We start from the raw sequence: 57168 nt of genomic DNA, 5'->3' as shown, positions 1-57168 counted from the left end.
CTTGCCTGGCTCGGCGGGGCTATTGGGCTTATCGCGACGGGTTCGGCCGTTTTGCTGGCTTGGACCGTCTATTCGCGGGCCAAAGCCGAGGCTGCTCCTTTAGCCGTCCCGGAGGAGGCGGCTGCCGAAGATAAGGCTAACCCCGAGGACAGCGGGAACGCTGCGGCCCAGACGAAAGAAAGACCGGAAGACCGGCTGTCCTTATCTGCTGCCTTGGTTCGGCAGGCCGGCCCGCATTTGGCCCGTTGGACGTTTTTCGATTATGCGCTGCTTGCCTTGTTTCTGATCGGCAGTTTGTTTCTGTTTACGGATCTGCTTGCCGTCCTGCGGGATGCGGAGCAATATCCGCTTTATCATTTCCCCTATTTGCTGTGCGGCTTTGTCTTTACGGTGGCTGGCATGCTCATGATGCTCGTCCGGCTCGCGCTGACGCTTGCGTCAGTTCGTTCCGACCGGCCGCTGCCTGCGCCAGATCATCAGGACCATCCAGGCCATGCTGAGCAGGCCCAGTAACGGATAAAGCGACGAGAGCAGCGTTTTGAAGCCGATGTGACTTACCACATAGCAGAGCGCAAGAAGGAGCGGCACGATGATCTGATAAGACAAGGAGCTCCGCTGCTCGATCTGCAGCGCCAAGCCGTAAACGTCGGCCAGCAAGGTTGTGAAAATTTCCCCATAGATCACCAGAATGAACGGAAGCTGCAGCAGCGGGCCGAGTCCGTGAATCAGGTGTCCCATCGGGATGTCGAACTGCGCGATCCCCGGCATTTGGGCGGACAGCGCATAATGACCGGCCAGCAGCATGGCACCGATGCCGATTCCTCCCCACACGCCTCCCCAGTACAACACCGACCTGTCCTTGATCTGAGCCCCAAGCGGTACGAGCACCGCTTGAGCCATGGTCAGGTTGAACGCCGCGTAGAGGAGCGGGGAGAACCATATGCGCTGGATGGAATAATCCGATTCGATGTGAAGCCAGTTGCCGGCCCCGGGCGTATCCCATGTAATCCATACGGTAATGCAGCTGAAGCCGATCATGAGCGGGACGATGACGGAGTTTACGGCCATGATCGCCTTCATCCCCCGGATAAGAAGGACATACGCCAGCAGCAGGGTAACAAGCAACCCGGACTGAAGAGGCAGATTCAAATGCTCGGCGAAAACTGATCCCGCCCCGGCCAGCATAACCGTCGATACGCCGAACAGAGCCACCAGGGTAAACAAGCTGACGGCGTTTCCGACGGTTTTTCCGAATAACAGCCTGTTGAGGTCTTCGTAAGACTTGGCGCGGGTATCGTGGGCCAGCAGCATCAGTTTGATGCCCAGCCATATAAACAAGGCGCTGGCGACGCCGATGCCGAAAGTCGCCATCCAGCCATAGCGGGTGAAGAACTGGATAATCTCCTGCCCAGTCGCGAACCCGGCGCCTACCACGGTGCCTACATAAGTGAAGCTGACCTGCAGAATGCTCCCCCATTTTCTCATTTCGCTCGCAAGTCCCCCTTCCTGACCGCTTCCTTTATGATACAACGTATGAGAAGGGGCCAAGCCTCATGACTTTTTGTTTGTGCCGGATAGGCCAACCTGTCTGGAGGGAAGCTTATTCTTGGGTTAACGGACGAATTCTGATACAATGATAAAGGATTCGAGCGACGTTCGACATGATCTGAAATTACTTGGCTGGAGCGTGTGAAGGTGGAGCATATTATACAGATGATTGATCAATACGGGTATATAGCTCTTTACGGTTTGCTTGCGCTCGGCATTGTCGGCGTACCCGTGCCGGATGAAATATTAATGACGACCGTGGGCTCGCTCACGGTAGGAGAAAATCCGCTGCTGGATTTCGGCACTTCACTCGTCGTCTGCTTTGCCGGGTCCATGACAGGCATGTTGATCAGTTATTTTTTAGGCCGGACCGTGGGCAAGCCGTTTCTTTACAAGTATGGAAAATGGATCAAGCTGACACCCGAAAGGCTTAACGTAGCGGAGGGCTGGTTTCACAAGTATGGCATGTGGGCGGTTACTTTCGGCTACTACGTGCCGGGAGTGCGGCATTTTACGTGCTATTTGTCCGGCGTCAGCAATGTCGGAATTTGGCGGTATCTCCTTTACGCGGGAGTAGGGGGCTTACTCTGGTGCTTGTCGTTTCTTACCCTGGGGCACTTCATCGGAATCAATGCTCCACATATTATTGAGGTCGCTCAACGATATATGGGGATCACGATCGCGATACTGGTCGTCCTGGTCATCGTTATCGGATATTTATATTGGCGGCACCGCAAGCGGGCCTTAAACCGGACATAAAAAAACCTTGACAGGAAGCTCCTGTCAAGGTTTTTTGGGTATACGACGCTATTCCGCGAACAATTTTATGGAATTGACCTTCTGCGATTTCGGGTCGATATCCAGCTTCAGCACCGCTCCGGTCGCTTTATACGTCAGAACGAAGCTGGTGTTCGAGCTCGGCTTGCCGAGCGCTTTGGTCACCTCTTCGACCGGATCGCCGAGCTTGAGGCCGTTCAGGCCCGGATTGACGTCAGCGCTTCGGACATCGACAAAATGCAGCTGCTTCTGCTTGTCGAACCCGACGAGGAAATCGGTGTAATCGTACACCGTAATCGGATCGGTGTCATCCTCCATGACGAATTGCTCTTTCGGCTTGCCGAATTTCTCTGTAATTTCCGCGGCGCTCGTTTTGAGCGTCAAGCCCAGCAAGGTCGGCTTGGCCTGCGTATACGGCGACTTGATTTCGATCTTCAGCTTCGTTTGCGCATTGGGCTTCGGGGTCTGCTCGTCCTCTCCTTTGTCCTTGTCGGCGCTTGCGAGCGATACCTTATCGGTCTGAGTTCCCGTCGGCGTAGCGGGAGAAGGGACAGACGGATTCGTGATCGTCTCGCTCTGAGGCAAGGACGTCTCTGTCGGCGTAACGACCGTTGTTTCTTTCGGCTGGACGGGCGTCGGCTCCGCCGCATGTTTCGGTTTGCACCCCGTTGCTACCATCATCATGATCATTATAACGGACAAGATTCCGATGAAGGCTTTTTTTCTGTTCATCATGAGCTCCCTTTCCGTGTTACAATTTGGCTGTAACCTCTTTAAATCATACCGTGTACCCGGCTTCTTTCACAAAGAGCGAAAATGCCCAAATCCCCGCCAATTGCTACGAAAATGCGGGAATTTCATTTTCAAAGCTTCATTTTCGTCCGGGCAGACATTTTTTCTTGTTCTATATCATTAGACGATGTTTGGAAGCAAAAAGTTGCATCTTTATTTCCAATTCCGTAAAAGATCTTACTTGAAACCTAGTTTACCGTTATGTTAAGTTTTACGGGAACAGGGAAATGAAAGAGCGGAGGCGTGGAGAATGGAATTATTGAAACAAAAGATCAGGGAAGTGGGCGTGGTCCTGTCGGATGAGGTAGTCAAACTGGATGCGATTCTAAACCATGTGGTCGATCCGGTACTGACAACAGCCATGGGACGGGAATTCGCGCGTTTGTATCGTGACGAGAACGTTACGAAAATTTTAACGATCGAATCGTCCGGCATACCGATCGCATTCGCAGCCGCACAGGAATTGAACGTGCCGCTCGTCTTCGCCCGGCGCAAAAGGTCGCTCAATACCGAGACGGAAACGTACTGCGAGCGCGTGCCCTCGTTTACGAAAGGCATTGTCACCGACATTATGGTTTCAAAGGAGTTTCTGGACAACAAAGACCGTGTCGTGCTGATCGACGATTTTATCGCCAACGGCGATGCGGCACGGGGGCTGATCCGGATCATTCACCGTTCGGGTGCGACGCTGCTCGGTCTTGGAATCGCCGTGGAAAAATCGTTTCAAGCCGGTGGACGAACGATCCGCGAGTCCGGTGTACGGGTGGAGTCGCTTGTGAGGATCGCATCGCTTGCAGGCGGGGAAATTCGGTTCGAATAGCAATATTTGTCTCGGCTTTCTGCTCGCTAAGCCTTCCATCCGTCCGCTTTTTCCTTTATAATGGATCGTAGGCTGAAAATTTGAAGTTCGATCTTCGGCCAATTGGCGAAAGACAAAGATGGGGAGGTGCTACTTGCATGGGGAAAGAAATTCCGGCAAATTTTTTCTTGACCAAATTAAATGAGGCAAAAGTACACTTCGAACGTGCCCTTGATTGTAAACATACGGATTTTGACGATCTGTATCCTTATATGATTGAGCATCCTCAATTTTTTTGGTACAAACGCTATGTGGCTTGGTCCGAGCTGCTGACCATCGTCAAGCTTTGCAAAGAGCTGGACGTCGAGTGGGAACAGCAATTCTCGCAGCAGCAAGTGGATTACATCAACAAACGGGTCATGTCCAGCAAAGTGCTCGATTATTGGTTCGAAACCAACGACACCAAGGAGCATGTAGGATAACGTTGTTCCTGATCATAAATCGAACCTGTACCGGGCTCGCGTCCGCAGTACAGGTTCTTTTGTTACAGCTGTTCATGCCGGGGCAGCACATTCATCGCTTCAATATGCCTTCTCGTATCCGGCGTGCCGAGCTCGTGCAGCATCCGGTAAATCCCCGTCAAGTGCTCGTCGTTTTCTTTATCCGAACGGTATTCCCGGTAAGGCATCGTTGCCCGCACCGCTGTATTCTCTTCGTTCAGGGCAAGCTCCTCGAACATATCTTGCAGCTTATCGACTTCTTCTTCTGTTGCCTGTATTTCGAACTCGAAGTTGCCGGTCGCCTCTTCCGGCTCCTGCTTTTCGCCGCTTCCGACGGCGATATAGTACGTTTTCTTTTCCATCTCGTATCCGCTCCTCCAATCCGGGTACCCCGCTGACGTTGTTTATTGTATCCCCCAAATGATGTATTCTTATTACATAACCAACTCCAACGAAGATTAGGGGGGAATACCATGATTTCAGACGAACAGTTGGACAAATACCGGGTGGAGGGGACGCTGCTTCGCGTCGTGCGCGATGCGGACAAGTCGAACGACGTTAAGGGTATCGTCGTTGCGTGGGATGACAATACGGTCATGATCCGCAAGCAGAACCGCCGTATCGTAAAGCTGGATCGCAGCTATCATTTTCAGCCGTTCCAGGAGCCGCGCATCGAGCTGTTCGAGGGGGAGCTGTCATGACCCCGGAGCGGCCTGCTTCTCGCCGTTACGCGGACGAGCTGGTCTATTCCGACGTTCCGTTGGCCGGTTTCCGGTTCGGCTTCGCGAACCGCGGCTATGAGAGCTACTTCCTGATCGAGAGCGGGCGGCCACTAAGGACGCTGAATTCCTCGATGTGGGGGGAAGGGTTCGGGGAGTTCCGCCGCTTCATGAACCGGCAGGTGCCCAAGCACTATGCCTCGGACGACCCGTTGGCCGAGATGAACGCTTTTATGACGGAAAAAGGGCTGGACCCTCAACATACGGCCGCGCTCCTGACCGCGGCAAGCTTGGCGGACTTCGGATACGAGCATGTTCGTCTTCCCGGGGGGACAGACGTGTGCGCATGGGTGACAGCTGGGTTAAGCAACAAGGCGAGAGCGGGCAAGGCATGCGACGTCTCGTCCTTGTTCCCGGGCACGATCAATACGGTGCTGGTAATCGAAGGCCGTTTGACGGACGCCGCGTTCGTTAATGCCGTCATTACCGCGACGGAAGCGAAAACGGCTGCCTTGCAGGATTTAAACATCCTCATGGAAGAAGGGGGACAGACCGCTACGGGTACGACGACCGATGCCATCCTTATTGCAGCGACGCAGCAAGGCGAATCGTACCGGTATGCGGGGACAGCGACCAGGCTAGGCTATGCGGTTGGCCGAACGGTCTATGAGGCAACGAAACGATCCGCAGCGCATGGCTTGAAGCGAATGAGAGGTCTGGTATGAACCCGTCCGGATTGGGTTAAGGTAAACTATTATGGCTGGCATAAAAAAAGGGGGAGAAGATGGATCAGGATCAGCATTCGAAGGAAGCCGAGCTGTTTTTGCAGCCTTATTATTTGCTGCGGATACGCTCGGACAGCGGCGGGACGTCAGGCGAGGTATGGCTGCGCGATAACGCGGGACATGGAGGCGACGGCACGCATTTGTTCAACGTTCCGAGACAGGAAAGCGCGGAGGAGCTTAAACGCTGGGCCGAGCGGGCGATCCGGGCCTACGAGGAAGGCTGACGAATCCGACCGCCGCATCATGACCGGAAAGCGGACAGCAGCAGCAGTACCCCAAGCGTCGCAAGGAGACTGATCATAACGAAAATAAGACCGCCCAGCAAAAGCAGCAGGCCGGGAAATACGATTCCTAGAAGAAACGCGGCGCCGAGGACCCACAGCAGCGCCTTGAGCGTTAGTTTCAGCAAGCCCCAGAGCGCCAAAGCGAGCAGAATGCCTCCCATGATCTGCAGCAGCACCATAATATCGATCCCTCCTCTTCTGTAGGAAAGTATATGGCGCAACGGAAAAAACATGTCATGCGGCCGGACAAGTCATGATCTGCTTTTATGCGGCATACAATGGGTTCTACTATCACTCGTGGGAGGCGTTGCCATTTGAAGCAGGGCTCGGCGTTGAAAGGAACCGTAATTGGCATCGTCCTGACGCTTCCGATCTGGGTGGTTATCCTCTGGCTTGTGCGCAAATGGCTAGCCGATTAAGGAAGCGTTTGCTGGTTTCTCGGCTTGGCTTCATTATTGCAGATTTTCACGAACCAGCTCCTTCAGCCGTTCCTTATCGGGCTCCCAGTACCAAAGGGGAGAGCGGACAAGCGGATCGGTTGCGACGACGGATTTGCCGGGAATTTGCATATATTGGATGTCCTGGCCCTTCATGCCCTTGAACAGCCAGGCGAGGCTGATAATATCGCTGTCGGTCAAGTTCGTGTCAACCAGCTCTTTTTTGGCCTGCTTCAGCAGCCCCGGAAGCTCGGTTAATTTCTCCGGCGCCAGCAGCTTCTGAACGACGGCCCGCATCACCTTCATATGATCCGCCTGTCTGCCGAAATCACCGTCCTCCAACGAATACCGTTCCCGGACGAAAGCGAGCGCGGTTAAACCGTCCAAATGCCGGCTTCCCGCTTCCAGCGGCTTGCGGGTCATGGACAGCCACATGTCTTTGGGAATGTCTACATCGATGCCCCCGATCGTATCGATAAAGGTGATGAAGCCGGAGAAATTCGTCTTCACGTAATAATGAACCGGAATCTGCAACAGGTCGCTGACGGCTTGAATCGCTGCCTCGGTTCCCGCTTCCTTGCCGCCATCCATTTCGGCTACGAAATGCGCATGGTTTATTTTGGTTAAGCCGATCCCCGGCAGCGGGACGCGGGTATCCCGCGGAACGGACACAAGATTTACCTTTTTCTCGGCTGGCACGACATGAGCGAGCAAAATGACGTCCGAGCGGGCGGTTTGACCGCTCGTCGAGTCCAATCCGAGCACGAGTGCGTTAAATGCGGTCGATTTGTTTGGGCTGGCGGCTTGAAGCGGATTGGCGGCAGGGAGAGCCGGTGAAGCGGTTGAATTCTCGACAACTGTCGGATCGTTCGGCGGAAGCTTGGAATGGCTCGGAAGTTCTGTGGAGACGGCGACGGAGGGTGCGGCGACAACCGGAAGGGCTTTCATTTCAAAATGGCGGACAGGCTCCAAGTAACGATACAGCAGTCCGAGACCGGCTCCTGCGAATACGACAACAGTAAGGCCGTAGATCTTCCATCGTTTCAAGTGTGATCACCTGATTTCATATGAATATGATACATATTGTAACTAAATATGGGTTTATAATACAAATTGTATCATAATATGAATCGTAAAAAAATACTATACCTAAAATGTTTGACTTAAGACTTGAACGATGATATGATACTCCTTGTCTCCTTGAAAGAGCAGCTTTCAGGCAATCCATTCAAGGGACGAAAATATGCGGTCGTGGCGGAATTGGCAGACGCGCACGGTTCAGGTCCGTGTGGGCTAACCCCCCGTGGAGGTTCGAGTCCTCTCGACCGCATCACTTCATCAATGACAGGTTTCTGATCTGCCTTTTCTGGCAGAGCAGGAACCCTTTTTATAATTTAATATATTTAGGCTGCTGCTCATTACCTTGGCAGAAGATAGCTGTAGTGGAGAAATGAATATGACTGAGCCAGATGCGTCCCTGCCGCCTGGCGGTCCACAGATTTTCGATGTCCCGCAGCGATTCATGGAATTCAACTCCAACTGCCGGAGATTATCCATCTTCGAGAAATCGCACAAGTGTTCTATGTATACCGACTAATATCCATTAATCGCAAATCAGCTTGGAAAGTTGGAAAGAACGTTCAACCTTTTGGCCGGGTTGCGACAATGCATCATGGACAGAGGCCATATTTTCGCTTGCCGTTTGTTGGAACAGCCAGCTTCAGGAATTGAAACCTTTCGCCTTCAAAGGCTGCCGTCCATACGAGGCCATCCAAATAGTAGTTATCCAACTCCTCGGCTCTCCTCGTGGGTGTGCCCAACTTGGCTTCGATCTGGGCTCTTGTATCACTTTGTAACAATCCATGGGGAAGCGTACCGATATATTTTCCATGCTTCTTATTTTCTTCCATGATCGTCATTGTTAATTCGTCAAATATATAATCACCCTCGCTTTTCTTGGTGATACCGTTGTTTTCAGCGCCAATATCGAAATGGAGAACGACACCCTCTCCAGTCACAAAATAGGTCGTATCAAGATTCCTCCGCACAGTCGGCCGCCAAGTTATCTTGTCCCTCGAAAACTGATCGACCAAAGGAGGGTAAACACTATGTATATTAAGAGTTTTTTTGCTCTTATTATAGATATAACGAGTCTTTAATATCTTGATTGAGAGAGGTGGAGCATGCCGTTACGCATGCGTCTCACGGCTTTATTACGAGAGATGGCTTATCGCCTGCCGAGTTCCCCCGCATTGTTGATAAGGAGGTGTTGCGTTATCGGTCTGTCGATCATCTGCAAGTCGAGGTTGTCTAAGCTTGCAAGATTGAACCCGGATTTGAGGTGATCGATATGCTGCCGGGGATACTTCGTACTTTATGCTTTCCCAATTGATTTTTGCCGCGGCCAGCGGCGGTCGAACCGCTATGGACGTCAATATGGATTTAACGAAGGAGGATTTCAAATGACAAACAGCAAAAATCGACTCGCATTCACGATCTTGGCGATTATCCAAGCAACGCTGATCTTCACGATTTCGCTGATTATGATTCCACTGCCGAAGATCGCCAGTGAGTTCACCTTGGGTTCATCGCAGGTGCTCTTGCTTCAGGTAGCCTACGGACTGCCTTTCAGCGGCCTGCTGCTGTTCGGCGGGAGGCTGGCGGATCGCTATCGCGGGCGCCGGATGTTCGTGATCGGACTGATCGTCTTCGGAGCTGCATCCCTCGTCGCCGCTTTTGCCCCCAGCTTCGAGGTACTGGTTAGCATGCGCTTTGCGCAAGGCATCGGCGGGGCACTGACAGCCCCGGCCGCCATGGCCGTCTTGCGCGCCCTGTTCCCCGATGCTGTAGCATTCGGACGGGCCATGGCCATCTGGGGCGGGCACCAAGCGGGTCTCGCCGGCGGTGTGATGAACACGTCCATGGAACTTGGTCCGACAGTGGGGCTGGCGATCCTGATGACCGTGGCGTCGCTACAGGCGGATGTCGTACAAGGCTATGCATGGGCTTTCGGGACGGCCGGCGTGGTCTATACATTCGCCGCAGTTGGCGCAATCGTGCTAACCCGACGCATCCCCTCGGGAGCCGGGGAGCCGTCAAACCATTGAAGTTCTCGTTCGAAATGAATAGTTCTTGCTCCTTGAAAAAATAACTTGAAAAATGTAAGATGATAATTTATAATTCAATTATTCAATTGAATATTGCAAGGACAAAAAATCGAAGGGAAGAGGTGAATACAATGACAATTTACAATGTTACAGATGCCACATTTAAAAACGAATTGCAAAGCAATGGATTAACCGTCGTCAATTTCTGGGCAACGTGGTGCGGTCCGTGCCGGATGTTTGCGCCTATTCTTGAAGCCTATGACGCCGAAGGAAACAACGAAGTCAAGATTCTCAAAGTCAATGTGGACGAACAGGCCGAGACCGCAGCTTTATTCGGCATCATGAGCATTCCGTCTACGATTATTTTTAAAAATGGCGAAGCGGTCGATAAAGAAATCGGCTTCATGTCGATCGATCAATTGAAGCAATTCATCGCCAGAAATCAATAACACTTGATGAAGGATCAGCAGGCCAATTTGTGAAAAGAAGGAGAAGATGCGAAATGGCAGTTCACAACGTAACCGATGCTACATTTAAAAACGAAATGCAAAGCGAAGGTTTAACCCTCGTCAATTTTTGGGCGCCATGGTGCGGACCGTGCCGGATGTTTGCGCCCATTATTGAAGCATACGATGCAGAAGGAAACAATGATGTCAAGATTCTCAAGGTGAACGTGGATGAAAATGTGGAGACCGCATCCCTTTTTCAAATTATGAGTATCCCGGCGACGATTCTATTTAAAGACGGCAAACTCGTGGATAACAAAACGGGTGTCATGCCCAAAGAGGATCTAAAGCAATTTGTTGCCTCGCATAAATAGTTTCAACAGGTTAAGTTTTGGATATTATAGATAATTGAGTAGTTTCAAGTTTCCAAGGACCAGAAATGTGGCTCAAGTAAAGAGCTGCTTGCTGGTTTCTTTTTTCTTCATTTCACTTCTGATCGCCTGTTCAATTAATGAATAGAATAATTGTATTTTGCTGCGACTTCCCTGTATAATTTGTATGAATTGAATTTGAAAGGGCGGAGGAACGTGGAAAGTTTGCCGTCGGCAAGAAAATTTAAGGATGAATTATATCAACAATATGCGCGGATTGGTAAATGTTTATCCAGCGATAAGCGGCTTGAAATATTAAGTTTGCTTGCTCAAGGGCCTAAATCTGTGGAGAAGCTGGCACAGCAGTCGGAGATGAGTGTGGCCAATGTGTCTCGTCATCTTCAAATATTGCTGGATGCGCGGTTAGTCAAGTTTAATAAACAGGGAACTTACGTCATCTATACACTTGGTGCTCCAGAGGTTTCCAATTTTTTGCTTTCCCTATGGCGTCTTTGTGAAAGCCAATTAGCGGATATATCACGAATGAAAGAAGACTTTTTACAGCATTTTGATGATGTGCTGACATTGTCACTCGATGAAGTGATGGACAAGTTGGAGGCCGGAACGATTATTTTGCTGGATGTCCGTCCTACCGGGGATTTTGTGGCAGGACATATGCCAGGAGCGATCTCTATCCCAATCGACGAAATAGACGAATATATACAAAATCTTCCTCGGGATATCGAAGTAGCTGCTTATTGCAGAGGACCTTTTTGCATATATTCAACAGAGGTTGTTAAAAAATTGCAGAATGAGGGCTTTACAGTCTATCGGCTTGAAGAGGGATACCGGAATGGCATGTGGAGCATAGAAGGACCCCGGTAGACCGAACCCGGCAAATTTGAGCGGAACGACCGTGTCTTTGTTCTCGGCAGGCATTGTCTCTCTGGAACCGTCATGGCCAAATTTCAAATTCGAGAAAATGTATTCCATATTTCGATGACGAACGAAATATTCTTCGTTTACAATGACCAAAGATTACGCTTCCGCGGATCAAAGTAAACGAAGGGGGATATCGCTGTATGAATACAATCAAATTTGTGCCATTGATCGTTTTAACAACCTTTTTAATGGGTTCTTCTTTCACTGTAGGGAAATTGGGACTGGCTTACGCTTCCCCTTTGTTATTGGCCGGATATCGCTTCATTTTGGCTGGAATCCTCATGGCGGTCTTTGTTATCGGGCTCCGAAGACCGCATCCCGATTCCAAGCGCGTCTGGATCAGAATGCTGGTTATCGGCGCGTTTCAAACGGCAGGGGTGATGGGATGCATTTTTTTGAGTCTGCGAACCATTACGGCCAGCCAGTCGTCCATCTTGACGTTTACGAATCCGCTGCTTGTGGTCATCCTGGGGATGGTTCTTCTTAAGGCACGGTATAAACCCTATCAATGGATAGGTGTTCTGCTGGGGCTGACGGGTGTAGCTATAACATTGGGAATGCAGCTGGAAGTCAAAATCGGCCTGCTCTTCGGCTTGCTCTCCTCGGTATGCTGGGCGGTGTCGACTTTACTGGTCAAACGGTGGGGAGGGAGTATCGACTCGTGGGTTTTATCCGCTTATCAGATGCTCTTCGGAGGCTTGCTGCTCTTATTGGCCAGTTTGGCTCTTGAACGGCCGTTCTTTATTGTCAACGGGCATTCCTTGGCGATTTTGCTATGGTTAAGCGTACTATCTTCCATTGTACAGTTTGCTGTCTGGTATTACGTGCTGCAGAGAAGCGATCCGGGAAAAACAAGCGCGTTTTTATTTTTGGCTCCTTTTTTCGGGGTATTAACGGGCTGGAGCGTATTAGGGGAGCCGCTGCATCCTTCGATCATAGCAGGCGGTCTGTGCATCGGAACAGGGATTTTTCTTGTAAATTCGGACTTTAAGCCACGCCACGCCGTTTTCTCCAAGGACAAATGATAGAGGGATGCCACAACGAGGAGTGGCAGATTAACGCTTGACATGGCCAAGTGCCCGTTATATAATTCAATTTGTCGGTTCGAAATTGATCGAATCGTAGCGAAATATGCGGTCGTGGCGGAATTGGCAGACGCGCACGGTTCAGGTCCGTGTGGGCTAACCCCCCGTGGAGGTTCGAGTCCTCTCGACCGCACCATTCCTAAAATTGAACAAGCTCTTGAGTTTCCTTATGAGGAGATTCAGGAGCTTTTTGCATGATTTGGATTTGCAATGTGGCACTCATGAAAACGTCGGAGTGTGAAGTGGGTAAGCTTGCTATTAAAAGCAAAATGCGGCATGGATTGGGGTCACTCTTATTTTTAGAGTGGCCCCGAACATATACTACGAAGATACGCGCTGTGTTTGAGAATTACGAAGGAGGCGTTTCACTTTCAATTGTTTCCGTATAGTGCTCCTGTCCCCACGCACACAACATTTCGAGTACAGGCATCAGCGTCAAAGCTTTAGGCGACAAGCGGTACTCAACCTTCGGTGGAACTTGCGGATATTCTGTGCGGATTAGCATATCATCCGTCTCTAACTCTCTTAATTGAGAACTTAGCATTTTATGTGTCACGTTACCCAGCGCTCGTTTCAGTTCGCTATACCGAAGAACTTCTTTCTTCCACAGCCAGAATAAAATATGCATTTTCCACTTGCCATCTATTAAAGAGATTGCATATGAAAATGGCGCTACATAGACTTCTTCCGAAACATATTTCTGCTTGTTCAATTTTCATACTCTCCTTTTTGATAGTATCTAACTTTAAAGTGCATACTATACGAATAGTTTACTTTTTTCTACAATAAATAGCGACCCCCAAAATTGAAAAGGAGAGATCATCATGAATCATGGTCATTGGAACTTCCTCCAGCCGTATACCTTCACAAAAGGAGTAACATTAAAGAATCGAGTCGTCATGGCCCCCATGACGACCATGTCAAGCTTCTTCGACGGTTCAATCACTAGCGATGAGGTGAATTATTATGCAGAAAGAGCAGGCGGCCCCGGAATGATCATTACGGGCGTTGCATATGTTGCCGAGAACGGAAAGGGTTTTGAAGGCGAATTGTCGATTGCGAAGGATGCCGATATCCGAGGACTTTCCAGAATCGCCGAAGCTATTCATCAAGGCGGCACGAAAGCTGTTGTCCAAATCTTTCATGCAGGTCGCAAGACAAATAGTAGAATTTTAAGAGGTGTTCAGCCAGTAAGTTCCGGCCCCATCGCTGCTACACACCCGGCAGATTCAGAAACACCACGCGAATTAACGCCTGAGGAAATCGAAGATATGATTCAGGACTTTGGCAAGGCCACTTTACGGGCAATCCGCGCAGGATTCGACGGGGTGGAGCTGCACGGAGCGAACACTTATCTCCTACAGCAGTTTTTTTCTCCGCACTCTAATCGACGGTCAGATAAATGGGGGGGCGGATTTGAACAACGGATGCGATTTCCACTAGCGGTTATTGATGAGGTTGCTTCTATTATCGCCACCCATGCGCACAAACCGTTTTTGCTGGGCTACCGTCTCTCCCCGGAAGAAATCGAAACACCGGGTATTCGTCTTGCGGATTCTCTGGACTTTGCCCGGAGACTAAGCGATGCTCCGATTGATTATCTGCATCTGTCATTGGCTAGTTATAAACGTACCTCCCTTCATGACGCTTCCGATCAGGAACCGGTGCTTGACAAGTTTATTAAGGCGCTTGAGGATAAAAAACCACTTATAGGGATAGGGTCTGTGGAGCGCCCGGAGGATGCGGAAACGGTTATTCGATCCGGCGCGGCTTTGGTTGCCATCGGTCGGGAATTGATCCGTGAGCCGAAGTGGGTGCAAAAGGTGGAAACAGGCGATTTGAGCAGTATCCGCTACGGCCTCTCGCCTTCCGAATTGGATGAACTGCGTATCCCTCCAGCTATGCAAGCCTATCTTGAAGGGTCTTTCAGAAAGCTCATGCGCTTTACCACCGATGAGCCGGAGGAAGACAACTATCAGCGTTCACTTGCGCCAATGGAAGGTTTTGAGAAGAAAATGTAGGAAGGATGGGGTACCTGGTGCGGACCTAACCCGGTGACAGCCCAAAAAACGGCAGCTTCGGAAGAACCCCAAAGCTGCCGTTTCCCCTACAGCTGCTATTCAGATCATGGATGGCTATTTGTGACTTACAGATCGGGTTCCTGCTTCGCAAGCTCTTCAAGCACCCCTCTTACTCGAATTGCAATCTCCGCCTAAGTTTTGTAAACTGAGATCAAACTGAATAGTACCTTCAGGGCAGGGTGAAAGTCCCTACCGGCGGTAATAACCAATCTAGTGGTTTTAGCCCGCGACTCGCGATTCATTTCTGTATCGGATTGCGACCGACTTAGTGTAATTCTAAGGCCGACGGTGAAAGTCCGGATGGGAGAAGGTGATGCTAACGTTGAATTTTTTGAATTACTAAATTCAAGGTTTATTTTTTGTTGCCCTGAACTGAGTTCGGGGTATTTTTTGTTTCTAAAAATATTCAAATAAGGAGCGAAACGAGATGAAACAAAACGTGTATAATCAATCGCAATTTTTTGAAGGATATAAGAAATTACGGGAAAGTAATAGCGGGCTTAACGACGTATTGGAGCAGCCGGCATTGAGGGCCTTGCTCCCCCGTTTGGAAGGGAAACAGATTTTGGACATCGGCTGCGGGATGGGGCAGTTTGTATCGTATTGTGCGCGGCAGGGTGCCAAAAAAGTGGTAGGCACAGATATTTCAAATAATATGATCGAGTATGCCAACCAACATAACAAGGGCGAAGATACGGAGTTCGTTTGTTCCGCTATTGAGGATTTACAGTTCGAAAACCAATCGTTTGATCTGATTGTCAGTTCTCTCGTTCTGCATTATGTCAAAGATTACCGCGAGGTTGTTTCTAAAATTCACAGATGGCTTCGGACAGGAGGAATTTTCATTTTCTCGATCGAACATCCGATAGTAACGTCGCAAAATCCGATGCAGGGATGGGTATACAACGAGCAAGGGCAAAAGATATGCTGGCCAGTGGACCATTATGGTGAAGAAGGGGAGCGTAGACAATCATGGTTCATTGATGGGGTGATAAAATATCACCGGAAACTAGCTACCGTTGTAAATGAACTTATTAAAGAAGGCTTTCAAATCGAGCGTATGGAAGAACCGGAGGCTACAGTCGCTGTGTTGACCGAGCGGCCGGAATTGGGGGAGCATGGAAGAAGACCGCCTATTTTGCTCGTGAAATGTAAAAAAGGATTATCTTAGTGAATACGTGCATGCGGCTAAATATATCCCCCGTGTACGCTTGACTTTTGGGTTGCACCAAAGTTTAGACTTTTCTTCAGAAGTCTTCATACAGTGTATTGTTATTATGAGGCCTCACGCGGGTAATCCCATAAAGAGATTGAATCAGCCAGGTTTATTCTGGCTGTTTTTTTTGTGTCAAATATGGATTGCTATATTTCTGTAATTTTGGACGTTTCTATTCATTCCAATGGCTGATAAACTTGCATAATACTTCAATACAATAGGAGTGATAACAATGGATGGAGTGCGTTATAAAATAAGAGAAGTGTTGGACAAGAGCAGGATTGAGACATTTCTGCAGCAAGCTAGAATTGGACATCTTGGAATGGTTGATGGTCATCTGCCGTATGTTGTTCCGCTCAATTTTGTTTGGACAAATGGGAGGCTTTATTTCCATGGAGCCACCGGTGGGAGACGAAATCGGGTTATGGAGGCTAATCCGGAGGTCTGTTTTACGGTTTGTGAGGAATATGGAACGATTACTGATCCGGTGCCAGCCAAGACGGATACAGCGTATATGAGCGTAATGCTTTTTGGCAAGGCACAGCCCATCGTCGATCTGGAAGAAGCTACACACATGTTGCAAGAAATGATTTATAAGTATGTGCCTGGTTACTACAATCGGCCGTTACCCCAGCAGCACGTAGACAAATACCGGTCAGCCGTATTCGGTGGTCCGGTACAGGTGTACCGAATTGATCCACATCATATCACTGCGAAAGAAAATCCGATTGAGGAAGAAAAAATGTTCAAACCTGGAAAAACCAATTGAATGTAAAATATGAATGCTGCCGTTACTTATGCGGCGGCATTTGCATTATTAACTATGGTTTCCCGTTAGCTTATAGAGAAGGAGGCAGGTCAATGTATAAAGTTCTGGTATCAGATCCCATAAGTGATTTTGGATTGCAGCAACTGACGCGTGCTGAAGATGTGGAGATCGCCCAAATAACGGGGTTGACCGAAGAGGAGCTCATTTCAATCATCCGTCCCTATGATGCGCTGCTTGTTCGTTCTCAAACGAAAGTCACTCGGCGTATCATGGAGGCCGGTGTTCATTTGAAAGTCATCGGCCGGGCAGGAGTCGGTGTGGACAACATTGATTTGGATGCCGCAACGAGCCGGGGGATTATCGTGGTCAACGCACCCGACGGCAATACGGTCTCTACGTGCGAGCATACCTTTGCGATGAGGATGGCATTAGCCCGGCATATTCCGCAAGCGCATGCCAAAACCGTTGCCGGGCTGTGGGAGCGTAAGTCATTCCTTGGCGTTGAATTGCGAAATAAGATACTCGGTGTGCTGGGACTTGGCCGTATCGGGATTGGCCAAACGCGCAGCGGCATTTGGGATGACCGTTATCGGCTGCGATCCCTTTTTATCGGAAGAAAGGCCAAGGCCAACAAACTGGGTATCAAGCTGGCGACAGTAGATGAAATCATACGGACTGCTGATTTTATGACGATTCATACGCCCCTAACGAATGAAACGCATCATATGATCGCGGGGCCGCAATTCGATGTCATGAAACGGGGAATGCGAATTATCAACTGCGCCCGTGGGGGAATTATTGACGAGGCGTCTCTTATTGAGGCGCTCGACGAAGGAATTGTGGCAGGCGCAGCTTTCGATGTATTTGAATGTGAGCCTCCGGCGTCAGATCATCCATTCTTAAGGCATCCCAAAATGATTGTTACCCCGCACTTGGGCGCATCCACTTTGGAAGCCCAAGAGAATGTAGCCCTTGATGTTTCCGAACAAGTTATTCGTATCCTGCGAAATGAACCGTTTAAAAATGCAGTCACCATCTCGGTTTGAAACAAGTCAATGTCGTAAGTGCCATTCAATCGAGGAGAGGGGTGACAGGGTCTGCTCTGCCCGGCGTGGGTTTATGCGAATTGGTCAACGTGATCATTAACAATCGTGAGTAGAAAGGGGGTAGGGAAACATGGGCCATCTAGTTGAAGAGAATCTCAAAACCGTAAGGCAGCAGATGGAATTGGCTTGCCAAGCCTCGGGGCGCAAGATCGAGGACGTGGAATTGTTGTTGGCGACTAAAACTGTACCGCTCGAAAAATTGCAAAGGGCTATCCAAGTGGGCGAGACTCTATTTGGGGAAAACAAAGCGCAAGAACTTCGGGACAAATTTCCGCTTATGCAGCAATATAATCAGGTGGAATGGCATTTTATCGGACATTTGCAAACGAATAAAGTGAAGGACGTTGTCAAATATGTTACACTCATTCATTCTGTGGACCGTTTGAAACTGGGGCAGGCCCTGCACCATCAGCTCGTCAAAGAGAACAAGACCATGAATATTCTGGTACAAATCAACACGTCCTACGAAGAAAGTAAATTTGGCGCTTCTCCGGAAACGGCGCTGGAGTTGGTGGAACAATTGTCCCAGTTCGAAACGTTAAACGTGAAAGGCTTAATGACGATTGGAAAACTGAATGCTACAAACGATGAGACCCGGCACTGCTTCCGATTACTAAAATGTATTCAAACACAAATTAGGGAGAAAAAGTTTCCGCGTGTAGAAATGGAAATCCTCTCGATGGGCATGTCCGGCGATTTCAAGGTGGCCATCGAAGAAGGAGCTACCATCATCCGTGTAGGGACAAGCGTATTCGGCCAACGTTACTTGCCGGACAGCCATTACTGGAACGAAAACGCGCGCCAGGACGATTAGGAGAGAGGCAGGGGGACGCTTGGATTATAAAAGCATCCCTGCCAGACGATGAATGCCTGCTTCAATGGCGGCTTCATCTACTTTAGCAAAACCAAGTACCCATCCTTTTCGCTCGCTTTCCAAACAATACTTGCTAAGCGGATAAACGCGGATTCCTTCTTCGAGCGCGAGGTTCGTCACGGCTTCTTCGTCAAACGACGGGTCAGCCTCAAGAAGCATATGCAACCCCGTTTCTACGCCGCTTAGTGTGAAGCGTTCGCTCAGACCTGTCGTAATGATGGCCTTCGTCATAGCTTCGTGTCTACGCCGATATACATTTCGAACTCGTCTCATATGGCGCATGAAATGACCATGCTCGATAAAATGAGTAAGCGTTAATTGCTCCATAATCGGAAGATGACGATAGGTTAATTCATGGACTTGGGCAAGCCGACGAATGGCCTCTTTGGGACTAATGATTGCCGATATTCGAATACCGGGAGCGATCATTTTGGAAAAACTCATCATATACAACGTATTCTGGGGTCGCTGACTGAACAAGGTTGGAAGCGGGTCACCGCGATATCGAAATTCGCTGTCGTAATCGTCCTCAACAATCCAGAACCGCTGCCCGGCAGCCATGTGCAACAATTGTTGCCTGCGAGGTTCCGACATAATAACGCCAACCGCACACTGGTGCGATGGCGTAACAAACACAAGTTTGGACTGAGGGTGAATGCGGTCTACGCATAGCCCGTACTCGTCGACCGGAACGGAGACAACTTGCATACGCCGATACTTCATCGCCATCCAAGCGGCAGGGAAGCCGGGATCTTCAACCGAAACCGTGTCTCCTTCATGTAAAAGGGCTTGTGCGATCAAATCGATGCTATGTTGTGCGCCTGAGGTTAATATGATTTGATCGGTACTCACATGAACACCCCGTTCAAGTGACAAATAACGTTGAATTTGTTCTCGTAGCGGTAGGAATCCATAGGCGTCGCCGTAAGCCCAACTGCTCAGGTCTGTTTCTGTGGAGGCCTGTAAAAATGATTGTCTCCAATTTTTTTGAAAATGGTCGTCCAAATAAGGCTCATGAGGACTGAAATCGATCTCTGCTTTTCGATGTTCTTTGTTTCCGAACCAACTGTGCAAATGACCGATTGCCGCGTTTAATAAAGGTAATTCGGGGGGGACGGGTCCTTGTGTCGCGGCATCCTCCGAAGGACGAGTCGCATAGGTCCATTGGCTAACTCTAGTCCCGCCGCGACGAGAGGTTACGGTGTACCCGCGACTGAATAACTCCTCGTAAACAATCTGTATGGTTGAACGGGAAACGCCAATCAACGGAGCGAGTTCGCGGGATGGGAGCAGCAATTCGCCTGGCGGCCATTTTCCGGTTGTAATATTATGAATCGCTTGATCCAGAAGTTGCTGCCAGATGGGACGTTCGTCATCCCGGTTTACTTTTAGCATTCATTCACCTCCAGTGTTTTCTACTGGGATTATGGATTGCTCTAAACTATGAATTATGGATATTCAGTAAAAATCCATTGATTGATATACTATCATGACAATCGTTGCTTTTGCAACACGTGATAGCATCTCCTTTCTTTGCTAAAAAATTGTCGAAAAAATATCCCGCCGAAGTCTTGGAGGCCAGAGCAAGCCGGTCTCAAAGAATCGGAGGGATACACATGTCACAATCCGGATAACAAACTCAATCGGCTCAATGAAGATCAAGGTCCCATCGTTCTTCAATTAATTTCGTTTCGGACCATTCGTCGTTTGGTTTTTCTTCAGTTAATTTAAAGTTATATTTCCGGTAAATATAGCGGGCCGATTCTAACGTGCTTACGGTCCATAAGAACACATGCGCATAGTTTTTTTCTCTACAGAAGCTGAGGGCGGTCTCAACGAGTTTTTTTCCGATGCCTCTCCCTTGAAAAGATTCATCCAATATAAACCATCTGAGTTGGGCAACGGTATCGCTGGACTTTGTAATTGCTATCGAACCGACGATCCCACCGTTCACTTCGGCAACCCATAGCTCTCCTCCATCGGGATTCGTCATAAAATCTGCTAAACCTCTCATAACATAATATTCAAACATTTGGCCAAACTTATACGTCTTATCATAGATCCTTCCATGAAGGTGCGCGACGTATCCGACATCTCCCGGTTGAAATGGCCGAATGAGGACTTCTGAAGCGGAAGAATATGGTTTCGAGTACACGGATTCGATGATTTCCATGGCTGCGACCATTCTGGACAAATCATGTTTGGATAAGGGGTGAATCATGCTATCTACTCCACGACGCGCATGCTCAACCAAGTCTTCGTAAATGTTCTCGCCATCTTTGGTTAAAAAGAGGGCATACTGGCGTTTATCCTCACTTGACTGTTTTTTGAGGATGATATTTTCCTCCTCGAATCGTTGGAGCATTCGGCTCATATAGCCTCGGTCAATCCCTAGTTTTTCTCTAACCTCCGTTGCCGTACAGCCATTTCCATGATGGATTTCTGTTATCACTCTTGCCTCTGTCAATGAAAAAGCTTGATTATAAATTTGTTGATCGATTTTACCTAGCACATTTGCATAAGTCCGATTAAATTTACGAATTTTTTCAACGTATTGATCCGATTCCATCTGTTATCCTCCTGATCCGAAACTATAAATCATCAAAATTAAAAATGAATACTAGAATAATAATGTTTATAATTGACTTAGTCAACTAATTTTCTTCGCGCGATTTCTTCTGTTAAAGATTACACTCTATATTCATAACAGATAAAAAGATATAATAGAAAGTAACCGGCACGATTCGTCCATGAATCAGGCATTGGAATAGGGGGTTAGGGATGTTTCCGAATCGGTTGATTTCGAACAACGTAAGGCTCTGGAAAAAGTTTATTTTGATTTACGTGGTCGTAACGATTATTCCAATCATTGTTCTGGAATATTTCCTCTCGGACAGTATTCAATCCATCGCTTTCAGAAGCTCCCTGGAGCTGTCCAAGGTTTCAGTCGAACAACTTGACGAGAATTTAACGAATAAGTTGAAAGTCTACTACGATATGGCCGACGGGCTGTCGAACGACCTTCAGTTTACGAAATACTTGAATACCGAATATACATCGCCTTATGAGGCGCTGAATGATTTCAACCTGTTCGTTAAGCCGCTAATGTCCATGTTAAACTATAAAAATTCCGAAGCGCTTATTCGCGTCTATACTAAAAACTCTACCATTGGGTTTTCCGGGATTACGAATCATTCCATGGATGATCTTGCAAAGGAAGGGTGGGCGGATCTTTCAAACCCGGGAGGGGGGACAATCAAGTGGGTTGGAGCCGGAAACTCGATCAACCTATCCAATAAGGAGTATTTGGGCAATTACAGGTTTCTGTTTAGCGATACAAGCGAATATAAGCCGAATTCCGTGCTTGCCGTCTTTTTTAGGAAAGATGAATTATACTCGATTATTTCAAAGGAGGTTGAAGGGGGAAAAAAAATATTTATTAGCGATGCCACAGGCGCCCTTGTTCTTTCTACCGAATATGAAAAAAAATATGTAAACTTGAATGAAGTCCCCTTCGAAGAAGAGTACAGGAAGGACAGCAAAGAATATTCTTTTGTACGCTATGATGGAAGCGATTACATTATGCTCAGAAAACAGATCAATCGTCCGTCGATCAACATAAACCATTGGAGCATTGTATATATGATTCCAGCAGGAGCCGTACATTCAAGCATTCAACAAATCCGAATGACAAGCGTTGTTCTTTCCGTGCTCTGCATCGTATTTTCTTTTATATTGACGATCCTCCTATCCAGGAATATTACGGGAAGAATAAGCAAGCTTCTAAAAAAAATCAGCAACGTCAAAAGAGGAAATTTTACGATTTCGGATGAAGCAGAAGGCACGGATGAAATTAGCATCCTGGATAACAGCTTTAATGAAATGATCGAAAGAATAGACACATTGATTCATGAGGTCTATGAAGCCGAAATCCGGGTGACGAAGGAAAAGCTCAAAAACAGCATTATTGAAACCAGGGCACGGGAGGCGGAAATCCATACTTTGCAGAGCCAGATCAATCCGCATTATTTATTCAATACCCTTGAATCCATTCGTATGAAATTGCTCACGAAGGGCGACAGGGAGTCTTCGGATATCATCGGAATGTTTGGCGAAACATTCAGGCTGGCGCTAAGCAACCATAACGATATTTACAAGCTTTCGGACGAATTGCGGTTTGTCGAATCTTTTTTCCTGATCCAAAAATACCGTTATGGCGACAGGATCAACTACGAGAAAGATGTGCCTTCCGATCTGCTGAACGTATATATTCCGAAGCTGATTTTGCAGCCGCTGGTCGAAAATGCGATCTACCATGGAATCGAAAGAAAGGCGGATGGAGGGACTGTAACGGTACGTGGCCGTATCGTCGATGGAAAGCTTGTTATTACGATAACGGATGATGGAGCCGGGATGGATGAGGAAGAGTTGAATCTATTGAGGGAGAGGATCAATAAGAGCAATCAAGCAGACAGTCCTATGGGCTACTCCGGGATCGCGCTCCGCAATATTCATACCCGGCTCAGATTGTTGTTCGGAGATCAATATGGCCTGATCATACACAGCGGCAAGGGGATAGGGACTGAGGTCGTGGTCAGTTTACCGGTAACGGACGCCAGTTGAACAGGAGGGGTAGACATGTATAAAGTTTTGTTTGTAGATGATGAGCCCAACATATGCGAAGGACTTAAGCTGATCATCGATTGGGAGAGCGAGGGGTTCGGAATTGCGGGCGTTGCGCGTAACGGTTCGGATGCGCTCAAACAGTTGGAGTCAACGGCTGCCGATATCATTATTACGGATGTTCGAATGCCCGAAATGTCCGGGATCGAGCTGGTGAAAAAGCTGAATGAAACGCGCAATGGCGCCAAAGTTATTATCATTAGCGGTTTCTCGGAGTTTGAATATGCAAGAGAGGCTTTACGATACGGGGTCCGCAATTATATATTGAAGCCGATCAACAGGGATATGCTGGAAAGCACGGTTCGATCCATAAAAAAAGAGCTGGATCATGAACGCATCAACGAACGATCGCTAAAAAAGCAAGAGAATTTTATACGGGAAAAACTTCTTGTTCACCTGGTCAAAACCGGAGCATGGGACCAAACGGATTACGATGTAGGGGATTGGGGAAAAAACCTGACGGACAGCACCTGCTGCGTCTCCACCGTGCTGTTGGGCGATAATCGGTATGCAGACTGTACTCCGAGAGAAATGAAATATGACATTTCAAAGCAGATCGTGAAGGAGATCATGGGCAGCACGCTGGAGAAGCATAAATGCGGGTATGTGTTTGAACCGGAGCAGAAGGATCTGCTCGGGGCACTTCTTTACAGCGGGGAGTATGACATGAGTTACATTAAAGAAGTGGTGCTGCCCGAGTTGTATACGAATATTCAGCATGTGACAAGCGGCGAGATGATCATCGGACTCGGAAATGAGGCCATGAGCGCCGCAGCCATTCCCGAATCGTATCGAAATAGCTGCAGAGCCGCAAAATGGCAAGGGCTGGTTAATGGGGCCGGTATAGCGATCTACGACAATATGGAAATGGACTGCGATTCGGATTCCGCCTGGGATCATTCCGTTCTTATAAGCAAGGTTCGACAATGCGACGACGCCGGTATCCTGCATGAGATGGAACGTCTCTCCCGTTATGCTGATTCTTTACAACAGCCGAATAAAGCACTGTATTCCATCATGATCGGCATTTTTATGGAGCTTGCGACCATGATGAACGAAATCGGCGGCGACTTAAAAACCATTCTCGACAACGAAATCGATACCGGGACTGTCAGTGCCAATAACGACGTACTGGAGCTGGTTGGGTTTATTGAGGCCGCATGCGTCAAAACGGCTTTCCATATCAAGGAGAAGTGCGGCGGTTTCGACCATGATGTGCTCAACCATATCGTTCAGTTTGTGAATTGCCATTATAATACAGACCTCAATTTGGCGACTCTCTCGAACAAGTTTTTTCTTAACCAGGGGTATATCGGCAAGCTGTTCAAAAAGCATACGGGCATGGGGTTCGTCGATTATTTAAACGGGGTCCGAATGGAAAAAGCGGCAAAACTGTTGGAAGAAGGTTACTTGAAAACGTATGAAGTCTGCGAGGAGGTCGGCTACAAGGATTTAAATTATTTTTATCGGATCTTCAAGAAATTCAAAGGGGTTTCTCCGGCAGAGTACAAGAAAACGATCCGGATGCGAAAATTTAGTTAAGCGCTTTCGTAATCTGTACTTTTTTGTCCTGCTATAATTACGGTTTTGTCATGTTACATTCACGATACGCCTCCTCTACAATAAAAGTGTGAGGAAGAGCACATGAACCGTTAGAAATGAAAGGGCTTACAAATCTTGTCTATGACTTAGGGGTGGATGAATATGACAATTAAAGTGGGGATTGCAGGAGTGCGAGGACTCAGCTCCCTTCAGGGCTTCCAGAGTTGCCCCGATACGGAAGTTGTGGCGCTTTGCGATCTGGATGGAGAGTACCTTCAGGAAGCGGCGCGTGAGCATGGAATACAGCATACTTACCGAATCTTCGAAGACATGCTGGAATCGGACATCGATGCCGTAGTCATCTCTACCCCCATGCAGCTTCACGTACCGCAGACGATCGCAGCTTTGCAAGCAGGAAAGCACGTGTTTTGCGAAGTTACGGCGGGAGTTACGATGGATGAATTGTGGTGGTTGAAGGAAGTTGTGGAGTCGTCTAAGAGCGTGTATATGATGGCCGAAAACTATTGCTATATTCCGGAAAATCAGATAATCACCAATATGGTGAAGAAGGGCTTGTTTGGCGAAGTCTACTTTGGCGAAGGGGAATACCTTCACGACGTTCGCAGCTTGGCTTACCAATTCAACCGCACGAATGCAGCAGAGCAATCAGCACCGACTTGGCGCAAGTATTGGCAGTTGGGCAGGCGGGGGAATTTCTATCCGACACACAGCCTCGGGCCGGTCATGAAGTGGTTCGAAGGCGACCGGATTCGAGCCGTTTCTTGCTACGGTTCAGGGTGGCATACGGATTCCCGCTTTCGCCAAGAGGATACGACGATTACGCTCTGCCAGATGGAAAGCGGGAAGCTGATCAAGCTTCGCACCGATTGCATTTCGAAGCGGCCGCTCAATGTGAACTACACTCTGCAAGGAACGAAGGGATGCTTCGAAGCGCCGCGCGGTATGGGCGATCAGCATAAAGTGTGGCTGGAATCGATGGGAGGTGATCCTGCTTACAATAGGGAATGGCGCCCGCTGAGCGACTTCTATGACTATTTGCCCGACCGCTACAAGAACGCAACCGAGGAGCAGAAGAACGCAAAACATTGGGGGAGTGATTATTTCATCATCGAGGATTTCGTAAATGCGGTTAAAGGGTTGGCGAAGCCTGCCATTGATGTTTACGACGCCTGTGAATGGACAGCCGTAGCGCTGTTATCCGAGCTATCCGTTATGAACGGCGGAAGAGCGATGGAGATGCCCAACTTCCGGAAGAGCGGTTCGTATGCGGACCAAATTATTAAATTGTGATTTGAGGGCAAGGGATACTTCAAGGGGGGGTTGACTTTGAAACTGTGGAAACGATTGACGGGGATTGGTGTAGCGGCGCTGTTGCTGTTTGCGACGGCTTGTGGGGGCACGGGTTCGAATCCGGGAGCAAGCGGTGGCGACGCTCCGACAGGGGAGCGATCGTTATATACCATCAAGGTATTAGTCACTTCGACGGGGAATACGGTCGTGAAGCGAAGCGATGAGACACCGGTCGGAAAAGTCATTAAAGATAAATTCAACATCGTATTTGAATTCATTCCATTCAGCGGCGATTATCGGGATAAGTTGAACATGATGCTTGCTTCCGGAGACTATCCGGAGCTGCTGCGCGTAGAACGCCAGGATTTAGTAACCAAATATATCAATGCAGGCGCCGCGCTGCCGCTGGACGATTATTTGAAGGATGCCAAATATTTTAACGAGACCAATAAGCCTTCCATTCCTTTCTGGCGGCTGCCGGCGAGCGACGGCAAATTGTACAAGTGGGAAACGAACGTTCCGCAAGATGTCAACAACTTTTGCGAATGCAACGATATCGCCATTCGTAGCGATATTCTCAAGGAACAGGGCTATCCGAAGCTGTTGAGCACGGATGACTATGTGGAGTTCCTGAAGAAAGCGATCGCTGCGCATCCGACGACGAACGGCAAGAAAACGCTCGGGGTTGTCGCTCCTTTCGCAGAATCGTGGGGGATGGCCGGTATCATGCCCATTATGTACGAGAAAGGGGACAAGTATATCTCGGTCGGCAATGAAGGCGTTATCTTCAATATAAAAGACCAGAAATTTGAAGACATGCTTTTGAATGCGTATACAAAAGAATCGTACCAGTTCTTCAACAAATTATATCGCGAAGGGCTGCTCGACAACGAAAGCTTCACGGATACGCTCACCCAAGTGACGGAGAAAGTCAATTCCGGCCAAGCCTTAGGTTTCTATTATACGATGTGGGTTAAAGATTCGGTCAACACAACGCTCGAAAAAGCGGGACATCCGGAGCTTGGATACGTCCAGCTTCCGATTCAGACGAACACGATGGTCAAGGAAGGCCAGAAGAAAAATCTTCGTTTGGAAACGGTACGCCCGTACGACTCCATCATCATTACGAAGAACGCCAAGGACCCGAAGCGGATTTTCGAGCTGATCGATTGGATCTCTTCCGAGGAAGGGCAGACCCTGCTTCAATCCGGTGTAGAAGGGGTTCATTACAAGCGGGTCGACGGCAAACGGGTTCTGACGGACGAATTTAAAAAAGGATACCGGGAAGACCCGAATTACTTATCCAAGCAAGGCATCGGCGTCGGTATGTCGTTCCTTGGGCTAAGGCTTCTTACGGCGAAGGATAACCAGCCTTACAATCTCTTGAACGATACCGCGGCTTCCGACGAATTTTCCTTGACCAAGACGGTGGCGGACACTTACAAAACGCTCGGATGGGCCAACTCGAAAGATTGGTTCAGGAAGAACGGTGTCCCTGCTCCGGGCGGATTGGCGAGCGGGATCGTTATCGATCCTATCAGCTCCGAAGGAATGATTTCCCAAAAAATCGTCGAGCTTCGCGTCAAAAATTCGGCTAAACTGGTCATGGCCAAGTCCGAAGCAGAATTCGAACAAATTTGGCAAGCCTTGATGAAGCAATATCAGGCGCTGAATCCGCAGAAAGTCGTTGATAAGTACAATGAGCTCTTCCAGCAGCAGCAAGCCAAAGTGAAAGAGTATACGAAATAATCTAACCATGGGGAATTTATATTCACCTTGTAAATTCCCCATGGTTTCAAATTTAGCGTTTGTCAGGGGAGGAGGGCTCGCGCAGATGGCGAAACAGGAAGCGGCGGTGATCGTCTCGGGAGCAGAACGACAATACCAAGCGACATGGGTAAAGAAAGTATTCAGGCAAAAATATTTGTTTCTAATGATCTCTCCGGCGGTTCTGTTAACGGTTCTCTTCCATTATGTACCGCTGTTCGGATGGCTGATCGCCTTCAAGAATTATCAGGTGGGCATCAATCTGTGGAAGGCTCCATGGATCGGTCTTCAGCAGTTTAAAATGTTTTTCATGGAAAGCACGGATTATATTTATTTAATCCGCAATACGCTCGTTATGAACCTCTCGGTCATTTTTTTGAACCTGACGGTTGCCTTGGTGTTCGCCATATTGTTAAATGAGGTACGTCAGAAGTGGTTCAAAAAGATCATTCAAACCGTCTCGTTCTTCCCGTTCTTCGTTTCGTGGGTAATCGTGTATGCGATAATTCATGCACTGTTAGGGAGTTCGACCGGGGCGATCAATGTGTCGCTGATCAAGCTTGGGATTCTTGAGCAAGGCATCAATGTGCTTGGGGATAAAGCGTATTCATGGCTCCTGGTTATTTTTGTGCAAGGGTGGAAGTATTTGGGGTACAATGCTGTTATCTATATTGCGGCAATCACTTCTATTTCTTCCGAGCAGTACGAGGCGGCCGACATGGACGGAGCAGGGCGGTTCAAAAAAATATGGCATATTACGGTGCCGAATTTGATGCCGACGTTCATTATATTGTTGATTCTCAACATTGGCTGGGTACTCAATTCCGATTTCGACCTTTTCTACCTGTTCACGAATCCGACCAACTGGGAAACAATGGAGGTTCTGGACATGTATATTTATAAATTCGGCCTCAAACTCGGAAATTTCTCTTATGCGACGGCAGTTGGCATCATCAAGACGATTGTCAGTCTGATTGTGGTCATCGCGGCCAACCAGCTATCCAAGAAAATGACAGGTAAATCATTGCTGTAAAGGTGGGGTTGCCATGGAAAATAGAACAATGTTCGACCGGCTCTTTGACGCTGGCAACTATGTATTGATGACCTTTGTCGGGATAATCATGTTTTTTCCTTTCCTGTATATCATCAGCTATTCGCTCAGCGAACCGAGCCAATTGCCCCAGGGATTGCTGGTATTGCCGGCGGGCTTCACGCTTGACGCCTACGCGCGGGCGTTTGAAGATCCGGCGATCTTCCATAGTATATTGATTTCTGTCGGAAGGACGATTCTCGGCCCGGTCGTCATGATTTTCGTAACGTCGATGGCGGCCTATTGTTTAACGAGAGACGATTTTATAGCGGTTCGCTTTTGGCGCAAGTTCTTTGTCTTTACGATGTATTTCTCCAGCGGGCTAATTCCGCTGTATGTTCTTATTGTTCAGTTGAATCTTTCCAAGTCGTTTTGGGTATACATCGTCACGACTGCCGTCAGCGTATTCAACATGATTCTGATCAAAACCTTTATCGAAAGCTTGCCGGATTCGCTGGAAGAAGCGGCCGTCGTGGACGGAGCGAACGATTTGACGGTATTTTGGCGGATTATTTTCCCGCTGTGTCTTCCCGTTCTTGCCGCGGTCGTTTTATTTTCGGCGGTCGGGCAATGGAATAGCTTTATCGATACGCAGCTGTATAATGCGATGAATCCCGAATTGTTCACGCTGCAGTACGTGCTCTACCAAACGCTTTCCACCGCCAATAACGCGAGCCTGATGCAATCGGGGGCTTTGAACGCCAGCGCCAACACGGTTACGCCGGAAAGCTTGAAGATGGCGATCACGATGATTACGGTACTGCCGATCATGTTGGTTTATCCGTTCTTGCAGCGATATTTTATTTCCGGGATGCTGGTCGGTTCCGTCAAAGGGTAAAGGCGTGATTCAACGAAAAACGAGCCTCGGAGTCGCTTCCCAGGCTCGTTTAAGGTTTGGGGTCAACAAACTTTTCTCATGATTAGCTCAATGGGACCTCTTGTCTTCCATTTGATCCACAGATTCGAAAAGACGATGGCGAGTACGAAATAAACGGTCCCATAGGCCATGGCAAAAGAAAGTCCGCCATGTTCTTCATAGCCTACGGCCTGAAGCAGCCCTAATCCAATAACGATGTGCCCGATATAATGGGATAACGATAATTGTCCGGTGTTGATCACCGCCTGCGTCAGAGGGGAATTCTCAAATTTGTCGACCACATAAAGACAGATCGCAATAACGGCCACAGATGAACAAATTCCGGAGAGAACATAGAGCATGGTAGGCGGCATCGGTTTCGTTCCAAAAAGATATTTTGCTATTCCAACACTCAGTTCAGCAGAGGTCCATTGGACCAGGAAAAAAGAAAGGGTTTCAAAAACAACCGTTCCCGATAGCGAATATAGCAGTACCTTGGAGCGGTTTTCCTTATCCAGCCAACGCTTTCTGCCAATCCACAAGCCGATGAGGAAGAAGCACAACCATGGAAAGACAGGATGAAATCCGTTAAATAACAGATTGCGAGTGAACCCTTCGATCGTCCAAAAGTCCGAATATTCCCTGAAACTTGAGTTCCACCCGTTGAAGTAATTAAATATAACTAAAAATATTTGCGATGCTAACAGAACAATCGAGAACAGGCCGAGTAGTTTATTGTCGGATACGGTGATCAAGACCGCAGCTGCAAGCATGAACACGGCATAATAATGCAAAATGTCGGCGCTCCAGCCCATTAGCAATAACAGCACGCCAGCGATAAACAGGAAAGCGGCTCTCCGGTACAAGCTGTTCCGGCTTTGACGAATGAGCTCTTCGTTCAACGAGGTTCGGGCTTTCGAGGTCATTAATGACACGCCGATCCCTGCCAGCACGACAAACAAGGCGGAAGCTCTCCCTTCAAACAAACCCGCAATCGATTGCAACCATGCCGGTCCGCCATACTCTGCTTGCAGTGCAAGCTTGTAGTTCACGATAATCATGCCGAAGATCGCCAATGCTCTCGCAAAATCCAGGGCGGTTATCCGTTTTTTCGACTGACTCATACGATATCATCCTTTTATGTTTCGTGCTGTGAAGTAAATTCATCGCGACTGCATCCTCGCATTATTTTTCCACAATACCGCCATCACAAAAGCGGCAAGCAGGACAACTGCGGTAAAAATATATGGTAAATTCATATTTACATCAAATAAAATACCGCCTAACGCAGGCCCGATAATAATGCCAAGACTTGTATACGTGGTACTCATCCCTGCGACAAATCCTTGCTCTTCCCCGGCCAATTTTGAAAGCAATGATGTCACTGCGGGACGAAGTATATCGCAAGCAAAAAATACAATACTGGAAACGACCATAATGCTCCAATACCCACTGGATAAAACGGAAGCAATAATGAAAATTGCGGCAATCATAATCGTGGCGTGAATCAGCTTCTTCTCGCCGAATTTATTTACCAGCTTCTCAAAGAACATGACCTGAGCCACCACACCCGATATGGAACCTACTGTAATAATGACGGCAATATCTTTCGCATTGAAACCGAATTTCGAATCAACAAAAAGACTGAACAGCATTTCGTAGGCAGACAATCCAAAAGCTAATACAAACACAATGATCAGGGGTACGAAATATAAAGGATGAAATGATTTTTTAATCTCCGACAAAAAACTTCCATTTAATTTCTTTTGTCTATTTTCCATTCGTTTTTCTTTAGATAAAGGCTCTTGCAAAACAAGCAATGAAATAATAGTAGTAACCAAGGTGAATCCTGCGGCGAAGAAGAATGGCGCACGTATCCCGAATTCAGCTATAAATCCGCCGATACCGGGACCGATGATGAACCCTAAACTTATCGCGGCAGCTTGATAGCCCATGATTTTAGGTCGCTCTTCCAGTGTGGTGTTATCCGCTATAAAAGCGGTAACGGCCGGAATAATGAAGGCATCGCTAATGCCTCCTAAAATTCTTGAAAGAAACAATACCCATACCTGATTGCCAACGGCAAACAACAGCTCCGAAAAAGAAAAAAGGAATAGCCCTAGTATGAGTATGTTCTTTCTGCCGATCGTATCTACCCAGATGCCGGCAATTGGAGAGAAGAGCAGCATGGCAAATGCAAAAGCGGAAATCAGGTATCCCATGACTTCGCCGCTTAAATGCATTTCTTTTGCAAGCGACGGCATGATGGGAGCAGCAAGGCCAACCCCTACATAGGCAATAAATAAATTCATCAAGATGACAGCTAAAGATACTTTTTCTTTCGGAAAAATACGCATATGGTTTCCTCATTACCTCATCATTTTGATTTTAAAACCATGTAATACCATTTTGGTTCCTTGAACAAAAGATGCCGCACGAAGCTATTATGTTGTGACTGAGTCTGGAATGACAGGAGCTCGTATAGGTGCTTGGCACGCGGGTTACTGCCTACAACGTGCAAGCTCAGCGTATCCAGATGCGTTTCCGTTTGCGCAAAATGCTGCGCCCACTGAAGTAACAGCTTTCCAACTCCCTTGCTTCGATGGTCCGGATGGACAACAATGTCTGCAATATAACATACTCCAGCCTGTGGTTTATGGTCTAATAAATGTAATCCAAGCAGCATTTTAAACAGGCTCCATTTTCCGAACCTATCGAAGCTCTTCAACGGAGGAAGCCCTTGCTTTTGATTCATGTCAGATTCGGGCTTCCATTTGATAGAGATCGTTCCGATCACTTCTCCCTCTTGCAGGGCGACCATTCTTTGACTTGCCGGTTCCGTGGGAAAATGGTCGAAAAGCTTTTCGAAAAAAAGAGCGAGCTCGTCATCATTCTTGTTTACCAATTTTTGAAATTTTCCGCGAAACCCGTGAACAATCAATCGGCTGATCTGTGGATTATACTTGGCCTGCATAGGTTCAATGGTTATTGGCGCTACCGTCATGTTCGATTCCCCTTTCGGAATTTGTAACCGGTTCGATCAAGGCTTGCAGTTCATAGTGCAGCTTGTTTTGGCTAAATAGGGATAAATAAGATTTTTCAACGAGGATCAGAGGTCCTGCTATGACATAAGACTGCGCAGCGGCATAGTCGTAAAACTGTTTAATCATCTGTTCAGGCTCTTCTTCATCCACAAGGCTCTGGATGGAAAGGTAATCACCTGCAGGCAAAGAAAAATCGCCAGGGGCTTGCGTTTCCAGACATAAGGTGACGGTGCTCGAACCATCACTTGAACCATCACTCGAACCATTGTATAAATAATGAATGTCCGATTCGAACAAGTTCGGAACGCGATTCGCCTGTCTGGTCAATCGTGTGGCATTCAGCTTCGTATGTGAATCCACTTCCATCCAGCGTGCTAAATAAGTAGGTTCTCGCCGCTTGATTTGGTATTGATTGGGGTGCAGGCTAAAGCTTTGTTGTTCATGCAACACTTTTTTGATGAACTGCTGAAGCTCTTGGAGTCGTTGCAACTCCGCATCCACTTCCCGCAGGGAATGATGAAGAAGCTGTCGATATTGATCCGCGGAATAGGAAGTCATACATTCTTTTATGGAATGAACGGGTACCCCGAGCTTGCGAAGCAGCAAAATATGCGCTAGTTGGTAAACTTGATCGATGCCGTACATTCGATACTGATTGTTATCTGTGTAAGCAGGTTGTAGGACCCCTTTTTCTTCAAAATAACGAATTTGATGAACAGACACGTTCATCAGCTTAGCTAATTCACTAATCGTAATTTCACTCTTCATAAACGACACTCCCAAGGATGAGGTTTGGAATATGTTAACGATATACCTTAGGTCAGACCTAATGTCAAGCGTTTCATTCCTATGGCAACGAAATAGAGGAGCTTGCTTAAGCGCAGCTCCTCTAAGTGATGATGTATATTGAGATCAGAAAGTATTTAAGCCAATTGAGTCCCAAGCTGATTTGCGTTAGCCAGCCAATTCGCGCGCTTTTCTTCCGATGACCCTTTGATCGGACCAAGCTCCGTAACGCGTACAGGCGACACTCCGCAAAATTTCAATATGTTGCGTTTCATCACATTGTATTCTGCATGACCATAGGCTAACTTATTGTACCAGTACGGAGTATCGGCCGTGACGATCAAATGCGCGGACTTGCCGGTTAAGAGCTTATCGATAAGTGAAGAATTTTCCCGGTATTTGTAAGCGAAGCCGGGGAGAAAGATCCGGTCAATAAATCCTTTCAGAATGGCTGGCATTACACCCCACCATGTAGGATAAACAAATACAAGGTGATCCGCCCACTGGATGAGTTTTTGCGCTTCGATCAGATCTTCCTCTAATTCCGTTCGTTTACGGTAACCGAATTTCAGGTTCGGGTCAAATGTGATCTTGCTCAAATCAATAGAGCGAACCTCGGCTTGGCTGGCCGCAGCCCCTTTCATATAAGCGTCGGACAAGGCCGCGCAGAAGCTCTGCGGGTCGGGATGTCCGTTAATAACGAGAATCTTCGATTTCATTTTCAGTTCCTCCTCTTGCCCCCAATGAATCACTTACCTCAGTGGCTGTTTGCGATATAATATAAATACAAGTCTGTAATTAGCATAGAACGAATTGAAAAATAAATGAATGCTCGACAGCGCAAGGGTCTTGCTGATTCGCGCAAAAGGGGAATGAAAATTGAAGAACCGGGGAGTTCCCATCTCGATACTATATCCGATGATGAAGACAATGACGCATAAAGGATATGAACTGAATCCATATTTCAGGTATGCATCGTTTGACAGTCGTTTGTTGCAGGATAAAGAGGCCCGTATTACGGAACAGGAATTGGAGCGATTGATGGTCGCCGCAGTGAATTACACGCAGGATGATCATTTCGGCTTGCACCAAGGACAGATTATAGAGCTTGCCGATATGGGCATTCTCGGTTATGTGATTTTGCATTCCAAAACCATTGTCGATGCGCTAACCGCTTATCAAAGATACAATGTGATTCTGTGCAGCGTATTTCATCTGGAGTGGGAAGTGGAGGGCGACGACGTCCTGATCCGCTATTTTTTACAGCATCCCGGTCAAATCTCGCGTCATAGTGTGGAGGAGATGGCGAGCTCGCTGTATCATTTGATCAACAAGCTTAGCAACTGCCGCATCCCGTTGCATGAGATTCAATTTATACATGACGCACCGGCGGATATAGAGCCCTATAAGGCGGTTTTCGGGAAAGCTCCCCGCTTTGGCGAGAAAGACAACGTTCTTCGTATGAGTAAGGACGTGCTGAAATACCCGATTTTGTATTCCGATGCAAGACTGCTGGAGCTTTTCGAGAACATGGCACAGGAAACCAGAGATGAGCTGACACAGGAAAGCCTATTTTCAGATCGGGTAGTTCAATGGATGAAGGAGTGTGTTCCATCCTTTTTTCCGACCCTGCAGCAAACCGCAGAGCATTTCGCAATAAGCACAAGAACACTTCAGAATAAGTTGAAGGCAGAGCTGACTTCGTATAATGAATTATCTGTCAGGGTACGCAAGGAATTGGCCATGAGTTATTTGAAAAAAAGTGATTATACGATCGGCGACATTGCCTATTTGCTGTTTTTTTCGGAGCCTAGCGCATTTCAAAGCGCTTTTAAGAAGTGGACGGGCGTAACGCCGGGACAGTACCGGACACAAGCGCGTAACAGGATAGCCCCAACATGAAGGGGCATCGGATACAAGTACCGCCGCAAAATAGCAACATTGGTAAATGAACTTGTTGGGAGTCAGATTTCCGATCGCACCTTGTCGTGTGCTACAATATTATGGCAATGATTTTATGGAGTAAACGCTGGTTGTAGGGGGAAACATACATGATTAGGAAACAAAAGATTATCGTGATTGGCGCAGGTATTGTCGGTGCGTCAATGGCCTATAACTTATCAAAACGGAATCAGGATGTCACGTTAATCGAGAGTCATTCAACAGTTGCCTGTGGTGTAACTGAAAAATCTTTCGCTTGGATAAATCCTTCGGGCCGGGTATTAAAAAATTTTCGACATTTGTATGAGGCAACGTTAGCCGAATATCATGAATTGGAAAAAGAGCTGCCGGATTTAAAGATAAACTGGCACGGAGCACTGACATGGGGAGTTCCTACAAATGCGGAGGAGTCTCATATCCAAAAGCTGACTCGGCAGCAGATCCTGGAATTAGAACCTAATTTGAAGGAATATCCGGAGGAAGCTGGTTTTGCGTTTGAAGAAGGCGGATTAGATCCAATTTTAACAACCAAACGTTTAGTGGAGCAAGCAGAGGCAAATGGAGCGAAACTCCTTTTTGATACAAAAGTTGTGCAAATAAAAAAAGAGGGCGACAAGGTTGTTGGCGTATACACCTCACATGGCTTTATAGAATCGGACGTCATCGTCATGGCCGCGGGCGCGGCTGTGCCCGAGCTCTGTAAGCCGTTAGGCTTCGATGTTCCTGTCGTTCCTTCGCCTTCCATTATCATTCACATGAAATCGAAACAAAAGTTAATCCACACCTTGATTACCAATTCAGAGTTTGAAGCAAGGCAATTAACCGATGATACGCTAATTGCGGCGGAAGATTATATGGACGAGTCGGGTGAAAATGGGCCGGAGGCCATTGGAAAGCGAGCGTTGGAAATTCTTCGTCACCAGTTAAAAGGAGGCGAGAATTTGGAGCTGCAAAGCATCAAGGTTGGAATGCGACCCATGCCTGAAGACGGTTACCCTATTGTTGGATTTCATGATCAGATCAAGGGTCTTTACTTGGCAGTTATGCATTCTGCTATTACGCTGGCTCCTGTTATTAGCCGCTTGGCTGCAAATGAGATTATAGACAACGTGCAGTTGAAAGAATTGGAAAGCTGCCGGTTATCCCGATTTGAATTCGATGCTAAGGGAGAATCTGATCATGAACGACAGAGAGTTTGATAAAATCTACGCGATTATGGAAGCCTCATTTCCTGAGAACGAACGGAGAACTTATGCCGGGCAGAAGGAGCTGCTGGCCGATCCGCATTACCGTCTCATGACGGAAACGGATGACAATAACCAAATGATCGCCTTTTTGGCCGCATGGGAATTTCCTTTGTTCCGGTTTGTCGAGCATATTGCCGTCGATCCAGCCACGCGGGGAAGTGGCGTAGGTGGGAAATTAATGACCGCGTATATCCAAGAGTCATTAAAACCCATTTTATTGGAGGTCGAACTTCCTGATACGGACTTGGCCCAACGGAGAATAGGCTTTTATGAGCGATTAGGGTTTCAACTCAATCCTTTCGAATACGTACAACCCCCACTTCGGACAGGGCAGTCAGAATTACCGCTCAAGATGATGAGCTATCCTCAAATGCTCACAGAAGAGGAGTTTGGGCTTTTTAAAGGAATCTTGTATACAAATGTGTATAAGGTTACCGGAGCACAGCGTTGATGTACAAAATAGGGGAATTTTCGAAGATTAATAAAATCTCCCAAAGAATGCTCAGGTATTACGATGAGAAAGCTTTATTAACGCCCAAAAAAGATGAATTGAACGGTTATCGATATTATACGAACGATGATATTGAAATCGTGAATCGAATCAAATTGTTGCGTAAATACCATTTTTCAATGGATGAAATAAAGAATGTGCTCGACATGGATTCGAAAGCGATCAAAGCCTTATATCAACAGAAGATTGCCGAATTGAATGAAAAAGCTATGGAATATACTCATGTGATCGAGGAAATGAAAAAGGTTATTGAACCCGCGAATCCCATCATGAAGGCGAACGCCTATGATGTGCTTTGGGGAGTAAGGAAACCATTCCATGCCTTATGCTTAAGAAGAGTTGTCGATGCAGATGACTTGGAGTTGTTAATGAATGAGCTTGATGCATCCGTCAATGAAATGAATCTTATGTTGACAGGCAAACATTTTGCTATTTTTCATTCTATTGAGGAAAAGGATTTTTATCGGTACGATGTTGAAGTCGTTCAACCCATAGGATTAACAACGGAAGTAAAAGATGCGAGGATCAAATTATTTGAGGAAACCAATTATATATGTACCGTCCATATAGGGAATTATGACCATATTAGTTATGCTTATAGTGCCCTGTATGACTGGGCTCATTCCAATGGATACCATTTAGAGGGCCCTTTTATTGAAAAATATTATGCAGATGAGTTTGTTACATTAGATAAAGACGCATTTGTCACGGAAGTGGGTATTGCCATAAAAACGAGTTGATTTGGCAGGACAAGCCTTTACTTAGGGATGGCGCTGATGAAGCAATCGCGGCCACCTTGTAGAGGTTGTCCTTTTTTCTTTTTCGGTCGTAAGACAAGCTAACGAAAAGACTTGAGCTTCACACTGTGTGAAGCTTTATACTGTGGTCATGCATGCACCCAACACCAAACATAGGCGTCATGAAATCGCGCACAGACAGATACCGGCGTGAACACTTGCTAGAACTAAACTGGGAGGATAAGTCTGAAATCAAAAGTAATTTATCGCACTCACGTAGAATGGCATAGCAAACAAGCCATCGAAAAGACGACTTATTGGTAAATTTAGGTTATTTTAATGATTCAGGTAGCTATTTGCAGAATGCGATAACCCTGGGCTTTAGCTATAATAATGGCTTGCTCGACCGTAATTTCACGGTCTACTGAAAGAACATCCGACTTTTTATACAATTCTGCGTTGTAGGGTTCTTTGTTTTTCAAGATGTGGTAGATCGCTGTTAAGAGCATTCTCGCAATAGCAATAATGGCGCGCTTGTGGCCTCGACGCTTTTTGAGTTGTAAGTAGCGGTTTCGGATTTCAGGATGCTTTTCGCTTTTGACCACAGCGGTGGCACACTGTACCAAAAGGGGCTTGATGTAACAGCCTGCTCTTGAAATCCTTACTGACTTTTTCTTGCCGGCACTCTCGTTATTGGTGGGTGTAAGTCCTGCCCAGGAGCATAGATGCTTAGCTGTCGGGAACACGTCCATGTTCACACCGATTTCCGAAACCACGGCAATGGCGGAAAAAAGGTTTTTGAAGGACGGAACAGTTAAGATCAAGTTGATTTCGTCTGAGTAGGACTCGGCAAGAGAAAGAATAATGGCTTCTAAATCCGCTTTACGGGATTCGAGGTCCTCGTAATGCTCTTTAATCACCTTTATTTTTCCGGCCTGTTCGGGTGTAATCAGCCCCTGAATAGCCAGTTCAAGTTCAGGAAGTTTCTTCTTCAATGAACCGTGAATAAGAGATTCGATGTCAAAAGAAGTATTAAGCGGATCATCGAGAAGCTTGTCGATGATATTCATGGAGCTCTTGCCAAAGGTATCCGATACCACATTTCCAAGCTGGATGTTGGAAACCGTTAAGCTGTTTTGAAGCCGATTTTTTTCGCTCGACGCAAAGTTTGTCAGCTTAAAGCGATAGCGCATGAGGTCGCGCAGTTGCCGGATAGGCAGCGGGGGCATAAAGCTTCCGGCGACAAGATCATGCTTAAACAAATCGGCGATCCATTGTGCGTCCTTTTTATCCGTCTTTTTGCCGCGAATTGCTTTGACGTACTTTGGATGGGCCAACGTGATATTGCAGGAATGTTCAAGAACATTGAACACGGGAATCCAGTATTTCCCGGTAGATTCCATACAGACAGCCTTGCAGTCATGTTCACAAAGCCATTGTGACAGCTCGATCAGCCCTTTGGTAAAGGTCGAAAAGCGATGGCGTTTGTACGTAGTGACCCCTTTGCTGTTGGTTGATGCGATGCAGGCAACGACAAAGGTTTTGTGGACGTCGATGCCGCAGCAGATGGGATAGACAATTTTTAAACCCATAGGAAACTCCTCTCGAAGATGTATAGGGATAGGCAGCATTGACTGATTGCCCAGCAATAAACGAGTTATGTTTATACAAAGATAAGTCTGCGTGCTCGGATGTCACACTTATTTGTGCTTGGAAAGGCAATCTACACATATAAATATGCGGTTACTCCAGGCAGGAGCAGCCCACTCACCTCCGCGTGATTTGTAGTTAACTGGTACCCCTATGGGCTTAGAATAAATAAAAATGAGCTCAGAGCACAACGATTTCATACCGTTTTGTGCCTTGAGCGCAGCGAAAGGAATGGGTATAACTATGAAAAAAACGGTGAAGTCTTGCTTATTCGCTGTGCTATGCGCATCCATCATTAGCGGGTGTGCCCAAGGGAAAGCTGGGAAAGAAGGGGAAAATGGGAAGGAAAGTAAACCTATAAAGGAGGCACAAAAAGTGGTTACATACACGATGCCGGATGAAAAAAGCGAACATGAAGGTACCTGGTTACAATGGCCACATGGATACACCTATGGCGAAAATTATAAAAAAGGAATAGAGCATATTTGGGTCAAGATGGCAAGTGCTTTAAGCGAAGGCGAGAAAGTTCATATTGTTGCCTATAATCAAGAAGAGAAAGAAAAAATTAGTAAAACTCTTGCGAGCCAAGGCGTAAATATGAACAGGGTTGATTTCTTTATTTCGCCTACGGATGATGTGTGGACAAGGGATAATGGACCGATCTTTGTTTATGACCAAGAGAAAAAGTTAAAAATATGGGACCCGGGATTTAATGGATGGGGGAAGAAAACGCCTTTTGAAAAGGACGCTTCCGTTCGTGAGCACCTCAGTAAGGAATTAAAAATGGAAAGAATTGATTCGCGCAAACTCGTCATCGAGGGCGGAGCTATTGAACTGGACGGCAATGGTACCTTTTTATCTACCCGAAGCTCTGTTGTGAATAAAAACCGAAATCCTGATTTATCCGAAGCGGAAATTGAAAAACAGCTCAGCATCCTTGGCGTTAAAAAATTTATTTGGCTGGACGGCGTAGCTGGCACAGACATTACTGACTTCCATATTGACGGATTTGCTAAATTTTACGACAAATCTACGATCATTACATTTTCAGAAACCGACTTGGCCGAATGGGGGCTGCCAGCCAAAGATATTAAAACATTATTGAATTCAACAAATGCTTCAGGCGAGCCTTACAAGTATGTAAATTTGCCGCTCAGTAAAAATAACGTCACTTTAGATAGTGGAGAGAAATTGGATTATAAAGGTTCGTACGTTAATTTTTATATAGGGAATAAAGTCGTCTTGGTACCTAACTATAACGATCCTAACGATAAAGTAGCAAACGATATCATCCAAAAACTATATCCGGAGCGTAAAGTGGTGGGTATTGACGTAAGGGAGCTTTATAAAGATGGCGGAATGATTCATTGCGTTACACAACAGCAACCCATTCAATTGAAGTGAAAAAACAAACATCCCGCCTCACTTTTTGAGTGAGGAGCGGGATGTTTTTGTCATTATGGATTTCGTTGCTCGGCGCCTCGTTGTCAACCCGCATGATGTATGATACAATTTCATCAGGTACTTTAGCGATGAGTAAAATCCTTTTAGACAATTTAGCGTATAGTCGGGTCGATACAAGGCAAGTTTTATGGGAGCGGGAAGAAGCTTTCCCATTTGCTGTTGTAGCGTCTTTTTTATTTTTATTGTGGCTTTTCGCAGGAAAGGGGCATGCAAGTGACGGGCCAGCAAGGGATTCCTTCTACGATCGGCAAATTAACCGCCTTATTGGCGATGATGCACGACCATGCGCTGGGGGCGGATATCGTACGTAAGCTGGAAGCGGGCGGTTACCGGCATACCGTCGGGAAAGTCGGCTCCATGGACAGCGCGAAAGTCGTTGCGGCCATCGAAACGGCTGCCAAAAACAATCGGATCATCGACGAAAAGCGGTACCGGGAGACGCACGGCTTGTACCACGCGATTCTTGAGGCGTTGCAGGGGGTAAGCCGCGGAACCCCGCAGATTCGGGATGTATTGCGTACGGTAGGGCTGACCTTCGCCATCGTTCGCGGCCCTTTGTCAACCGGGGAGGATCAGCCGGACGAAGGGGAATGGATCTGCGTATGCATGTACGGCACGATCGGCGCTCCGAAAAAAGGCTTCGAGCACGAGGTGCTGGGCTTCGGTATCAATCATATTTGAATGACCGGATCGCAGTTTCAGGCGTTTCAATTGAATAATTGCAGACCATAGTCTTATAGTTTCGTTTAGAGGTCACGACCATTGATTTGGTGTGGCCTCTTTTTTTTTGTCCATTTTATAAGGAGAGTGATTCGTGATGATAAAAACGGCGTCTATTACGATCGGCGGCGGCAAGCTGACCTTGCAGGAGGTCGTGCTCGTGGCGCGCCGCGGCTACGGAGTCGAGCTTGACGCTTCGATCGAAGCCAAGGTAATGAAGAGCAGACAATACGTCGAGAAGCTGCTGGCGGAGAAAAAGGTCGTCTACGGCTTGACCACGGGCTTCGGCAAATTCAGCGACACGTACATTTCGAGCGAGGACGCGAAGATGCTGCAAGTGAATTTGATCCGCAGCCACGCTTGCGGAATCGGCGATCCGTTCCCGGAGGAAGTGGCGAGAGCGATCGTATTGCTGCGCATCAACGCCTTGATCCAGGGCTATTCCGGGATACGTTACTCCGTCGTGGAGACGATGGTCGATATGCTGAACAAAGGCGTCGTGCCGCTGATCCCGGAGAAAGGCTCGCTCGGCGCAAGCGGCGACTTGGCCCCACTGTCCCATTTGGCGCTGGTCATGATGGGGGAAGGGGAAGCGTCGTTCCGGGGGGAGAAGCTGGACGGAAAAGCAGCCATGGACAAGGCCGGAATCGTACCGGTGTCGCTTGAAGCGAAAGAGGGCCTGGCTCTGATTAACGGTACGCAAGTGATGACTGCCGTCGGCGCTTTGGCTTGCTGGGACGCGCTGCAACTGGCCAAATGGGCCGATTGCGCTGCCGCTTTGACCACCGAGACCTTGCAGGGCGTGAGGCAGGCGTTCGACCCGGAAACTCACGATATCCGCCCGCATGCCGGGCAGCAGCAAACCGCTTCGAATATCCGTAAGCTAACCCAAGACAGCCGTCTGATGACGAATCAAGGGGAGCTGCGCGTCCAAGACGCTTATTCGCTGCGCTGCGTACCGCAGGTTCACGGCGCTTCGGCCGATGCGCTTCAATATATTCACGATAAATTAGTGATCGAGATGAATTCGGTAACGGATAATCCTCTCATCTTCACCGAGCAGGAGAAAGTGATCTCCGGCGGCAATTTTCACGGTCAACCGATTGCGCTGGCGATGGATTTCCTCTCCATTGCGGTGGCGGAGCTGGCGAATATATCGGAGCGGCGAATTGAACGGCTGGTCAATCCCCAGCTGAGCGGAGGACTGCCTCCGTTTCTGACGAAGTACGGCGGTACGAACTCGGGCTTCATGATTGCGCAGTATGCCGCGGCTTCGCTCGTTTCCGAAAACAAGTCGCTTGCGCATCCGGCCAGCGTCGATTCGATTCCAAGCTCGGCGAATCAAGAGGATCATGTGAGCATGGGGACAATCGGCGCAAGGAAAGCGGCCAAAATCGTCGAAAATGCATACAACGTCGTTGCCATCGAGCTGCTCTGCGGCTCGCAAGCGGCCGATTATCGCGGTGCCGACGGGCTCGGCAAGGGAACGGCATGGGTATACGCCCAGTGCCGCAAGCAGGTACCGTTTCTGGACGAAGACCGCGTGATGTACACGGATTTCCGAAAAGCCGTGAGCATGATGAAGGATGAAGCGGTGCAGAAGGAAATGACGGAGACGCTCGGCTTGTGATACAGCTACCTGTTCGAAGTCTTGCTTTTCTCCCGAAACCTTGCTATATTAGGCGAAAAAATCATTAGGATTTTGTGAGAGGGAGCGGGCTTCTAATGGAGATCAGACGGGCCGGACATGCGGATGTACCGCACATTTTGGATATTTATAACGAAGCCGTGCTAACGACGTTGGCGACGTTCGATACGGTTCCGCGCACGCTGGAGCAGCAGTTGGAGTGGTTCGAACAGCATGGCGAAGCTTACCCGGTCGTCGTCGCCGAAGACGCCGGTTTAATTCCCGGCTGGGCTGCGTTGAACCGGTACTCCGACCGGCTCGCCTATGCGCGTACGGCGGAGCTGTCCTTATATATCCGGGACGGGCACCGCGGTCAGGGACTCGGGAAAAAGCTGCTGGAAGCCGTGCTGGCCGAAGGGAAAAAGGCCGGATTGCATACGGTGCTTTCACGGATCGTGGAGGGCAACGACAGCAGCGTTCACATTCATAGGCAGTTCGGATTCGATACCGTAGGCACGATGCGAGAGGTCGGTATCAAATTCGGCAAGCTGCTGGACGTCGTCATGATGCAGAAAATGCTTTAAACTTGTAACCGCCAAAATCCCTGAGATGACGCAGCAAACCCGGCTTGACTCGGTTTTTCGCGCCCGATATAATGGAACATATGCAAAGGCTGGCAACACCTACGTGCGACGTTGAAAAACGGCACCCCGACCGGGGTGCTTTCTTGTATCAAAGCGTACTGCGGGATGGCGGCGTTCGTTCGAAGAAAGGGGCACATCGTGTATGAATTACAAACAATGGTTAGCCGGGCAGCTGGCGGCAAAGCTTGAGGGCATATCGCAGGAAGCGCTGGCGGAGCTGATCGAATATCCGCCGAATCCGCAGATGGGGGATTTGTCGCTGCCCTGCTTCAAGCTTAGCAAGCAGCTTCGGAAGGCGCCGCAGGCGATTGCGGAAGAGCTGAAGGCAGGCTGGAGCGACAACGCATCGGTTCAGCGGGTGGATGCGGTGTCCGGTTATTTTAATGTATTTTTGAACCCGGCCGATTTCGCTAAAGAAGTCATCGGTGAAGTAGTGGCGCGCCAAGACCGTTACGGCTCGCAGGAATACGGTCAAGGACGCAATATTGTCATCGACTTCTCTTCGCCGAATATCGCGAAGACGTTCCATATTGGGCATCTCCGCTCGACGGTCATCGGGAATGCGCTTTATAACATTTTCAACTTTATGGGCTACAACAGCGTGGGCATCAACCATCTCGGCGATTGGGGCACGCAGTTCGGCAAGCTGATTGTCGCCTACAAGCTGTGGGGGGATCAGTCGGCCGTCGAAGCGGGTGGCATCGACGAGCTGCAGCGCATTTACGTCAAGTTCCATGATGAAGCCGACGTGAAGCCGGAGCTGGAGGACGAGGCGCGCGCCTGGTTCGTGAAGCTGGAGCAGGGGGACGAGGAGGCGCACAGGCTGTGGCGCTGGTTTGTGGACATCAGCTTGAAGGAGTTCCACAAGATGTACGATCTGCTCGGCGTGAAGTTCGATTCGTATGCCGGCGAAAGCTTCTATAACGATAAAATGGCCGAGGTGCTGGACGAGCTGAAGGCCAAAAACCTGCTGGAAGAAGACGGCGGAGCGCTGCTTGTCCGGCTCGACGATTTCAATATGCCTCCGGCGCTCATGGTGAAGAAGGATGGCGGAACGCTATATCATACGCGCGACGTGGCAGCGGCCAAGTACCGCAAGAAGACGTACGATTTCGACAGAGCCGTCTATGTGACCGATGCGGGTCAAAGCTTGCATTTTAACCAGTTGTTCAAGGTGATCGAGCTGATGGGCTACGATTGGTCGAAGCAACTGCAGCACGTGCCGTTCGGCAAAGTCAGCCTGGAAGGCGCGAAGCTGTCGACCCGGAAGGGCAATGTGATCAACCTGGAGGAGCTGCTCGGCAAAGCGATCGAGAAGACCCGCGAAATCATCGAAGAGAAAAATCCGAATCTCGAAAATAAAGACGATGTCGCCCGCAAGGTCGGCGTCGGAGCGATTATTTTCAACGATCTGAGCAACAACCGGATTAAGGATATCGTCTTTTCTTGGGAAGAGGCGCTGAACTTCGAAGGCGAAACCGGTCCTTACGTGCAGTACACGCATGCGCGGGCGTGCAGCGTGCTGGCCAAAGCTGATCCGTCGGAGACGCAGTCGTTCGAAGGCTTCGATCCGAAGCACCTGGAGAATGAAGAGGCGCAAGGCGTGCTGAGGCAGTTGTACTTGTTCAAGGAACGGGTCGAGCAGGCGATGCATAAGCTGGAGCCTTCCATTGTCAGCCGGTATTTGGTCGATCTGGCGCAAAGCTTCAACCGTTTCTATCATGAATGCAAGATATTGAAGGCGGAGGATGCCGAGGTGCGCAAAGCGCGTCTTGCGCTCGCGGAGTCCGTAAGGATTACGCTGAAGAACGGTCTGGCGTTGATCGGTCTGGAAGCGCCGGAGAAGGTTTAAACCTCATCACATCACATGGCAAAACACCCGATTGTCGGACTGTCGCAGGCAGCCCGGCAACCGGGTGTTTTTTTGCACGCGACCGACCGTTACCGGCTTGAATAAGACGAAGGCAGGTTTGCCGCAGCCGGGTGCGGATCATACTGGGATGTAGAGGTGAACGGCAACATGGCGAAAAGCGACGAGCTTGTAAAATATGTAACGGAGCGTTTCGTCCGGTACATCGAGACGCCGAAGGAGGTGCGGAGGCAGGTACGGGCGGACCGGAGGGAAGGCAAGGAGCCGTGGCAATACCGCTGGTTCGGCATGCTGCCGGTGGCCATCGACATGTGGACGAAGCCTTTGCGCGAGGGCGCCCGGCGCTTCGGAAGGAGCCTAAGCAAGAGAACGGAGCAGTGAAATCAAAAGCATAATACCTAATAAAAAAAGGAAAAGCTTCTTGCCGTCAGGCGGGAAGCTTTTCGATATAGGGAAGAGGAGAAACCGTAGGTTCAGGGTAAAAGCTGCCGAGACGCTGCAGCGCCTCGTAGGGAAGAAAGCGGTCGTCGTCCTGCCGGAATTGCACGAAGCGATCCCCGCTGGACCACACTTGAAAGCCTGCGACGGGAAGCGGCACGGTGACGCTGCCCTCGTAAAGCTCGGCGGCGAACACCGGCTTGCTGCCTTGAGCGATCAACTGCTTCAGATCGTCGAAGGGGAGCGGCTTGCCCGATTTGTTTTGCACCCACGGCAGCCGGGCATAAGGCTCTGCGGGCTCCGTTTGTCCGCTTTCCCGTATCGTATGCTTGGCATCGGTATTGGTGGAGTTTGGCGCGTGCGCCGGTTTGCTCTTGGGCAGCTTGGCGTCGCCGGCGAAAGGCATTTCCTCGCCGGTTTTGGCGTCGATATACCAGATGCGGTCCGCCTTCTGCACGGTAATTTTCCAGAGCGCCTGCAGCGGACCGAAGTATAATCTCTCGGCTTGATGCGGATATTCGATAAGTTCAAGCTGCACCAAGCTTCGATGCAGCGTTTGCAAGCTGAATAACGGGTAAGCGCCTTTGCCGTACTCGGTCAGCCGGTACGTATCCGCTTCTCCGGCGTGGAGAACCAGATAGCCCGCTTCCGAGCCTCCGGCGCTGACGATGATGACCCAGCCACGCATGCCCGGTCCGAGCGGATAGCTTGTCCAGGACGCCTGCTGCCACGGCTCGAAGCCGGGCTGGAGCGCGAGCTGCTTCATAAACCGCTCCACGGCCGCTTGCAGCGTCGGAGCGGCAATGTCGGTTGCCGGTTCCGTTGGCGGCGCGGACGGAGGGGGCGACGGCTTCGTTTCCTGCACCGCATGCGCGGGAGGCGATTCGAGCGGCCAGGCTGCAAGCAGGCTTGTGCCGAGCAGCAGCGAGACGAGCGCGAACGTAAGCTTTTTCATAGTTTCACCTGCTTCGCTTGGGAGTCGTTGCCCTGAGATCGGCATTATGCGCATTCCACTGCGAATATGCCTTTATTGTACAAGGTATGCGCCGAAAAGATTGTTAGAACCTGTAGCCTGTCCAAAAATACTTTCCTCTGAAAAACGTATCGTTTCGCGCCTGTTCGTCAGTACACGGGCGGTTTCGCAGAGGAGACGTGGAACAATCCGCAGTTGATGGCGGATATTCGGATGCGCGGGCGGTACTGCCATTCGATTTCCCGGGAGCGCCCGGCGTACTGCGCCTCGATGTCCGGTCTTTGATCGGGCTCGGGGGTCTTGAGCAGCGCTTCGTAATAATCGCGGACGCGGGCCTGTTCATCCGCGAGCCGAAGCTGGGCTTCCTTCGCCCAGCGGTGGTCGTACTTGGCCAGCTTGCTTTCCAGATGCTCTTCCAGATAAAGCACTGCGCGGGGCAGCGCAATCCGGTCCGGCGTAATGTAGACGTGAGCGGGCAGCTGCGGCGTAAAAGCGACCGGGGCGATCCAATCCATGAACCGCTCGCGGATCACGCCCGTCTGCAACTGGATGCCCAGCGAGTGAATTTCGCTGCGCTTCATATCGCAGGCAAGCTCCACCTTGTAATTGACGGCGAGCCAAGTATCGTAAGGCACGGTTGCGGATCGCCTGGGCTGCTCCGGCACGTGCTGCTCGAACAGCCGGACATACTTGCCCTTGGCCCGGACGGCGGCGAACAGCTGCTCCAGCCGTCGGCTGCCGTAGGTCACTTCGTCCCGCGGAATGCGCGCAGTAAAAGCTGTCGGCACGAAGCCGAAATAGCGGCCGAGGATGCTGTCTCCCTGCGGCGGCTGTGGTGACCCGCCGGGAGCTGTGCCCGTCTGCAACGCAGCTCCTGCGGGGGGCCCGCCGGGCGGCGTCCCGGCCGTGCCCGCGAGCCCGGGAGCGGCGGTGCTGACGCCGGGCTGAGGCCCGCCGGGAGGGCCGTGCGGCTGCAGCTCGCGGTAGGCTTCCGGGTCGAAGACGAAGGTGCACGTCATCGTCTCCGGGGTGACGCCGGTCCGTTCGACGAAGCTCCAGTAATAAGGGCGGTGATTCAAATCCTTGTCGGCGGAGGGCGACAGCTTCACGGTCACGTAAGCCGGATGCTTCTCCATAATGTCGCACTGCTCCGCCTCCAGATAGCGCAGCACGAAGGAGCGGATTTGATCCGCCGTCATCGTCATAGCCGTGCCTCCTCCCCGCTGTGGTCCTGCTCAGGGGTAGGGTGGCCTACCGCGTTCAGCACGCTTTGCAGCCGCGTGTTATCCTGCGACTCTTGCTCCACCTCGGAGCGGACAACGGTAAACGAGCGTCCCAGGTCGTCAAGCTGCCGGCGGATGTCCTCCTGGCTGCGCGAAGACAAAATCAATTTGGCCAGATGCGATTCGAGCGATGCTTTTTTCTCGAACCGCTCCAGAATCGTATCCAGCTCGCCGATGACCAGCTCGAACATGTTGATTTTCTCGTGCAGCAGCGATAAGATATGCTCCTCGATGGTGCCGAGGGTGGACAGGTTGTAGATTTTGACGTCCTCCTGCTGACCGAGCCGGTGTACGCGGCCGATCCGCTGCTCTACCCGCATCGGGTTCCACGGAAGGTCGAAGTTGATCATATGGTGGCAAAATTGCAGATTGATGCCTTCGCCCCCGGCTTCGGTGGCGATCAGCACTTGGGCCCGGTTGCGGAACAAGTCCATCATCCAGTCTTTTTTACCCCGGTTCATACCGCCCCGGTAAGGGACGGCGGAAATTTTCCGCTCTTTCAAATATTGCAGCAAATATTCCTGAGACGCGCGGTACTCCGTGAAAATAATTACTTTTTCCCCGATGTCGCCGATCAGCTCCATCACTTTTTCGGCCTTCGTGTTCGCTTTGATGCTGCGGATCAGCTCGACAAGCTCCCAGATTTTAGCGCGAAGCGGCGAGTCCTCTTCCGTTTTCTTGAACAGGTTGACGAGTGTGATGAATACCGCATCCCGGCTGGAGCACACTTCGCGCTGCAGCGTAACAAGCGACAAAATGCTGCCGATATCGCCGCCGGACTCCTCGTAGCGCCCGCGGACGAAGCGGGTCACGCCGTCGTACAGCGCCTGCTCTTCGGGCGAGAGCTGCAAAGGGATATTGCGCACGATCCGTTTGGTGAAATTCACATTGCCGTCGCTGCGCCGGTTGCGGATCATGACCTTGCTCAGCTCGTGCTGAAGCTGCTCCTCGTTCTTTGGAATCCGTTTGTCCACAACGAAATTCGCCTGAAAGCTGCCCTGACCGCCAAGCTGCCCCGGCTTGAGCAAGGTAATCAGGTTATACAGCTCCTTCAAGTCGTTCTGCACCGGCGTCGCCGTCAGCAGCAGGCAGTACTTTTTGCGCAGCTCGTTGATAAATTGGTAGTTGGTCGTCTTTTTGTTCTTCAGCTTGTGCGCCTCGTCCACGATCAACATATCGTATTCCAGCCCGAGCACGATGTCCCGGTGCGGGTCGCGCTTGGCCGTATCCATCGAAGCGACCACGACATCGTTCGCGGCCCACATGTATTCTTTTTTCTGGGCGACGGCGGAAATGCCGAATTTCTGGTTCAGCTCGCGCACCCATTGCAGCACCAGCGAAGCGGGCACGAGAATGAGCGCCTTGCGGACAAGTCCGCGGATCATGTACTCCTTGAGAATGAGGCCGGCCTCGATCGTTTTGCCCAGCCCGACCTCGTCCGCCAGAATGGCCCGTCCGCGCATTTCGGTCAGTACTTTTTTGGCGGTATCGATCTGATGATCCATCGGCACCAGATTCGGCAAATGCGACATGCACTGGAGCTCGTCGAAGCTGCGGATCAACCCCGATTGCTCGGCCTCCTCGGCCAGCCGGAACATCGTCCAGTCATCCCACGGACCGTTGCGCTGCGCCCGGTCGTGCAGTTCCTCGAACCAATCCCGTTCAAAATACAGCTGAACATGCTCATTCAATTGACGCAAGTGTTCTTTTCGCTCGGTGGATTGCATCGGACGCGCTCCTTTTCCATCGGGTAACGAATCGAGTCAATTTTTAGTATGTACGAAAATAAAGTCTTTCAAACGAACTGGCAATGCTTTATGATGAAAGGAATGGGGCCTGGCGGACGGACGCCGGGCTCTTAATTTTTGCGGTGGCAGGTCGGTAAAGAAAGGGAAGAGGTAAAGCCCGGCATTGCGGCCGGTGGCGATACAAAATGGGAGGGATCGCGGATGACGCAGGAATGGCGATGGATTCGGTCCGGCTATGGTTCTCCGGCTTACAATATGGCGGTAGACGAAGCGATATTGACCGCGCACGGCGAAGGAGCGGCGCCGCCTACCGTGCGGTTTTACGGCTGGAATCCTCCGACGTTGTCGATCGGTTATTTTCAGAAGGCGAAGGAAGAGATCGATTTCGATGCGCTGGAGCGCGAAGGCATCGGCTTCGTCCGCCGGGCGACCGGAGGAAGGGCGGTGCTCCATGACAAGGAGCTAACGTACAGCATCATCGTGTCCGAGGACTATCCCGGCATTCCGCGAAGCGTGACGGAAGCGTATCGGGTGTTGAGCGAAGGGCTGCTGCTCGGGTTCCGCAAGCTCGGACTGGCGGCCGATATGGTACAGCTCGAAAGCGAGGAGGACAAGAGCAAGTACGAGTCGATGGGCTCGGCGGCCTGCTTCGATTCGCCTTCCTGGTATGAGCTTGTCGTGGAGGGGCGCAAGGTGGCCGGCAGCGCGCAGACCCGGCAGAAGGGCGTTGTGCTGCAGCACGGGTCGATTTTGCTCGATCTCGATGCGGACCAGTTGTTCCGCCTGCTGAGATTCAAAAACGAACGGATCATGGAACGGATGAAGCAGCAGTTTTTGCGGAAGGCGGTCGCGATCAACGATCTGCTTCGCAGCGTCGGACAACCGCCGGCTGGGCTGGCGCAGACGGAAGAGGCGTTTCTGGCCGGTATGGCCGAGGGATTGGGCGTAAAGCTGGTTCCCGGAGAGTTGACTAAGTACGAGCAGGAGCTGGCGGGACGGCTGGCGGAAGAAAAATATGGAAATGAAGAATGGAACCTTCGGAGATAGCGCTCCGAAGGTTTTTTCTTTGGGTACGCTTCCCGTATCAAGTAGGTTTTGGAAATGGGAACATACGTTTGATAATACTGCCGAATTCGGTTATACTATCAGTAGACTATTAATCGGCTGATTCGTTGTCAAAACGAAGCTAAGGACGGATTTTCAAGGTTAGGTTCAACATGTTTTTGGGCGTGCTTAGATCCAGTTTTCCGTCAACTTGGGCCGGTTTTGTCGAAAAAGATGAATAGTTCATCAACGAAAAAGAGAGCCTGATGGCGAAAAAAGAAGCTACCGGGCTTGTATTCCTTACTACACCGTTAAATCCGCTTTTTGCCTATTCGTAACACAATATATTGTGTTGTATAATGAATTTCGCATACCAGATATTGTGATCTATCTTTGAAAATATTTCCGGGAGGTTGTTGTTTTGAAGACCATGCAGCAGACCAAATTGGAAGGCTTAAGCGAAAAAATATTTCTTGACCGTTATGCGATGAAGGATGCCGATACCCGCAATACAAAAGTGGGAGATACGGTACTGGTGCTGACGAAGGACGATCCGAAGTTTCCGGCCAAGGAAGTAGGGGAAGTCATTGAACGTCAAGGAAACCAGGTCAAAGTCAAGCTGCGGAGAGGAGAGGTTGTCGATTCCTCCGTCGAGAAGCTGACGCTGACACTGGAAAAAACGCCGCAGCAGATGTGGGACCGCTTGGCCGCTGCCATGGCTTCCGTAGAAGCAACTCCGGAGAAACGCAAGGAATGGACGGACAAGTTCCGTTACGTGCTCGACGACTGGAAGCTTGTGCCCGGCGGGCGGATCGCTGCGGGAGCGGACGCAAGCGACGAATTGACGCTGTTCAACTGCTACGTCATCCCGTCCCCGCATGACAGCCGCGGAGGCATCATGGCGACGCTGTCCGAAATGACGGAAATTATGGCGCGCGGAGGCGGCGTCGGGATTAACCTGTCCTCGCTTCGTCCACGGCGTTCCGTTGTCAAAGGCGTCAACGGTTCTTCGAGCGGCGCGGTGTCATGGGGCGGACTGTTCAGCTACACGACCGGCTTGATTGAACAGGGCGGAAGCCGCCGCGGCGCGCTGATGCTGATGATCAACGACTGGCATCCGGACGTGGTCGATTTTATTACCGTGAAGCAAACGATGGGCCAGATCACGAACGCCAACTTGTCCGTATGCGTCAGCAACGGTTTTATGAAGGCGGTCAAAGAGGATCTGGATTGGGAATTGGTCTATCCGGATACGATCGACCCCGAATATGACGAGCTGTGGGACGGCGATTTGGACAAGTGGAGAAAGACAGGTAAAAAAATAAACCATTACCGTACGGTCAAAGCGCGCGACGTGTGGCATACGATTATCGAATCCGCATGGAAATCGGCTGAGCCCGGGGTCGTGTTCATGGAATATTACAACCAGATGTCCAACAGCTGGTATTTCAACCCGATCATCTGCACGAACCCTTGCGGCGAGCAGGGATTGCCGGCATGGGGCGTATGCAATCTGTCCGCGATCAACCTGTCCAAGTTTTACGATGAGCATAATCACGACGTGGCTTGGGACGAGCTTGCGGAGGTCGTCCGTTATTCCACGCGTTTTCTGGATAACGTTATTGACAAAACTCCGTATCACTTCAAACAAAACCGGGTGAATCAACAGGGCGAGCGCCGTGTCGGACTTGGCTCCATGGGCCTTGCCGAGTTGATGATTAAGCTGGGCATCCGCTACGGAAGTCCGGAATCGCTCGAATTCCTCGATAAGCTGTACAGCTTCATGGCGAAGGAAGCGTACTTGGCGTCTGCCGATATCGCGGAAGAGAAGGGCTCCTTCAAGCAGTTCGAAGCGGAACCGTTCCTGCAGAGCGGCTTCATGAAGCATATGACATCCGTCTTCCCGGAAGTGGGCGCCGCCATCCAGCAGAAGGGCATGCGTAACGTAACGGTCATTACGCAGGCGCCGACGGGCAGCACGGGAACGATGGTGGGCACCTCGACAGGGATCGAGCCGTACTTTGCGTTCGAGTACTACCGTCAAAGCCGTCTCGGCTTCGACAAGCAGTACGTGCCGATCGCTCAGGAATGGAAGGATCGGCATCCGAACGAAGAGCTGCCGGACTATTTCGTTACCGCCATGGATTTGTCCGCGGAAAATCATATTCGCGCACAGGCCGCCATTCAAAAATGGGTGGACAGCTCAATTTCCAAGACGGCGAACTGCCCGGCCGACTTTACGGTTGAAGAAACGAAGCAGTTGTACGAGCTTGCCTTCGATCTGGGCTGCAAAGGCGTGACGATCTATCGGGACGGCAGCCGCGACGTGCAGGTGCTGAGCACGGACAAGAAGGAAGAGAAGGCTGCGGAAGCGAAAACGGCAGCACAGCCAGCCGCAGTTGAGCCATCCGCTCCGGGCGAGGAGAAGTCGCTCACCAACCTGTCCCAATCGCTGGCGGTCAACATTGACGCCAAGACGGAGCAGGTGTTCGACAAGGAATACAAACGCCGTCCACAGGCTCTGCGTGGGGCGACGTATAAATTCAACACTCCGTTCGGGATGGCTTACATTACGATCAACGATATGAACGGCAGCCCGAGCGAAATTTTCTTGAACGTAGGTAAAGCAGGTTCTGATGTCTTCGCGATGTCCGAAGCGCTGGGACGCGTCTGCTCGCTGTTCCTGCGCTATGGCGACCATGGAAACAAGGTGCAGCTGCTGATCAAGCACCTCAAGGGCATCGGCGGCTCCGGCGCGATCGGCTTCGGCGCAAACCGCGTCGAATCGATTGCCGACGCCGTCGCCAAAGCGCTTGAAATGCACGGCGATTTCTCCGACAGTGCGGATGACTATATCACCGCCACGCAGGAGGTCGTGATGGAAGCGACCGCTCAATATGCGGTAACACGCAGCGCGGCCACGTCTCTTGACCTGTGCCCGTCCTGCGGTTCGGCTTCGCTGATTAACAGCGAAGGTTGTAAAAGCTGCGGCAACTGCGGCTACAGCCGCTGCAGCTAGAAAAGAGGCCTTCGGGCCTCTTTTCTTCTTGTGTGAAATTCCAGAATTAATTGGAATTGTAACATAATTCGTTGGACAGTTTGTTTCAGAATTCATTAGAAAGTATAATAATATGCACATACACGTATATTTATACAGCAAAATGCCTAGCCTTCAATCTGAGCGCTAGGCATTTTGCTGTATAGGAGTAAAGTGAATGATACTGACGACAAGCGACAAACTTAGAAATCGACCCTACTGCTATGAAGATGAGTCTTTTGAAGGGTATCTATGCAGAGTTGCAGAAGTTAATTATATATCACGAAATATGTTAATTAACGAATATGGAATCAATGATTTATTAAAAAGGAGCGGCAATGATATAAACCTGGTGATGAAATTTATTAATGAAAAAAACAACCATGATTATACGAATAATTCTTTCAAATTCATAAGTGAAAATGGACTATATCTATCCTGTTTTTGGAGACAAAAGTACACGAAATATTGCCCGCTCTGTATAGCAGAAAAACCATACCATCATATCCAGTGGATGGTTGCACCAATCATTGTATGTCCTAAACACTGTGTAGAGCTTCATAACAATTGTAAAAATTGCTACAATAATGTTACCTATATTGACGTAATCAAAGATAGTTGTTCAAACTGCTCATGCAAATTATCTAGTTTATATACCTTTAGTGCTAAGGATAAACAGAATCTAATGTTAATGTTCGATAAAGTGACTCAACAAGGGGTCATTTGGAACGGGATGAATGTATTAGAATATTATATATTTGTAAAGAGAATAAGTTGGTTTATAAACTATCATATAAGCAGTAAGGAAGATCAGATTTATACTGATATTGATAAAGCAAAGAACAGAACAAGTTGGTATGTTGTAAATTTGTGGAACTTGAACAAGTTAATGAGTAAGGTTTATGAAGTAACGAATGATTGGCCATATAGCTTTTTCCAGTACTATACCTCTATACCAAGGGGTTTGAAAAATAAAATCAATTATCTAAGAGGTTACGTTATAGCCAAAACGAAGGTTGATCAGACATTTGAAGACTTTTTTATGCGTTACATATCAATTAAATAAGGGCTTGTGTTTATAATTTATAATGCTCTGTTGATTTGCGAAGATATGCCACCTATTCCTATGACGAAAAAACAGCTTCATATATTTTAAGGAAGATTCAAGAAGTTGGTCCAGTTCGCATTATTGATTTCATCAATCATTGCCCAGATATCGAGGAATCAGATTACTACACTACTATTTATCAATTTGAATATCAAGTTAGCTCCGCTTGGCTTATGCGGTCAAATCGCCGTAGGTGACGGTATCGGTGGAAACACAAGCAGCCAGCAGGCGATTAAACATCTGACCTTCAAACTGCCGACGATTGGTGCGAAAGCAGAATTCGTTCAAATAGGATTGCAGATGTTTGGAATCTAAACCGTGAAACGTGCCGCCGATAAAGGCTTTCGCGTTGGAAATCATCGTATGCAGCCATTTCAAATGATCAGGATTGTCCTTTACATTGAACCTGATCGGTTGGTGGTTATATTCTTTAGCGAGTGCATGGTACGAACGATACGCGTCGCTACTGATCGTCGAACCTGGTTCGATGTGCTGTTTAGCAAACTTGACGAGCGTCTTGCCTTTGACATCCGGAATCACCTGCATCTTGACGAATAGCGGGGCGCTTTGTTTGTTGAGCAATACCCCAACAAGTACTGGCGTTTGATCCGTGCCGCGACCGTGTTTGCCACCCTCTGTTGGCGCTCCGAAGAAAGCGTCATCCAACTCGACCAAACCAACCAGTTGGTAGTGGGCGTCGCGATCTCCCATGGCTTTGCGAATCTTGTGAAGCAATAACCACGCGGTTGGGTAGGAGATTTCCAGCTCACGTGAAAGGAAAACAGCGGAAACACCGCGTTTATCGTGCGCCACAAGGAAAATCGCCCAAAACCAGGTCAGCAGCGGAGTGTGAGATTTATGCATAATCGTCCCGGCAGTAACAGATGCCTGATGCTTGCAGTGCGTGCATTGATACAGCTTGCGGGTTTCCAGAAAGTAGAATGCAGTATGCTCGCATTTGGGACAGCAGAAGCCGTTCGTCCAGCGGATCTGGAACAGATGCTCGCGGCATGCGTCATCCGAATGAAACTTTTCTTGAAATCTCTTCAACGTCATCAATTCTTGTTGAGCCATGCCAATCTCTCCCGAACGTTTATTTGTAATTAGTGTATCAAACAAACGTTCGTATGTGAAGGTTTTTGCTGAGGCAACTTGATATTCAAATTTTATAATAATGCATTGGTGTTGTTATGTAGCCATGCCTATACCATTATGAACTGTACTACGATCCAGATGAATGGCAGCCCCTAAGGGAATTACCATTCATCTGGATCTTCGTTTATTATTAGTGGACAAATAAAAAATATTGTTGATTAGTTTAACCCCACATTTCGCAGGTGAAACTACGCGAAAATCAAATCTATTGAAGGGAAATCACCCAACTTCCAGAGAATGTAAGGGTATAGCTT

General features: G+C 49.1%; 55 protein-coding genes, 2 tRNA genes and 1 riboswitch (1 of these 58 only partly in view). Of the genes, 38 read left to right on the top strand and 19 right to left on the bottom strand.

Going from position 1 to position 57168, the window contains the following annotated elements:
• Positions 1-513, top strand: the 3' portion of a protein-coding gene (locus tag NLX71_RS17585; protein ID WP_254365105.1) for a hypothetical protein. The gene continues 12 nt to the left of window position 1, outside the view; the window shows 513 of its 525 coding nt (coding positions 13-525); its start codon lies off the left edge, out of view; it ends in the stop codon at positions 511-513.
• Here the strand turns inward: NLX71_RS17585 and NLX71_RS17580 are convergent.
• Positions 439-1485 (bottom strand): YkvI family membrane protein, encoded by a 1047-nt coding sequence (locus NLX71_RS17580; protein ID WP_254365104.1) that lies wholly within the window; start codon positions 1483-1485, stop codon positions 439-441. The genes NLX71_RS17585 and NLX71_RS17580 overlap by 75 nt on opposite strands.
• A 210-nt stretch (positions 1486-1695) precedes the next feature.
• Between NLX71_RS17580 and NLX71_RS17575 the strand changes: the two genes are divergently transcribed.
• Positions 1696-2307 (top strand): DedA family protein, encoded by a 612-nt coding sequence (locus tag NLX71_RS17575; protein WP_254365103.1) that lies wholly within the window; start codon positions 1696-1698, stop codon positions 2305-2307.
• A gap of 48 nt (positions 2308-2355) precedes the next feature.
• Here the strand turns inward: NLX71_RS17575 and NLX71_RS17570 are convergent, their stop codons facing one another.
• Positions 2356-3057 (bottom strand): DUF4309 domain-containing protein, encoded by a 702-nt coding sequence (locus NLX71_RS17570; protein ID WP_254365102.1) that lies wholly within the window; start codon positions 3055-3057, stop codon positions 2356-2358.
• Positions 3058-3367: 310 nt separating this feature from the next.
• Between NLX71_RS17570 and NLX71_RS17565 the strand changes: the two genes are divergently transcribed.
• Positions 3368-3937, top strand: a complete 570-nt coding sequence (locus NLX71_RS17565; protein ID WP_254365101.1) for a xanthine phosphoribosyltransferase — start codon at positions 3368-3370, stop codon at positions 3935-3937.
• Between the two features lie 137 nt (positions 3938-4074).
• The gene (locus NLX71_RS17560) at positions 4075-4398 is read left to right on the top strand and encodes a hypothetical protein (RefSeq protein WP_254365100.1); all 324 of its coding nucleotides are present in this window, start codon (positions 4075-4077) and stop codon (positions 4396-4398) included.
• Positions 4399-4460: 62 nt separating this feature from the next.
• On the opposite strand, the gene NLX71_RS17555 is transcribed toward NLX71_RS17560, so the two are convergent.
• Positions 4461-4778, bottom strand: coding sequence for a hypothetical protein (locus tag NLX71_RS17555; protein WP_254365099.1), 318 nt, complete (start codon positions 4776-4778; stop codon positions 4461-4463).
• 111 nt (positions 4779-4889) lie between these two features.
• Here NLX71_RS17555 and NLX71_RS17550 point away from each other — a divergent pair, with 111 nt between their 5' ends.
• The 3 genes from NLX71_RS17550 to NLX71_RS17540 are packed head-to-tail and all read left to right on the top strand — an operon-like array spanning position 4890 to position 6144.
• Positions 4890-5117, top strand: a complete 228-nt coding sequence (locus NLX71_RS17550; RefSeq protein ID WP_090666677.1) for a hypothetical protein — start codon at positions 4890-4892, stop codon at positions 5115-5117.
• The gene (locus NLX71_RS17545; protein ID WP_254365098.1) at positions 5114-5860 is read left to right on the top strand and encodes an adenosylcobinamide amidohydrolase; all 747 of its coding nucleotides are present in this window, start codon (positions 5114-5116) and stop codon (positions 5858-5860) included. The genes NLX71_RS17550 and NLX71_RS17545 overlap by 4 nt, the downstream gene beginning before the upstream one ends.
• Positions 5861-5919: 59 nt before the next feature.
• Positions 5920-6144: a hypothetical protein gene (locus tag NLX71_RS17540; protein ID WP_254365097.1), complete on the top strand. Its 225-nt coding sequence runs from the start codon at positions 5920-5922 to the stop codon at positions 6142-6144.
• A 17-nt stretch (positions 6145-6161) separates the two neighbouring features.
• Here the strand turns inward: NLX71_RS17540 and NLX71_RS17535 are convergent, their stop codons facing one another.
• Positions 6162-6383, bottom strand: coding sequence for a hypothetical protein (locus NLX71_RS17535; protein ID WP_254365096.1), 222 nt, complete (start codon positions 6381-6383; stop codon positions 6162-6164).
• Positions 6384-6656: 273 nt separating this feature from the next.
• Complete coding sequence (locus NLX71_RS17530; protein WP_254365095.1) at positions 6657-7688, bottom strand: LCP family protein; 1032 nt, start codon at positions 7686-7688, stop codon at positions 6657-6659.
• A 198-nt stretch (positions 7689-7886) separates the two neighbouring features.
• On the opposite strand from NLX71_RS17530, the gene NLX71_RS17525 reads away from it, so the two are divergent.
• Positions 7887-7971: transfer RNA gene (locus NLX71_RS17525), tRNA-Leu, on the top strand.
• Positions 7972-8311: 340 nt separating this feature from the next.
• Here NLX71_RS17525 and NLX71_RS17520 read toward each other — a convergent pair.
• The gene (locus tag NLX71_RS17520; RefSeq protein WP_254365094.1) at positions 8312-8689 is read right to left on the bottom strand and encodes a hypothetical protein; all 378 of its coding nucleotides are present in this window, start codon (positions 8687-8689) and stop codon (positions 8312-8314) included.
• Between the two features lie 414 nt (positions 8690-9103).
• On the opposite strand from NLX71_RS17520, the gene NLX71_RS17515 reads away from it, so the two are divergent.
• From NLX71_RS17515 to NLX71_RS17490, 6 genes are all read left to right on the top strand, one after another.
• The gene (locus tag NLX71_RS17515; RefSeq protein WP_254365093.1) at positions 9104-9748 is read left to right on the top strand and encodes an MFS transporter; all 645 of its coding nucleotides are present in this window, start codon (positions 9104-9106) and stop codon (positions 9746-9748) included.
• 131 nt (positions 9749-9879) lie between these two features.
• On the top strand, positions 9880-10197 hold the full coding sequence (trxA, locus tag NLX71_RS17510; RefSeq protein WP_254365092.1) for a thioredoxin: 318 nt from the start codon (positions 9880-9882) through the stop codon (positions 10195-10197).
• A gap of 53 nt (positions 10198-10250) precedes the next feature.
• Positions 10251-10568: a thioredoxin gene (gene trxA / locus NLX71_RS17505; RefSeq protein ID WP_254365091.1), complete on the top strand. Its 318-nt coding sequence runs from the start codon at positions 10251-10253 to the stop codon at positions 10566-10568.
• Between the two features lie 213 nt (positions 10569-10781).
• The gene (locus NLX71_RS17500) at positions 10782-11450 is read left to right on the top strand and encodes an ArsR/SmtB family transcription factor (RefSeq protein WP_254365090.1); all 669 of its coding nucleotides are present in this window, start codon (positions 10782-10784) and stop codon (positions 11448-11450) included.
• Between the two features lie 197 nt (positions 11451-11647).
• Positions 11648-12532 (top strand): DMT family transporter, encoded by an 885-nt coding sequence (locus tag NLX71_RS17495; protein ID WP_254365089.1) that lies wholly within the window; start codon positions 11648-11650, stop codon positions 12530-12532.
• Positions 12533-12640: 108 nt separating this feature from the next.
• Positions 12641-12728: transfer RNA gene (locus NLX71_RS17490), tRNA-Leu, on the top strand.
• Positions 12729-12941: 213 nt separating this feature from the next.
• Here NLX71_RS17490 and NLX71_RS17485 read toward each other — a convergent pair.
• Complete coding sequence (locus NLX71_RS17485) at positions 12942-13304, bottom strand: winged helix-turn-helix transcriptional regulator (RefSeq protein WP_254365088.1); 363 nt, start codon at positions 13302-13304, stop codon at positions 12942-12944.
• 112 nt (positions 13305-13416) lie between these two features.
• Between NLX71_RS17485 and NLX71_RS17480 the strand changes: the two genes are divergently transcribed.
• The 5 genes from NLX71_RS17480 (at position 13417) to NLX71_RS17460 (ending at position 18578) form a co-directional block, all read left to right on the top strand.
• Positions 13417-14613 carry an NADH-dependent flavin oxidoreductase gene (locus NLX71_RS17480; protein ID WP_254365087.1) on the top strand — a complete coding sequence of 399 codons (1197 nt, stop codon included), beginning with the start codon at positions 13417-13419 and terminating at the stop codon, positions 14611-14613.
• Positions 14614-14834: 221 nt separating this feature from the next.
• Positions 14835-14989, top strand: a riboswitch (FMN riboswitch).
• A 111-nt stretch (positions 14990-15100) separates the two neighbouring features.
• Positions 15101-15844, top strand: coding sequence for a class I SAM-dependent methyltransferase (locus tag NLX71_RS17475; protein ID WP_254365086.1), 744 nt, complete (start codon positions 15101-15103; stop codon positions 15842-15844).
• A gap of 277 nt (positions 15845-16121) precedes the next feature.
• Positions 16122-16658, top strand: coding sequence for a pyridoxamine 5'-phosphate oxidase family protein (locus NLX71_RS17470; RefSeq protein ID WP_254365085.1), 537 nt, complete (start codon positions 16122-16124; stop codon positions 16656-16658).
• 92 nt (positions 16659-16750) lie between these two features.
• Positions 16751-17704, top strand: a complete 954-nt coding sequence (locus tag NLX71_RS17465) for a hydroxyacid dehydrogenase (RefSeq protein ID WP_254365084.1) — start codon at positions 16751-16753, stop codon at positions 17702-17704.
• Positions 17705-17834: 130 nt separating this feature from the next.
• A complete protein-coding gene (locus tag NLX71_RS17460) occupies positions 17835-18578 on the top strand; it encodes a YggS family pyridoxal phosphate-dependent enzyme (RefSeq protein WP_254365083.1) in 744 nt (247 codons plus the stop codon).
• A gap of 24 nt (positions 18579-18602) precedes the next feature.
• Here NLX71_RS17460 and pdxR read toward each other — a convergent pair whose 3' ends face one another.
• Both pdxR and NLX71_RS17450 read right to left on the bottom strand, forming a co-directional pair.
• The gene (pdxR, locus tag NLX71_RS17455) at positions 18603-20033 is read right to left on the bottom strand and encodes a MocR-like pyridoxine biosynthesis transcription factor PdxR (RefSeq protein WP_254365082.1); all 1431 of its coding nucleotides are present in this window, start codon (positions 20031-20033) and stop codon (positions 18603-18605) included.
• 253 nt (positions 20034-20286) lie between these two features.
• On the bottom strand, positions 20287-21207 hold the full coding sequence (locus NLX71_RS17450; RefSeq protein WP_254365081.1) for a bifunctional helix-turn-helix transcriptional regulator/GNAT family N-acetyltransferase: 921 nt from the start codon (positions 21205-21207) through the stop codon (positions 20287-20289).
• A gap of 791 nt (positions 21208-21998) precedes the next feature.
• Here NLX71_RS17450 and NLX71_RS17445 point away from each other — a divergent pair.
• The 6 genes from NLX71_RS17445 to NLX71_RS17420 all read left to right on the top strand — a co-directional run bounded on the left by NLX71_RS17445 (position 21999) and on the right by NLX71_RS17420 (position 29869).
• Positions 21999-23261 (top strand): sensor histidine kinase, encoded by a 1263-nt coding sequence (locus NLX71_RS17445; protein ID WP_254365080.1) that lies wholly within the window; start codon positions 21999-22001, stop codon positions 23259-23261.
• Positions 23262-23276: 15 nt separating this feature from the next.
• Entirely contained in the window at positions 23277-24863 is a 1587-nt protein-coding gene (locus NLX71_RS17440) for a response regulator transcription factor (RefSeq protein WP_254365079.1), read from the top strand.
• A 162-nt stretch (positions 24864-25025) separates the two neighbouring features.
• Positions 25026-26174, top strand: a complete 1149-nt coding sequence (locus tag NLX71_RS17435) for a Gfo/Idh/MocA family protein (protein WP_254365078.1) — start codon at positions 25026-25028, stop codon at positions 26172-26174.
• A 36-nt stretch (positions 26175-26210) separates the two neighbouring features.
• Positions 26211-27923: an extracellular solute-binding protein gene (locus tag NLX71_RS17430; RefSeq protein WP_254365077.1), complete on the top strand. Its 1713-nt coding sequence runs from the start codon at positions 26211-26213 to the stop codon at positions 27921-27923.
• A gap of 85 nt (positions 27924-28008) precedes the next feature.
• Complete coding sequence (locus NLX71_RS17425) at positions 28009-28974, top strand: ABC transporter permease (protein WP_254365076.1); 966 nt, start codon at positions 28009-28011, stop codon at positions 28972-28974.
• Positions 28975-28987: 13 nt separating this feature from the next.
• Positions 28988-29869, top strand: coding sequence for a carbohydrate ABC transporter permease (locus NLX71_RS17420; protein WP_254365075.1), 882 nt, complete (start codon positions 28988-28990; stop codon positions 29867-29869).
• A 62-nt stretch (positions 29870-29931) separates the two neighbouring features.
• Here the strand turns inward: NLX71_RS17420 and NLX71_RS17415 are convergent, their stop codons facing one another.
• From NLX71_RS17415 to NLX71_RS17395, 5 genes are all read right to left on the bottom strand, one after another.
• Positions 29932-31011 (bottom strand): DUF418 domain-containing protein, encoded by a 1080-nt coding sequence (locus tag NLX71_RS17415; RefSeq protein ID WP_302058298.1) that lies wholly within the window; start codon positions 31009-31011, stop codon positions 29932-29934.
• Positions 31012-31050: 39 nt separating this feature from the next.
• Positions 31051-32244 carry an MFS transporter gene (locus NLX71_RS17410; protein WP_254365073.1) on the bottom strand — a complete coding sequence of 398 codons (1194 nt, stop codon included), beginning with the start codon at positions 32242-32244 and terminating at the stop codon, positions 31051-31053.
• A 20-nt stretch (positions 32245-32264) separates the two neighbouring features.
• Positions 32265-32891, bottom strand: a complete 627-nt coding sequence (locus NLX71_RS17405; RefSeq protein ID WP_254365072.1) for a GNAT family N-acetyltransferase — start codon at positions 32889-32891, stop codon at positions 32265-32267.
• Positions 32866-33699, bottom strand: coding sequence for a helix-turn-helix domain-containing protein (locus NLX71_RS17400; RefSeq protein ID WP_254365071.1), 834 nt, complete (start codon positions 33697-33699; stop codon positions 32866-32868). The genes NLX71_RS17405 and NLX71_RS17400 overlap by 26 nt, the downstream gene beginning before the upstream one ends.
• A 155-nt stretch (positions 33700-33854) precedes the next feature.
• Complete coding sequence (locus tag NLX71_RS17395) at positions 33855-34436, bottom strand: NAD(P)H-dependent oxidoreductase (RefSeq protein ID WP_254365070.1); 582 nt, start codon at positions 34434-34436, stop codon at positions 33855-33857.
• A gap of 160 nt (positions 34437-34596) precedes the next feature.
• Here NLX71_RS17395 and NLX71_RS17390 point away from each other — a divergent pair, with 160 nt between their 5' ends.
• The 4 genes from NLX71_RS17390 (at position 34597) to NLX71_RS17375 (ending at position 38156) form a co-directional block, all read left to right on the top strand.
• The gene (locus tag NLX71_RS17390) at positions 34597-35619 is read left to right on the top strand and encodes an AraC family transcriptional regulator (protein WP_254365069.1); all 1023 of its coding nucleotides are present in this window, start codon (positions 34597-34599) and stop codon (positions 35617-35619) included.
• A 149-nt stretch (positions 35620-35768) separates the two neighbouring features.
• The gene (locus NLX71_RS17385; protein ID WP_254365068.1) at positions 35769-36857 is read left to right on the top strand and encodes an NAD(P)/FAD-dependent oxidoreductase; all 1089 of its coding nucleotides are present in this window, start codon (positions 35769-35771) and stop codon (positions 36855-36857) included.
• Positions 36838-37356 (top strand): GNAT family N-acetyltransferase, encoded by a 519-nt coding sequence (locus NLX71_RS17380; protein WP_254365067.1) that lies wholly within the window; start codon positions 36838-36840, stop codon positions 37354-37356. The genes NLX71_RS17385 and NLX71_RS17380 overlap by 20 nt, the downstream gene beginning before the upstream one ends.
• On the top strand, positions 37356-38156 hold the full coding sequence (locus tag NLX71_RS17375) for a MerR family transcriptional regulator (RefSeq protein ID WP_254365066.1): 801 nt from the start codon (positions 37356-37358) through the stop codon (positions 38154-38156). Before NLX71_RS17380 ends, NLX71_RS17375 begins: the two co-directional genes overlap by 1 nt.
• 341 nt (positions 38157-38497) lie before the next feature.
• Here the strand turns inward: NLX71_RS17375 and NLX71_RS17370 are convergent, their stop codons facing one another.
• Positions 38498-39745, bottom strand: a complete 1248-nt coding sequence (locus tag NLX71_RS17370) for an IS110 family RNA-guided transposase (RefSeq protein ID WP_254365065.1) — start codon at positions 39743-39745, stop codon at positions 38498-38500.
• Positions 39746-40046: 301 nt separating this feature from the next.
• Between NLX71_RS17370 and NLX71_RS17365 the strand changes: the two genes are divergently transcribed.
• The 6 genes from NLX71_RS17365 to NLX71_RS17340 all read left to right on the top strand — a co-directional run bounded on the left by NLX71_RS17365 (position 40047) and on the right by NLX71_RS17340 (position 46509).
• Entirely contained in the window at positions 40047-41207 is a 1161-nt protein-coding gene (locus tag NLX71_RS17365; protein ID WP_254365064.1) for an agmatine deiminase family protein, read from the top strand.
• A gap of 267 nt (positions 41208-41474) precedes the next feature.
• Positions 41475-41948 carry a histidine utilization transcription antiterminator HutP gene (hutP, locus tag NLX71_RS17360; RefSeq protein ID WP_254365063.1) on the top strand — a complete coding sequence of 158 codons (474 nt, stop codon included), beginning with the start codon at positions 41475-41477 and terminating at the stop codon, positions 41946-41948.
• 136 nt (positions 41949-42084) lie between these two features.
• A complete protein-coding gene (hutH, locus tag NLX71_RS17355; protein ID WP_254365115.1) occupies positions 42085-43617 on the top strand; it encodes a histidine ammonia-lyase in 1533 nt (510 codons plus the stop codon).
• 95 nt (positions 43618-43712) lie between these two features.
• The gene (locus tag NLX71_RS17350; RefSeq protein ID WP_254365062.1) at positions 43713-44198 is read left to right on the top strand and encodes a GNAT family N-acetyltransferase; all 486 of its coding nucleotides are present in this window, start codon (positions 43713-43715) and stop codon (positions 44196-44198) included.
• A gap of 202 nt (positions 44199-44400) precedes the next feature.
• Positions 44401-46110 (top strand): arginine--tRNA ligase, encoded by a 1710-nt coding sequence (gene argS, locus NLX71_RS17345; protein ID WP_254365061.1) that lies wholly within the window; start codon positions 44401-44403, stop codon positions 46108-46110.
• Positions 46111-46278: 168 nt separating this feature from the next.
• Positions 46279-46509: a YqzE family protein gene (locus tag NLX71_RS17340; protein ID WP_254365060.1), complete on the top strand. Its 231-nt coding sequence runs from the start codon at positions 46279-46281 to the stop codon at positions 46507-46509.
• 46 nt (positions 46510-46555) lie between these two features.
• Here NLX71_RS17340 and NLX71_RS17335 read toward each other — a convergent pair whose 3' ends face one another.
• The 3 genes from NLX71_RS17335 to NLX71_RS17325 form a co-directional block, all read right to left on the bottom strand.
• Positions 46556-47521: a hypothetical protein gene (locus tag NLX71_RS17335; RefSeq protein WP_254365059.1), complete on the bottom strand. Its 966-nt coding sequence runs from the start codon at positions 47519-47521 to the stop codon at positions 46556-46558.
• A gap of 167 nt (positions 47522-47688) precedes the next feature.
• Positions 47689-48744: a YqhG family protein gene (locus NLX71_RS17330; RefSeq protein ID WP_309248964.1), complete on the bottom strand. Its 1056-nt coding sequence runs from the start codon at positions 48742-48744 to the stop codon at positions 47689-47691.
• Positions 48741-50549 (bottom strand): DEAD/DEAH box helicase, encoded by a 1809-nt coding sequence (locus NLX71_RS17325; protein ID WP_254365058.1) that lies wholly within the window; start codon positions 50547-50549, stop codon positions 48741-48743. Before NLX71_RS17325 ends, NLX71_RS17330 begins: the two co-directional genes overlap by 4 nt.
• Before the next feature lie 222 nt (positions 50550-50771).
• Between NLX71_RS17325 and NLX71_RS17320 the strand changes: the two genes are divergently transcribed.
• The 3 genes from NLX71_RS17320 (at position 50772) to NLX71_RS17310 (ending at position 55717) form a co-directional block, all read left to right on the top strand.
• Positions 50772-51617, top strand: coding sequence for a lipoate--protein ligase family protein (locus NLX71_RS17320; protein ID WP_254365057.1), 846 nt, complete (start codon positions 50772-50774; stop codon positions 51615-51617).
• 418 nt (positions 51618-52035) lie between these two features.
• Positions 52036-54633 carry an adenosylcobalamin-dependent ribonucleoside-diphosphate reductase gene (locus tag NLX71_RS17315; protein ID WP_254365056.1) on the top strand — a complete coding sequence of 866 codons (2598 nt, stop codon included), beginning with the start codon at positions 52036-52038 and terminating at the stop codon, positions 54631-54633.
• A gap of 196 nt (positions 54634-54829) precedes the next feature.
• Positions 54830-55717, top strand: coding sequence for a TniQ family protein (locus tag NLX71_RS17310; RefSeq protein WP_254365055.1), 888 nt, complete (start codon positions 54830-54832; stop codon positions 55715-55717).
• A 213-nt stretch (positions 55718-55930) separates the two neighbouring features.
• On the opposite strand, the gene NLX71_RS17305 is transcribed toward NLX71_RS17310, so the two are convergent.
• On the bottom strand, positions 55931-56833 hold the full coding sequence (locus NLX71_RS17305; RefSeq protein WP_254365054.1) for an IS1595 family transposase: 903 nt from the start codon (positions 56831-56833) through the stop codon (positions 55931-55933).
• Positions 56834-57168: the final 335 nt, after the last annotated feature.

The organism is Paenibacillus sp. MZ04-78.2, assembly GCF_024213375.1.
Lineage (GTDB): Bacteria > Bacillota > Bacilli > Paenibacillales > NBRC-103111 > Paenibacillus_G.
Note: the sequence above shows the minus strand (reverse complement) of the source record. Positions and strands in the feature narration are given on the sequence as shown.

Excerpts from the sequence above, each read along its gene's own strand:
- NLX71_RS17385 (WP_254365068.1), top strand. The coding sequence starts at position 35,769 with ATGATTAGGAAACAAAAGATTATCGTGATTGGCGCAGGTATTGTCGGT.
- NLX71_RS17550 (WP_090666677.1), top strand. The coding sequence starts at position 4,890 with ATGATTTCAGACGAACAGTTGGACAAATACCGGGTGGAGGGGACGCTG.
- trxA (WP_254365092.1), top strand. The coding sequence starts at position 9,880 with ATGACAATTTACAATGTTACAGATGCCACATTTAAAAACGAATTGCAA.
- NLX71_RS17375 (WP_254365066.1), top strand. The coding sequence starts at position 37,356 with ATGTACAAAATAGGGGAATTTTCGAAGATTAATAAAATCTCCCAAAGA.
- NLX71_RS17450 (WP_254365081.1), bottom strand. The coding sequence starts at position 21,207 with ATGGAATCGGATCAATACGTTGAAAAAATTCGTAAATTTAATCGGACT.
- NLX71_RS17320 (WP_254365057.1), top strand. The coding sequence starts at position 50,772 with ATGACGCAGGAATGGCGATGGATTCGGTCCGGCTATGGTTCTCCGGCT.
- NLX71_RS17580 (WP_254365104.1), bottom strand. The coding sequence starts at position 1,485 with ATGAGAAAATGGGGGAGCATTCTGCAGGTCAGCTTCACTTATGTAGGC.
- NLX71_RS17415 (WP_302058298.1), bottom strand. The coding sequence starts at position 31,011 with ATGAGTCAGTCGAAAAAACGGATAACCGCCCTGGATTTTGCGAGAGCA.
- NLX71_RS17495 (WP_254365089.1), top strand. The coding sequence starts at position 11,648 with ATGAATACAATCAAATTTGTGCCATTGATCGTTTTAACAACCTTTTTA.
- NLX71_RS17340 (WP_254365060.1), top strand. The coding sequence starts at position 46,279 with ATGGCGAAAAGCGACGAGCTTGTAAAATATGTAACGGAGCGTTTCGTC.
- NLX71_RS17350 (WP_254365062.1), top strand. The coding sequence starts at position 43,713 with ATGGAGATCAGACGGGCCGGACATGCGGATGTACCGCACATTTTGGAT.
- NLX71_RS17470 (WP_254365085.1), top strand. The coding sequence starts at position 16,122 with ATGGATGGAGTGCGTTATAAAATAAGAGAAGTGTTGGACAAGAGCAGG.
- NLX71_RS17565 (WP_254365101.1), top strand. The coding sequence starts at position 3,368 with ATGGAATTATTGAAACAAAAGATCAGGGAAGTGGGCGTGGTCCTGTCG.
- NLX71_RS17460 (WP_254365083.1), top strand. The coding sequence starts at position 17,835 with ATGGGCCATCTAGTTGAAGAGAATCTCAAAACCGTAAGGCAGCAGATG.
- NLX71_RS17335 (WP_254365059.1), bottom strand. The coding sequence starts at position 47,521 with ATGAAAAAGCTTACGTTCGCGCTCGTCTCGCTGCTGCTCGGCACAAGC.
- NLX71_RS17405 (WP_254365072.1), bottom strand. The coding sequence starts at position 32,891 with ATGACGGTAGCGCCAATAACCATTGAACCTATGCAGGCCAAGTATAAT.
- NLX71_RS17480 (WP_254365087.1), top strand. The coding sequence starts at position 13,417 with ATGAATCATGGTCATTGGAACTTCCTCCAGCCGTATACCTTCACAAAA.
- NLX71_RS17465 (WP_254365084.1), top strand. The coding sequence starts at position 16,751 with ATGTATAAAGTTCTGGTATCAGATCCCATAAGTGATTTTGGATTGCAG.
- NLX71_RS17380 (WP_254365067.1), top strand. The coding sequence starts at position 36,838 with ATGAACGACAGAGAGTTTGATAAAATCTACGCGATTATGGAAGCCTCA.
- hutH (WP_254365115.1), top strand. The coding sequence starts at position 42,085 with ATGATAAAAACGGCGTCTATTACGATCGGCGGCGGCAAGCTGACCTTG.
- NLX71_RS17555 (WP_254365099.1), bottom strand. The coding sequence starts at position 4,778 with ATGGAAAAGAAAACGTACTATATCGCCGTCGGAAGCGGCGAAAAGCAG.
- NLX71_RS17420 (WP_254365075.1), top strand. The coding sequence starts at position 28,988 with ATGGAAAATAGAACAATGTTCGACCGGCTCTTTGACGCTGGCAACTAT.
- NLX71_RS17310 (WP_254365055.1), top strand. The coding sequence starts at position 54,830 with ATGATACTGACGACAAGCGACAAACTTAGAAATCGACCCTACTGCTAT.
- NLX71_RS17400 (WP_254365071.1), bottom strand. The coding sequence starts at position 33,699 with ATGAAGAGTGAAATTACGATTAGTGAATTAGCTAAGCTGATGAACGTG.
- NLX71_RS17305 (WP_254365054.1), bottom strand. The coding sequence starts at position 56,833 with ATGGCTCAACAAGAATTGATGACGTTGAAGAGATTTCAAGAAAAGTTT.
- argS (WP_254365061.1), top strand. The coding sequence starts at position 44,401 with ATGAATTACAAACAATGGTTAGCCGGGCAGCTGGCGGCAAAGCTTGAG.
- NLX71_RS17365 (WP_254365064.1), top strand. The coding sequence starts at position 40,047 with ATGAAAAAAACGGTGAAGTCTTGCTTATTCGCTGTGCTATGCGCATCC.
- trxA (WP_254365091.1), top strand. The coding sequence starts at position 10,251 with ATGGCAGTTCACAACGTAACCGATGCTACATTTAAAAACGAAATGCAA.
- NLX71_RS17545 (WP_254365098.1), top strand. The coding sequence starts at position 5,114 with ATGACCCCGGAGCGGCCTGCTTCTCGCCGTTACGCGGACGAGCTGGTC.
- NLX71_RS17410 (WP_254365073.1), bottom strand. The coding sequence starts at position 32,244 with ATGCGTATTTTTCCGAAAGAAAAAGTATCTTTAGCTGTCATCTTGATG.
- NLX71_RS17435 (WP_254365078.1), top strand. The coding sequence starts at position 25,026 with ATGACAATTAAAGTGGGGATTGCAGGAGTGCGAGGACTCAGCTCCCTT.
- NLX71_RS17535 (WP_254365096.1), bottom strand. The coding sequence starts at position 6,383 with ATGGTGCTGCTGCAGATCATGGGAGGCATTCTGCTCGCTTTGGCGCTC.
- pdxR (WP_254365082.1), bottom strand. The coding sequence starts at position 20,033 with ATGCTAAAAGTAAACCGGGATGACGAACGTCCCATCTGGCAGCAACTT.
- NLX71_RS17370 (WP_254365065.1), bottom strand. The coding sequence starts at position 39,745 with ATGGGTTTAAAAATTGTCTATCCCATCTGCTGCGGCATCGACGTCCAC.
- NLX71_RS17325 (WP_254365058.1), bottom strand. The coding sequence starts at position 50,549 with ATGCAATCCACCGAGCGAAAAGAACACTTGCGTCAATTGAATGAGCAT.
- NLX71_RS17515 (WP_254365093.1), top strand. The coding sequence starts at position 9,104 with ATGACAAACAGCAAAAATCGACTCGCATTCACGATCTTGGCGATTATC.
- hutP (WP_254365063.1), top strand. The coding sequence starts at position 41,475 with ATGCAAGTGACGGGCCAGCAAGGGATTCCTTCTACGATCGGCAAATTA.
- NLX71_RS17540 (WP_254365097.1), top strand. The coding sequence starts at position 5,920 with ATGGATCAGGATCAGCATTCGAAGGAAGCCGAGCTGTTTTTGCAGCCT.
- NLX71_RS17570 (WP_254365102.1), bottom strand. The coding sequence starts at position 3,057 with ATGAACAGAAAAAAAGCCTTCATCGGAATCTTGTCCGTTATAATGATC.
- NLX71_RS17440 (WP_254365079.1), top strand. The coding sequence starts at position 23,277 with ATGTATAAAGTTTTGTTTGTAGATGATGAGCCCAACATATGCGAAGGA.
- NLX71_RS17395 (WP_254365070.1), bottom strand. The coding sequence starts at position 34,436 with ATGAAATCGAAGATTCTCGTTATTAACGGACATCCCGACCCGCAGAGC.
- NLX71_RS17425 (WP_254365076.1), top strand. The coding sequence starts at position 28,009 with ATGGCGAAACAGGAAGCGGCGGTGATCGTCTCGGGAGCAGAACGACAA.
- NLX71_RS17560 (WP_254365100.1), top strand. The coding sequence starts at position 4,075 with ATGGGGAAAGAAATTCCGGCAAATTTTTTCTTGACCAAATTAAATGAG.
- NLX71_RS17330 (WP_309248964.1), bottom strand. The coding sequence starts at position 48,744 with ATGACGATGACGGCGGATCAAATCCGCTCCTTCGTGCTGCGCTATCTG.
- NLX71_RS17475 (WP_254365086.1), top strand. The coding sequence starts at position 15,101 with ATGAAACAAAACGTGTATAATCAATCGCAATTTTTTGAAGGATATAAG.